36 protein-coding genes (1 of these 36 running past the window's edge) are annotated in these 44,064 nt (G+C 63.6%); 19 read left to right on the forward strand and 17 right to left on the reverse strand.

What is annotated here, in order from left to right:
- The 3 genes in view from recC to ALVIN_RS15430 are tightly spaced (at most 12 nt apart) and all read left to right on the forward strand, a layout consistent with a single transcriptional unit that may run on beyond the window.
- On the forward strand, positions 1-875 hold the 3' portion of the coding sequence (gene recC / locus ALVIN_RS15420; RefSeq protein ID WP_012972255.1) for an exodeoxyribonuclease V subunit gamma. The gene continues 2,728 nt to the left of window position 1, outside the view; 875 of the gene's 3,603 nt are visible here — the last part of the coding sequence; its start codon lies beyond the left edge, outside the window; the stop codon is at positions 873-875.
- 12 nt (positions 876-887) lie between these two features.
- A complete protein-coding gene (locus ALVIN_RS15425; RefSeq protein WP_012972256.1) occupies positions 888-1,112 on the forward strand; it encodes an antitoxin MazE family protein in 225 nt (74 codons plus the stop codon).
- On the forward strand, positions 1,112-1,435 hold the full coding sequence (locus ALVIN_RS15430) for a type II toxin-antitoxin system PemK/MazF family toxin (protein WP_012972257.1): 324 nt from the start codon (positions 1,112-1,114) through the stop codon (positions 1,433-1,435). Before ALVIN_RS15425 ends, ALVIN_RS15430 begins: the two co-directional genes overlap by 1 nt.
- 219 nt (positions 1,436-1,654) lie before the next feature.
- On the opposite strand, the gene ALVIN_RS17680 is transcribed toward ALVIN_RS15430, so the two are convergent.
- Positions 1,655-2,407: a hypothetical protein gene (locus ALVIN_RS17680; protein ID WP_012972258.1), complete on the reverse strand. Its 753-nt coding sequence runs from the start codon at positions 2,405-2,407 to the stop codon at positions 1,655-1,657.
- A complete protein-coding gene (locus tag ALVIN_RS17290; RefSeq protein WP_223295232.1) occupies positions 2,404-4,005 on the reverse strand; it encodes an RNA-directed DNA polymerase in 1,602 nt (533 codons plus the stop codon). The genes ALVIN_RS17680 and ALVIN_RS17290 overlap by 4 nt, the downstream gene beginning before the upstream one ends.
- A 129-nt stretch (positions 4,006-4,134) precedes the next feature.
- Here ALVIN_RS17290 and ALVIN_RS15435 point away from each other — a divergent pair, with 129 nt between their 5' ends.
- Positions 4,135-5,466 (forward strand): IS4 family transposase, encoded by a 1,332-nt coding sequence (locus ALVIN_RS15435; protein ID WP_012969763.1) that lies wholly within the window; start codon positions 4,135-4,137, stop codon positions 5,464-5,466.
- A gap of 82 nt (positions 5,467-5,548) precedes the next feature.
- Here the strand turns inward: ALVIN_RS15435 and ALVIN_RS17685 are convergent, their stop codons facing one another.
- Positions 5,549-6,430 carry a hypothetical protein gene (locus ALVIN_RS17685; protein ID WP_012972260.1) on the reverse strand — a complete coding sequence of 294 codons (882 nt, stop codon included), beginning with the start codon at positions 6,428-6,430 and terminating at the stop codon, positions 5,549-5,551.
- A 408-nt stretch (positions 6,431-6,838) separates the two neighbouring features.
- On the opposite strand from ALVIN_RS17685, the gene recB reads away from it, so the two are divergent.
- The 9 genes from recB (at position 6,839) to ALVIN_RS15480 (ending at position 20,916) form a co-directional block, all read left to right on the forward strand.
- Positions 6,839-10,693, forward strand: a complete 3,855-nt coding sequence (gene recB, locus ALVIN_RS15440) for an exodeoxyribonuclease V subunit beta (RefSeq protein WP_012972261.1) — start codon at positions 6,839-6,841, stop codon at positions 10,691-10,693.
- Positions 10,694-10,696: 3 nt separating this feature from the next.
- Entirely contained in the window at positions 10,697-12,919 is a 2,223-nt protein-coding gene (gene recD / locus ALVIN_RS15445; RefSeq protein ID WP_012972262.1) for an exodeoxyribonuclease V subunit alpha, read from the forward strand.
- Between the two features lie 156 nt (positions 12,920-13,075).
- Positions 13,076-14,929, forward strand: coding sequence for a polysaccharide biosynthesis protein (locus tag ALVIN_RS15450; protein WP_012972263.1), 1,854 nt, complete (start codon positions 13,076-13,078; stop codon positions 14,927-14,929).
- 102 nt (positions 14,930-15,031) lie between these two features.
- A complete protein-coding gene (locus ALVIN_RS15455) occupies positions 15,032-17,851 on the forward strand; it encodes a monovalent cation/H+ antiporter subunit A (protein ID WP_012972264.1) in 2,820 nt (939 codons plus the stop codon).
- A 1-nt stretch (position 17,852) separates the two neighbouring features.
- Positions 17,853-18,206, forward strand: a complete 354-nt coding sequence (locus ALVIN_RS15460; RefSeq protein ID WP_012972265.1) for a Na+/H+ antiporter subunit C — start codon at positions 17,853-17,855, stop codon at positions 18,204-18,206.
- On the forward strand, positions 18,203-19,756 hold the full coding sequence (locus ALVIN_RS15465; protein ID WP_012972266.1) for a monovalent cation/H+ antiporter subunit D: 1,554 nt from the start codon (positions 18,203-18,205) through the stop codon (positions 19,754-19,756). Before ALVIN_RS15460 ends, ALVIN_RS15465 begins: the two co-directional genes overlap by 4 nt.
- Positions 19,753-20,244 (forward strand): Na+/H+ antiporter subunit E, encoded by a 492-nt coding sequence (locus tag ALVIN_RS15470; protein WP_012972267.1) that lies wholly within the window; start codon positions 19,753-19,755, stop codon positions 20,242-20,244. Before ALVIN_RS15465 ends, ALVIN_RS15470 begins: the two co-directional genes overlap by 4 nt.
- A complete protein-coding gene (locus tag ALVIN_RS15475; protein ID WP_012972268.1) occupies positions 20,238-20,507 on the forward strand; it encodes a K+/H+ antiporter subunit F in 270 nt (89 codons plus the stop codon). Before ALVIN_RS15470 ends, ALVIN_RS15475 begins: the two co-directional genes overlap by 7 nt.
- Before the next feature lie 4 nt (positions 20,508-20,511).
- Complete coding sequence (locus tag ALVIN_RS15480) at positions 20,512-20,916, forward strand: Na+/H+ antiporter subunit G (protein WP_407637046.1); 405 nt, start codon at positions 20,512-20,514, stop codon at positions 20,914-20,916.
- Here the strand turns inward: ALVIN_RS15480 and ALVIN_RS15485 are convergent.
- The 6 genes from ALVIN_RS15485 to ALVIN_RS15510 form a co-directional block, all read right to left on the reverse strand.
- Positions 20,849-21,298 carry a molybdenum cofactor biosynthesis protein MoaE gene (locus ALVIN_RS15485; protein ID WP_012972270.1) on the reverse strand — a complete coding sequence of 150 codons (450 nt, stop codon included), beginning with the start codon at positions 21,296-21,298 and terminating at the stop codon, positions 20,849-20,851. The two genes, ALVIN_RS15480 and ALVIN_RS15485, sit on opposite strands and share 68 nt — an antisense overlap.
- A gap of 39 nt (positions 21,299-21,337) precedes the next feature.
- Positions 21,338-24,430, reverse strand: a complete 3,093-nt coding sequence (gene amt / locus ALVIN_RS15490; RefSeq protein WP_012972271.1) for an ammonium transporter — start codon at positions 24,428-24,430, stop codon at positions 21,338-21,340.
- Between the two features lie 168 nt (positions 24,431-24,598).
- Positions 24,599-25,171, reverse strand: a complete 573-nt coding sequence (locus ALVIN_RS15495; protein ID WP_012972272.1) for an NnrU family protein — start codon at positions 25,169-25,171, stop codon at positions 24,599-24,601.
- A gap of 61 nt (positions 25,172-25,232) precedes the next feature.
- Positions 25,233-25,736: a SixA phosphatase family protein gene (locus tag ALVIN_RS15500; RefSeq protein ID WP_012972273.1), complete on the reverse strand. Its 504-nt coding sequence runs from the start codon at positions 25,734-25,736 to the stop codon at positions 25,233-25,235.
- A 131-nt stretch (positions 25,737-25,867) separates the two neighbouring features.
- Positions 25,868-26,743, reverse strand: coding sequence for a fructosamine kinase family protein (locus ALVIN_RS15505; protein WP_012972274.1), 876 nt, complete (start codon positions 26,741-26,743; stop codon positions 25,868-25,870).
- Positions 26,740-27,345, reverse strand: coding sequence for an HNH endonuclease (locus ALVIN_RS15510; protein ID WP_012972275.1), 606 nt, complete (start codon positions 27,343-27,345; stop codon positions 26,740-26,742). The genes ALVIN_RS15505 and ALVIN_RS15510 overlap by 4 nt, the downstream gene beginning before the upstream one ends.
- Positions 27,346-27,514: 169 nt before the next feature.
- On the opposite strand from ALVIN_RS15510, the gene ALVIN_RS15515 reads away from it, so the two are divergent.
- The 3 genes from ALVIN_RS15515 (at position 27,515) to ALVIN_RS15525 (ending at position 32,417) form a co-directional block, all read left to right on the forward strand.
- Entirely contained in the window at positions 27,515-29,755 is a 2,241-nt protein-coding gene (locus ALVIN_RS15515; RefSeq protein ID WP_190275507.1) for a primosomal protein N', read from the forward strand.
- 234 nt (positions 29,756-29,989) lie between these two features.
- The gene (gene argS, locus ALVIN_RS15520) at positions 29,990-31,771 is read left to right on the forward strand and encodes an arginine--tRNA ligase (RefSeq protein WP_012972277.1); all 1,782 of its coding nucleotides are present in this window, start codon (positions 29,990-29,992) and stop codon (positions 31,769-31,771) included.
- A gap of 1 nt (position 31,772) precedes the next feature.
- The gene (locus ALVIN_RS15525) at positions 31,773-32,417 is read left to right on the forward strand and encodes an SPOR domain-containing protein (protein ID WP_012972278.1); all 645 of its coding nucleotides are present in this window, start codon (positions 31,773-31,775) and stop codon (positions 32,415-32,417) included.
- Here the strand turns inward: ALVIN_RS15525 and ALVIN_RS15530 are convergent.
- Complete coding sequence (locus ALVIN_RS15530; protein WP_012972279.1) at positions 32,410-33,723, reverse strand: APC family permease; 1,314 nt, start codon at positions 33,721-33,723, stop codon at positions 32,410-32,412. The genes ALVIN_RS15525 and ALVIN_RS15530 overlap by 8 nt on opposite strands.
- 183 nt (positions 33,724-33,906) lie before the next feature.
- On the opposite strand from ALVIN_RS15530, the gene ALVIN_RS15535 reads away from it, so the two are divergent.
- Positions 33,907-34,197 carry a FeoA family protein gene (locus tag ALVIN_RS15535; RefSeq protein WP_012972280.1) on the forward strand — a complete coding sequence of 97 codons (291 nt, stop codon included), beginning with the start codon at positions 33,907-33,909 and terminating at the stop codon, positions 34,195-34,197.
- Positions 34,194-36,539: a Fe(2+) transporter permease subunit FeoB gene (gene feoB / locus ALVIN_RS15540; RefSeq protein ID WP_012972281.1), complete on the forward strand. Its 2,346-nt coding sequence runs from the start codon at positions 34,194-34,196 to the stop codon at positions 36,537-36,539. The genes ALVIN_RS15535 and feoB overlap by 4 nt, the downstream gene beginning before the upstream one ends.
- Before the next feature lie 3 nt (positions 36,540-36,542).
- Here feoB and ALVIN_RS15545 read toward each other — a convergent pair whose 3' ends face one another.
- Together ALVIN_RS15545 and ALVIN_RS15550 are read right to left on the reverse strand one after the other, a co-directional pair.
- Positions 36,543-37,433 (reverse strand): HDOD domain-containing protein, encoded by an 891-nt coding sequence (locus ALVIN_RS15545; RefSeq protein ID WP_012972282.1) that lies wholly within the window; start codon positions 37,431-37,433, stop codon positions 36,543-36,545.
- Between the two features lie 61 nt (positions 37,434-37,494).
- Positions 37,495-39,429, reverse strand: a complete 1,935-nt coding sequence (locus ALVIN_RS15550; RefSeq protein WP_012972283.1) for a GspE/PulE family protein — start codon at positions 39,427-39,429, stop codon at positions 37,495-37,497.
- A gap of 158 nt (positions 39,430-39,587) precedes the next feature.
- Between ALVIN_RS15550 and ALVIN_RS15555 the strand changes: the two genes are divergently transcribed.
- A complete protein-coding gene (locus ALVIN_RS15555; protein ID WP_012972284.1) occupies positions 39,588-40,295 on the forward strand; it encodes a DUF2499 domain-containing protein in 708 nt (235 codons plus the stop codon).
- On the opposite strand, the gene mnmE is transcribed toward ALVIN_RS15555, so the two are convergent.
- From mnmE to rpmH, 5 genes are read right to left on the reverse strand one after another with little or no spacing between them, the layout of a single operon-like run.
- Entirely contained in the window at positions 40,254-41,597 is a 1,344-nt protein-coding gene (gene mnmE / locus ALVIN_RS15560; RefSeq protein WP_012972285.1) for a tRNA uridine-5-carboxymethylaminomethyl(34) synthesis GTPase MnmE, read from the reverse strand. The two genes, ALVIN_RS15555 and mnmE, sit on opposite strands and share 42 nt — an antisense overlap.
- Positions 41,598-41,616: 19 nt before the next feature.
- Entirely contained in the window at positions 41,617-43,281 is a 1,665-nt protein-coding gene (yidC, locus tag ALVIN_RS15565; protein ID WP_012972286.1) for a membrane protein insertase YidC, read from the reverse strand.
- Positions 43,274-43,510, reverse strand: a complete 237-nt coding sequence (gene yidD / locus ALVIN_RS15570; RefSeq protein WP_012972287.1) for a membrane protein insertion efficiency factor YidD — start codon at positions 43,508-43,510, stop codon at positions 43,274-43,276. Before yidD ends, yidC begins: the two co-directional genes overlap by 8 nt.
- Positions 43,495-43,881, reverse strand: coding sequence for a ribonuclease P protein component (gene rnpA, locus ALVIN_RS17295; protein ID WP_012972288.1), 387 nt, complete (start codon positions 43,879-43,881; stop codon positions 43,495-43,497). Before rnpA ends, yidD begins: the two co-directional genes overlap by 16 nt.
- Entirely contained in the window at positions 43,878-44,012 is a 135-nt protein-coding gene (gene rpmH / locus ALVIN_RS17300) for a 50S ribosomal protein L34 (protein ID WP_012972289.1), read from the reverse strand. The genes rnpA and rpmH overlap by 4 nt, the downstream gene beginning before the upstream one ends.
- Positions 44,013-44,064 lie beyond the last annotated feature (52 nt).

A 44,064-nucleotide genomic window follows, 5' to 3' on the forward strand; every position in this document is an offset into this window, starting at 1 on the left:
GCTTGCGGATCAAGGCGCCGGGCGAGGTTGTGGCACCGCCCGATGTGGAGACCTTCGCGCTCGACGGTCTCGGGGACTGGCAGATCAAGGACGAACTGATCAGCCGGACCTTCGAGCCGGGGCTGGACAGGCCGGCGCTGGAGCAGCGTTTGCAGGCGGGTATTGCGCGCTTCCAGGCTCAGGGGCGGCTGCCGGACGGGAGTCTGGGCGAGCGTCTGGGGCGGACGGTCATCGCCTATCTGCCGGTTCTCCATGCCGCCTGGGATGCGGCTCTGAGCGAATGGCCCCGGAGGCTCGATCGTCCGATTCCGGTCATGGTGGAGGTCAATGTACCGGCCGGTCGGCTGGTGCTGGAAGATGTGTTGAGCGATCTGCGCGAGGGCGACGATGGGCGCGGTCAGATCATTCTGCAAACCAGCGGGCTGACCAAGGACAAGCATTATCAGTGGCGCAATACACTGCGCGCCTGGGTGCGGCATCTGGCGGCTCAGCTCGATGGTGAGCCGGTCACGACCCGCCTGCTGACGCCTTCAGGCGATGCGCGTCTGGAACCTGTGCCCGTCGATGAGGCCCGCGAGCGGCTCGAAGCGCTGCTCGTCGTCTGGTGGGAGGGGATGCAGCGGCCGTTGCCGGTTGCGCTCAACGCCGGCATGGCCTGGCTCGACAAGGACGGTCCCGAGACCCTGGAGGATGGCACGGCGCCCGAGGAACTCAAGGCCTGGAACGCGGCCCTTCAAGCCTTCGATCTGGATCACACATACAACGCCTATGTCGGTCGCTGTTACGACAGCTTCGAGGCGCTCTGGTCCGGGGTGGAGTTCGCGCGCTGGGCGCATCGGCTCTATGGCGGTCTGCGCACGACGATCAGCCGCTAGTGGGAGATCCGTATGGCAACCACTCATATCGATGCAAGAGTTCAAAAGCACCGTGACGCGCTACGCAGGTCCGGGCTTCGTCTGGTGCAGATTTGGGTGCCCGATACGCGACGACCGGACTTTGCCGAAGAATGCCGCCGCCAGTCTCGCCTTGTCTCTCAAGCGGACATGGCCGACACGGACATGCCGCAGTTCCTGGATGACGTCTTGTCTGACCTGGATGGTTGGACTGATTGATGCGCGGCGACTTAGTGACCGTCGCCATGCAAGGCGACTTCGGCAAGCCTCGACCTGCTCTGGTGATCCAGGCCGACCAGTTCAATGAGCACGCGACTGTGACTGTGTTGCCGCTGACCAGCGTGCTCGTTGCCGCACCGCTGTTGCGCATCACCATTGAGCCCAGCACGGAAAATGGTTTGCAAAAGCCATTGCAGGTGATGTTGGACAAGGCTGTAACGGTGAAGCGCGACAAGATCGGCGCGGCTTTTGGGCGCATTGATGCCAATGCGATGGTGGAGGTTGAGCGTTGCCTGGCCGTGTTCTTGGGAATCGCAAAATGAGCAAGTCTTCGTCGGCTCCTGAATGGACAAACCTTGCACTGTCCGGTGGAGCTGGGGCTAACGACGTCATGATACAAACACTCAAAGATTAGCGCGACAAGCGCTTCGAACTCTTCAAAAAACGTGTCTACAATCTCAGGGGACTTGACATGCTACGCATAACGCATCGAACACCGGTCGAGCTTAGCGAGGTCCGAGTGCTTCGGCTTGTTACATTTTTCAGAATGCAGTATCAAGTTCAACTCCTCGACTACCAAGAAAGTCTATGATATCAGAGAATAACTCTGAAGTTGCTTTGCCACCTGACGTTCTAAATATCAGATGATCAACAGAAAATCTAAAGCACTGTGCTTTTCTTGGATTATAGAATCCAGCATGAGTCCAGCGTCGCTGCCCAGTCGAAAACTGCAACGCTAGATAAATAAGTAGCTGCTTAATGTCCTGGCCGGATATGTTGCGAGATACTGTTTTAACCTCATACAGTGTGTCATCAATTGAAAGATCTGCTTTGCATACGCCTAAAAATCCTGCGCCGCAAATTGCTGGACTAAACTCGACCTCGCTGCTCTTCTGCATATCTATAAAGTAATCGTATTGCTCGGCAATTAACAAGGACTCATTTATTTCCTCTTCACATAAAACTATCTCCCCATCATCGTTCTTGTATCTTTGCAAAAATGAAACGGTTTTGTCATATGCTTCTTTTATCTTTTTTTTATCGGGCCTGATTTCATCTATCCATAGAGAACTTTCATGGGCTAGCTTTGCAAGTTGAAAAGAGAACTCTGCAACTAAATCATGCTTTTCAACATAAGGGCTTATTGGAACCCTTATAATCTTGGTGCTTGGGCGCTCTGTAAGATCATCTAAGCTTGCCTCATTGAATACCCTAACAAATGCTGGAGTTAAGAGAGGCAAGCATTCATTCCAAAAACCTTTAAAATTTGTAGCTATATTTTTTTCAGAAATCATATCGGGAATTTCATGTTTTTTTGGCTTCTAGAGGAATACCAATCTCTTATTAATATTTCTTGAGGTCGCCACGTATCTTTCGTGTGAGTTCGCCAGTGCTTTCCTTCGTCACCCAAAGCATACGACGCAATTATGAGTGCTCTTTTTTCCCATTCAGTAAACCCACTGTAGTGTCCCTTTACGTCAGTTAACCAATAGTAACAACCCCAGCTTGCCATAACCATTATTACCTGCCTTTTAATTAAGGGCTTTGTGGTATTGTCGAAGATGTCGATAAGTATCTCTTCTTTTGCCAGCGATCTTCGTTTTGATAAAGCTAGCACATAGTAGCTGATGTTTAAATCCACACTCAGGAGTTCCGATTCAGACTCATAAAGCGAAACTAGCTGCCTATCAATATACTCCTGCCCATAATCGGGGATATCATCATAAACTCCTTTTACAGCTCTCATTACTAGAACAAATACGGGTGAAAGAACGGATAGATTTTCCGTTTGTAATAATGTAGATATAGCACCATATTTTTCATGTGGTTCTAGTGCGTAAATTGCATTAATGGCCTGCTTAGTTACAGTTGCATCTATTGTGGTTTTTGAGACCTCCCGCCCCAATATCCCAATAATATCCACATTGTTTATAGCTGCTTTTAAAGCTTCATAATCTTCATCAGCGGTATCTGAGTAGGGGTCGTAACGCAATGAGATGTTGAGCAATTTTTGCTCTTCTTCTGCGAGTGGGTTTGTCTTATCTGCCGGATCAAGCATCCTTGACGTTTCTCTAAATTCCTCAGTCGTAATAATCTTAGTTTTCTTTTTCTGTAAGGATAGACCTTCATTGTGTAATTTTTCGGACAACAGAACCAAGACTTTATATGCATCAGATTTGCTGTTGCAAAAAATAGAATAGTCGTCTGCGTACCTGCAGAATTTAATGTTTCTGCGTGATAGCTGAAGATCTGTTGTTACTAAAGCTAACTCGGCCAAAATTCGAGATGCAGGCCCCCCGACAGGAAGGCCATAGGATACGTTTTTAGAAAACGAAAACAGTAAATCCATTATTTTCTTTGGAGTTTCACCAGCCTTAGGTAGCCTTCGCAAAGCATTGTCGATTCGATGGTGATATATTCTCGGGTAGAAATCAGCAATATCGGTTACGACAACATATTGGTAATCATGACTTATTTCCAAACTTTTCTTTTTATAATCACCCCAAGTGCTAGGTTTGAAAATTTTTGCTGTATTCTGATCCCATTCATATCGATAGGAAAAAACGGATTCTTTTTCTATAGGAACTCTGGAAGATTCAATTTCTTCTGCGATTGATACAACCAAAGCAAGGTAATATGCATTCCAGAAAGGCTCAATTTGCGTGGCCCATCTAAACCCTGTATATCCCACTTGTGTTAATGTGTCTAATGTTGAAGGGGGAGATTGGGCCATATAGTTGTCAAAATTTGCATGAATATCTAAGAGGATTTTTTTGCATTCAGCATGGTTATCAAAAAATAGATGCGTCTCAAATGGAAAAGGAAAAACATCGGTATCTCCATGCTTCGCTATATTATGCAATGCGATATCAATTGCATCTTCGATCTTCATTTGTTTTCCTTGATTTATCTGTCTTCTGGATGACTTGTAAATGTAACGGCAGCCGTAACCGCATCCCATTACACAGAACTTTAAGTGTACGATAGCGAACTGTTTTTCTGAGACATGTTGGAGCACACGATGGGCTGGGCGTCGGAAGAATTGGCCTCGATTGATCTGGGCGACACGCGCCGCGACCGGCGTGCGATCCACTTGATCGAGCGCCTGGCCGAGCATCCGACGGCGAGTATTCCTGGGGCCTGCAACGGCTGGGCGGAGACGCAGGCGGCCTATCGGTTTCTCGGCAGTGAACGCTACGACTGGCTCGACATTCTGGAGCCGCATCGTCAGTGCACGCAGAGGCGCATGGCGGCCTATCCGGTGGTGCTGTGTCTGCAGGACACCACGGAGCTGGACTTCAACGGCCAGACGATCAAAGGACTTGGTCCCTTGAGCTACGAGGCCCAGCGCGGGATGTACCTGCATCCGACCTACGCGGTGACGCCCGAGCGCGAACCGTTGGGTGTCCTGGATGCCTGGATGTGGGCCCGCGAGCCAAAAGACGCCGACGGCCAGCGTCCGGGAGGCCCCGAGAGTGTGCGCTGGAAAGAAGGCTATGAACGGGTGGCGGACCTGGCCAGGGAGTTGCCCGACACCCGCCTGGTCTATGTGGCCGATCGTGAGGCCGACATACTGGACCTGATGGTGCGCGCTCGGGATTTGGCAACCCCCGCCGATTGGCTGTTGCGCGCCAAGCATAACCGCGCGTTGCCCGGTGGCGAGGGCCAGAAGCTGTGGGGACGTGTGCTGGACACTGAACCGCTCGGGGAGGTGCGCTTCACCGTGCCGCCTGGACGCGGGCGCACCGCCCGAACGGTGCGCCAGGAACTCTATGCGCAGCGGGTGAGCCTCTCGGACCGGCGCCAAGGTCACCTTGAGGTCACCGGCGTGATCGCGCGTGAAATTGAGGCCCCCAAGGGCGTCAAACCGATCGAATGGCGTCTGCTGACCAACCGTCGAGCCGACACGCTCGAGGCCGTCGTCGAACTGATCGAATGGTACCGGGCGCGCTGGGAAATCGAGTTGCTGTTCTTGGTGCTCAAGGAAGGCTGTCGGGTCGAGGCCCTGCAACTGGGCACTGTCGAGCGCTTGGAACGCGCTTTCGCGCTGTTTCTGGTGGTGGGATGGCGCATCGCACGATTGATGCGCCTGGGACGCACGGTGCCTGACCTGGAGGCCTCGCTGCTGCTCGAACCCGAGGAGTGGCAAGCGGCCTACATCCTGGCCAAGAAGCCCGTACCCAAGCAGCCCCCGCGACTCAACGACGTGCTGCGCTTGATCGCCCGCCAGGGCGGTTTTCTCGGACGCAAGGGCGACGGCGAACCCGGTGTAAAAACCATTTGGCTCGGTTTGCAGCGCATCAGAGACGTGGCCGCCGGAATCAAATTCGCCAGGGAATCTCATGACTTATGAAGATGTGTGTAATGAGATGCCGTAACCGGCGCATTTGTAGTGAGCGTAGCGAACGAAAAATGCGTCCGAGTTTACGGCCTTGTTATGTGTTTTCTGCATCATGCCGTCTTTGCCAAGCTATAGCTTTCTCTCTATCCAACCACCCTCTACCTAGGCATGTACGGCAAGACCTAGCTTTAGTCAGTTTGCAATCAGGGCAATCGAAGCATTCGTGTTTTGTTAAGTCGATATTTACATTATTTGTTCGTCCTACTCCGTCACACTCGCTACAGAAAACATTAGCTAACGAACCGAGACCTTCGCAAACGAGGCATACGTAAGTAAGACGCTCAGTGCATATGCGATTATCCCTAATGCATTTACTAAGGGTATGGGTTTTGATGGCTTCATATTCTTTAATCTTATGTTTGAAGTACTTGCGAATATTCTTTTTTGTCTCAGCTAAGTTGTCTTTTTGTTCTGGTGATAATTTTATTAGTGGTATTCCGCTACTCCCTAATATTTCTGAATCTCTTCTGTAGGATTTTTTAATTTTATGTTCGATATAGTGCGCATCATGACCATCATATTCTACTCCGAGTGATGCTATGCGTACCGTTCTGCCACTCAAATACAGCACCATCACTAGATCAATCGAATATTTATGCGATAAATACTGAGGTATTATTTCGACTACGTAACTCTTTAGATAAGTTCCATTGATTACTACGGATCTCGGAGATTCCTCTATATTTTCTACTGTTAGTGTATCAAAAATTGAAATTATGTTTGCAACAACTTCTATTTCAGCTTGAGAAGTGTTTTTGACTCCTTGCATGCCAACAAGAGCAATTGCAACTTCTTTCCCAGTTAAGTGTTGTATCTTGTCTAGCAGTCTGTTTTGATTTTTACTAAATTTTGTGGCTATAGCATCTAGTTTATCCAAACCTGTTATCATTTTCTTGGTAAATGTTTGTATGGTCATGCATGAACTGGGCTTCTACACATAACCAGTGATTGGATGGTTTCGGGCTAACCTAACACACGAAATGCAGATTTGACAATATGGCCATGGATAAAAACAGTTCTGCGGGATAACATCCGTAAAGCACAGTTTATCCCGCAGCGTTTTGCCGATGCGGATATCCATCCAGCTCTAGCGTCCCACTTCGATTCATCCTTGACCACCACCAGAATAGCGGAGAATCATCAGCCATATTTTCGCAGCCGGTTGCGGTTCTATCTGGACTTTTGCCGGAAGTACCAACAGGATTCCCCCATCGCTTAATCCACACCGCCTTCGATGCAACGCTCCGGGACACAAGACAAAAACCGTGGAAGCGACAGCAAGCGCAGCAGGCCGTCGCACTATATTGGACACTGTTGACGACCGATGAATACCACGATCCAGCGACTGAACCCGCTCGAAGTCCCCCTGCACGGCTCGCGTCTGATCGAGGCCAGCGCCGGCACCGGCAAGACCTTCACCCTGGCCATGCTCTATCTGCGCCTGGTCCTGGGGCACGGCGGCGAAACGGCCTTCGCTCGCCAGCTCATGCCGCCCGAGATCCTGGTCGTGACCTTCACCAATGCCGCGACCGAAGAGCTGCGCGACCGCATCCGCCGCCGACTGGTGGAAGCCTCACTGGTCTTTCGCAATCAGTCGTCACCCGGTTCATCCGACCCCCTGCTGCTCGACCTGCGCGACCAGATGGCCGGCGGCGATCTCGCACACTCCGCCCGACGCCTGGAACTGGCCGCCGAATGGATGGATGAGGCGGCGATCTCGACCATCCATGCCTGGTGCTACCGGATGCTGCGCGAACACGCCTTCGACAGCGCCAACGCCTTCGAGCAGACGCTGGAGAACGACGACGCCGAACGTCTGCAACACGCCGCCGAGGACTACTGGCGCACCTTCCTGCTCGGACTTCCCGCCGAGCGTCTGGAACCCATACTGGAGCAGTGGTCGCAGCCATCGGATCTGGCCAAGGCGGTCCGAGGTCTGCTGTCCCTGGCCGAGTATCTGCCGCCGATCGCCGACCCGCCGGACGAGATCGTCGGACGCTGTCTGGAGACCCGCCGACACACGATCGCCACGCTCAAGACCGACTGGCGCACGCAGGATCATATCGCCGCCCTGGAGCGACTCTTCGAGCAGGCAGTCAAGAACAAGGCCTTCAAGCAACCCTCGCTCAACAAGACCCACCGCGCCAAGGTGCTGGATGGCTTGCGGGTCTGGCTGGAGACGCCGGATCAGACCGAACCCGACATCTTCGGCGGCCAGTCCTGGCAACGGATGTCATCGCTGGCCATCGCCGAAATCTGGAACGATCCCGCCAAGGCCCCGGTCGACGATCCGGCCTGCCGCGCGCTGGCCGACCTGCATGAAACACTCACCACCCTGCCCGATCCCACCGAGGATCTGCTGACCCACGCCGTCCACTGGCTCAAGAGCCACGTCGAGCGCGAGAAGCGCCAAAGCGCGATCCTGACTCAGAACGACCTGCTGATCCGGCTCGATCAGGCGCTCCAGGGCGAGGTTCGCGAACGCCTCGCCGCCGCCATCCGCCGACAGTTCCCGGTCGCCCTGGTCGACGAGTTCCAGGACACCGACCCGCTCCAGTACCGCATCTTCTCGTCCATCTACGAGATTCAGGCCAATCACGCCGCGACCGGATTCTTCATGATCGGCGACCCCAAGCAGGCGATCTATGCCTTCCGTGGCGCCGACATCCACACCTATCTGATCGCGCGCGCCGCCACCCAGGGCCGTCACTACACGCTGGACGTCAACTATCGCTCCTCGACCGGCCTGATCACGGCGGTCAACGCCCTCTTCGAGCATGGCGAGCGCACCGCCACGCACGGCGCCTTCCTGTTTCGCGAACCGGACGGCCAGGGCAACCCGGTTCCCTTCCATCCCGCGCGACCGCGCGATCAGGCCGAGCGCACCCTGACCATCGACGGCCGGCCCTGTCCGCCGCTCCAGGGCTGGGTCATCCCGCCCGGCCCCAGCGGCAAGCTGAACAAGGACGCCTATCGCGCGCGCACCGCCGAGGCCGCCGCCCGCGCCATCGCCGAGCTGCTGCGGCTCGGACAGGCGGGACGCGCCCTGTTGCCTGTGGGTCAGGACGGCGAACGTCCGCTCGAACCCAGCGATCTGGCGGTTCTGGTCAACAATCGCAACGAAGCCGACGCCATCCGCACCGAGCTGCGCCGGCTCGACGTGGCCAGCGTCTACCTCTCCGAGCGCGGCAACGTCTTCGACACCCAAATCGCACGCGATCTGGCGGTGCTGCTGCGCGCCATCGCCGATCCCTTCGACGACCGGCTGATGCGTCAGGCATTGGCCACCCGCCTGCTCGGCCAGGGCTTGACGGATCTGGACCGGCTCAATCGCGACGAACTCCATTGGGAGACCCAGGGCGAGCGGCTGCGCGACCTCAACGGACGCTGGCGTCGTCAGGGATTCCTGCCCATGCTCTACCGGCTGATCGGCGAGTTCCGGATCGCCGCCCGTCTGCTCGGAACCACGGACGGCGAGCGGGCCATGACGGATCTCCTGCACCTGGGCGAACTGCTCCAGCGCGCGAGCGAGGAACTCGACGGCGAACAGGCGCTGGTGCGTTTTCTCGAAGAAGCGATCGCCGACAGTGACGCGGCCACCGGCGAGACAGCCGAGGCGCGTCAGCTGCGGCTCGAAAGTGATGCGCGTCTGGTGCGTGTCGTCACCATCCACAAATCCAAGGGACTCGAATATCCGCTGGTGTTCCTGCCCTTCATCGCCGACTGCCGGCGCACCCAGTCCAAGGATCGACCGCTCAAGACCCATGACGCCGCGCATCGGCTCCAGGTGCATCTGGGCGGAGACGACGCGCTCGTCGCCCAGGCCGACCGCGAGCGTCTGGGCGAGGATCTGCGCAAGCTCTATGTGGGCCTGACGCGCGCACGTCACGCCAACTGGCTGGGGCTGGGGGCGATCTCGGATCTCGAACACTCGGCGCTCGGTTATCTGCTCGGACTCGACGGCCAGACGGTCGAGTGGTCCGGGGACGATCAGCCTGAAACCGAGGGTTCGGGGAGCGAGGCCCAGGGAACCAGCAACGGCGATCTGTCCGCCCGACTGCGCCGACTGTCCTGCGTGACCCTGATCGATCCGCCCGCCGCCGATCCCGCGCCCTATCAGGCCGAGGCGGAGGTCGAACTCGAAGGCGCCCGCCCCGCGCCCGACTGGCGCCCGCGTGCCTGGTGGATCAGCAGTTACTCGGCGCTGAGCCGGGGCGCGCACCTGGCCGACAGTGAAGATCTCGCGGCCGGCGTATGGGCCGCGTCCGAGACCTCCAGACCCGTATCGCCGGCCGACGCCGTCGAAACGGCCGACGATGAGACGGTGCGCGAGGAACTGGCCGAGACACGCACACCCGAGACCGAGATGCAAACCCGCTCGCTCGGCACCGGCCGGTTGCACGACTTCCCGCGTGGCGGGCGTTACGGCACCTTCCTGCATGGGCTTCTGGAGTGGGCGGCGAACCTGCGTGCTCCGACCCGCCCGACCGGCCCGGCCCGACCGGGCTTCGCTGCCGCGCTCGAAGCCGCCCAGGCCCGCCGCCGGATGCTCACGCAACGCTGCGCCTCCCGCCGGCTGAGCGACTGGGTCGAACCGCTCGATGCGTGGCTGATCGAACTGCTCGACCGCACCTGGCACCTCGACGCGCTCGCTCCACCCGACGGCGCGGTTCCACAACTGCGGCTCGCCGATCTCGATCCGCGTCGCTATCAGGTCGAGCTGGAGTTCTGGATCGAGGCCAGCCGGGTCGACCTGTGCGCGCTCGATCGGGTGATCATCCGGCACACCCTCGACGGCCGCGAACGGCCCGAACTCGCCGGCTCCTATCTCAACGGGATGCTCAAAGGCTTCATCGATCTGGTGTTCGAACACCAGGGACGCTATTACCTGCTGGACTGGAAATCCAACTGGCTCGGTCCCGATGACAGCGCCTACAGCCCGGAGGCCATGCGCGCGGCCATCGCCGAGCGGCGCTACGATCTGCAATACGTCCTCTACCTGCTCGCCCTGCACCGTCAGCTCAAGGCGCGTCTGCCGGACTACGACTACGACCGCCATCTCGGCGGGGCGATCTATGTCTTTCTGCGCGGCGGACAGGCCGCGAGCCAGGGACTGTTCATGGACCGACCGGATCGAGCACTGATCGAGACGCTCGACCGACTGTTTGCAGGAGACTGACCGATGGACGCGAACGCACTGCTGTCCCGTCTGGACGCCTGGACCGAGGCCGGCGCCTTGCGCCGCCTGGATCTGGCCCTGACCCGCTTCATCCGCGACCAGACGCCCGAGACCGATCCGGCCGTGCTCCTGGCCATCGCCCTGACCAGCGAACGCAACGGCCATGGTCACGTCTGTCTCGATCTGGCCGGCGCTCTGAACCGGCCGTACAGCGTGCTGACACACCGGAGCGACTGGCTGACGCCGCCCCCCGGACCGAGCACGGAACTGGCCGCCCTCCTCGCGCCCCTGACCCTGGACGACTGGGTCGCGCGTCTGGCGCGCAGCGGCGCCATCGAGGATCGGCTCGGTCTCGCGTCCGATCCTGGCCTGCCTGCACGACCCGCAGCCGACACAGACGCCCGCCCGAATCATGAACACCCGCCCCTGATCCTCGACGGCGCCCCCGAGCGTCCACTGCTCTATCTGCGCCGTTACTGGACCTATGAGCAACGCATCCGCACGGGCATCGCGGCGCGTCTGTGCCGACCCGTGCCGCTGCCCGAGGACGCCACGCGCGACCTGCTCGACCTGCTCTTCGCCGGGGACGGCTCCGGCACGCCCGGAACCGATACCCTCCCCTGGCAGCGGATCGCCTGCGCCCTGGCCGCGCGCCGTGCATTCGCGGTCATCACCGGCGGTCCCGGCACCGGCAAGACCACCACCGTGGTGCGTCTGCTGGCGCTGCTACAGGGACTGGCGCTGACGGCGGGCGGTCCGCCCCTGCGCATCCGTCTGGCCGCCCCGACCGGCAAGGCGGCGGCGCGGCTCAACGCCTCGATCGCCGCTCAGGTCGATCAGCTTCCCTTCGACCGGCTGCCGGGCGGCCGCGCGATGCGGGCGGCGATTCCGACCGAGGCCGGCACGCTCCATCGCCTGCTCGGCCCCCGGCCCGACAGCCGCCACTTCCGCTATGGCGCCGATCGGCCACTGCCGGCCGACATCGTCGTGGTCGACGAGGCTTCGATGATCGACGTGGAACTGATGTCGGCGCTGCTGGCGGCGCTGCGTCCCGACGCACGTCTGATCGTCCTCGGCGACAAGGACCAGCTGGCCTCGGTCGAGGCCGGTGCGGTGCTGGGCGATCTGTGCCGGCGCGCGCGTCAGGCCCATTACACCCCGCCGACGCGCGACTGGCTGCAACGGGTGACGGGCGCGCGCTTGCCGGACGACCTGATCGATCCGAGCGGACGCCCCCTGGATCAGGCCATCGCCATGCTGCGCCACAGCTATCGTTTCCGCGCCGAGGGCGGCATCGGCGCCCTGGCCGAGCTGGTCAATGCCGGCGTTCTGGACGGCCGGCCGGTGCGCGATCCGCTGGCCGCACTCGACCGGCTCTTCGAGCGCCAGTCCGACCCGAGTCTCCAGACTGATCCCGGTCTCGGGCATCTGCGGCGCCTGCGCCTGACCGGCGAGCCGGACACCCAGCTCGATCATCTGGTGCGCGCCGGTTACTGGCACGGTCTGGATTCGACCGGCGACAGCGGGAGCCGGACGTCTCACGGTGCTGCCGGTCTCGATCCGGTGCCCGGCTATCTGGCGGTCCTGCACCGGGAGCGCCCCGGCGACGACGCCGGCCCCGACGCCTTCGACGACTGGGCGCGCGCCGTGCTCCAGGCTCAGGCCGGCTTCCAGTTGCTCACGCCCCTGCGCCAAGGGCCTTGGGGCGTCGAGGGACTGAACCGGCGCATCCAGCATCTGCTGAGCCAGGGAGCACAGGCGCCGCTCACGGGTGCCGGCGAGCGTCAATGGTTCGAGGGACGCCCGGTGCTCGTCACCCGCAACGACTATGCGCTGGGACTGATGAACGGAGACATCGGTCTCACGCTCCGGGTGCCGTCCCGGCGTGACGGGAGCGCCGGCCGGTTGGTCCTGCGCGTGGCCTTTCCGGCCGGCGACGGCTCGGGCGCCATCCGCTGGATACTGCCGAGCCGCCTGCAGGCGGTCGAGACCGTCTTCGCCATGACGGTGCACAAGTCGCAGGGCTCGGAGTTCAACCACACCGCGCTGGTGCTGCCCGAGGCGTCCAATCCCGTGCTGACGCGCGAGCTGATCTATACCGCCATCACCCGCTCCAAGTCGTCCTTCACACTGCTCTACAGCCGTGAGTCGGTGATCCGCGAGGCGCTCGGGCGGCGGGTGGAGCGGGTCAGTGGGCTGGCGATGGCGCTGGAGTCCGGCTCATGAGCGTTGCCGGAGCTTGCGCTGATCCTTCAGCGTCGCCGTGCTACGATTCTGCAACCGGTCATTGTGCGGATAACGAAGGCGGATGAATATCTCGGAACCCATCGGTCGTGGTCGACCGGCGTTCGATCTCAAACTCATAAGGGTCTCGTCGTCCCGATGACCCGGTGGTTACAGCGCGCCCGCTCGCGCCTGCTGGTGTTCCTGCACGACATGCTGATGATCCCGGCGGCCTGGGGTCTGGCCTATTGGATGCGCTTCAACCTGGCCTATGTGCCGCCTGAGTTCATCGAGGAGGCCGTCGACACCCTGCCGCTGGTGGTGCTGGTGATCGGTCCGGTCTACTGGGCCTTCGGTCTCTATCGGGGTGTGTGGCGCTTCGCCTCGCTGAACGATCTGGTGCGCATCGCCCTGGCGGTGCTGGTCGGCACCGCGCTGCTGCTGTTCGTGCTGTTCGCGCTCAATCGCATGGCCTATGTGCCGCGCTCGCTGCCGGTGCTGTTCGTGATCTTTCAGCTGATGCTGCTGGCCGGGCCGCGACTGCTCTATCGCTGGCTGAAGGATCGGCGGCTGGATTTCAGCGGCGGTCAGCGCGTGCTGATCGTCGGCGCCGGACGCGCGGGCGAAATGCTGGTGCGCGATCTGCTGCGCGATCGGCAGTGCGGCTATGTGCCCGTGGCCTTCGTCGACGACAAGCCGCGCCGTCAGGGCGGTGTGGTGCATGGCGTGCCGATCCGGGGCACGACCGACGACATCCCGCGTCTGGTCGAACTGTTCGGGATCGATGTGATCCTGCTGTCGGTGCCCAGTGCCTCGGCGCAGCAGATGCAGCGGCTGGTCGGTCTCTGCGAAGCGGCCGGACGCCCGTTTCGCACCGTGCCCCAGACCAAGGAGCTGATGGCCGGGCGCGTGGCGGTGAATCAATTACGGGCGGTCTCGATCGAGGATCTGCTGGGACGCGATCCTGTGACCCTGGACTGGGCCTCGATCGAACAGGGACTGGCCGGGCGTGTGGTCCTGGTCAGCGGGGCGGGAGGCTCGATCGGCTCGGAGCTGTGCCGTCAGTTGTGCCGCTGCGCGCCGCGCCTGCTCATTCTGGTCGATCACAGCGAATACAACCTCTATCGCATCGAGACCGAGCTACTGGACGGACCCGAGCCGCCGCCCTTGTCGCGCCATCTGATCGATGTGACCAACGCGACGGCGCTCGACCGGCTCTTCGCGCAGCGGCGTCCCGATGTGGTGTTCCATGCGGCGGCCTACAAGCACGTTCCGCTGTTGCAGGATCAGGTGCTGGCGGCACTCGATAACAATGTACTGGGGACGCGCACCATCGCGGCCGCCGCCGACGCCTGGGGCTGCGAGCGTTTCGTGCTGATCTCGACCGACAAGGCGGTCAATCCGACCAATGTGATGGGGGCGAGCAAGCGCTTCGCGGAGCTGATCTGTCAGGACATGCAGCGGCGCTCGGCCTGTCGCTTCATGACGGTGCGCTTCGGCAATGTGCTGGGGTCGGCCGGGAGCGTGGTGCCGCGCTTCCAGCAGCAGATCGAGCGTGGCGGGCCGCTGACCGTGACCCATCCCGAGATCGAGCGCTTCTTCATGACCATTCCGGAGGCCTGTCAGCTCATCATGCAGGCGGCCGTGATCGGCCAGGGCGGCGAGACCTTCGTGCTCGACATGGGCGAGCCGGTGAAGATCCGCTATCTGGCCGAGCAGATGATCCGGCTGTCGGGGCGTGAGCCGGGACGCGACATTCGCATCGAATACACAGGTCTGCGTCCGGGTGAGAAGTTGTACGAAGAGTTGTTCTATCCGACCGAGGGTTTTGCCGACACGCCGCATCCACGCATCCACATCGCGCGCTGTGCCGAGATCCTGGAGGCCGGCGTGCTCGCGGCGGCGCTCAGTGAGTTGAAGGGCGTGTTGAGCGCGCAGGACGAGCACGGTGCCATGGCGCTGCTGACACGCCTGGTGCCCATTGGGGTCGCAGACTCTGACATGCCCAACTGATCCTCGATGACAGCGGTCGTCCCCGGTGTCTCCCGTGATCCGATCCGGCGAATCGGTCCTCGACTTGCCATTGGGCCGTTCCGCTGGCAGAGTCGCGGCACTATGAATCTGTCCTTCGTCGTACTCCTACCCTTCTTCGGCGCGGTCCTGACGGGCTGGGTGTCCCATTTCGGGCGCATGAAATCCGCCTGGACGGCCGGCGCCGTGACCCTGCTGGCCGTGCTCTGTCTGGCACCGTTTGCACCGACGCCCTTCGCCGGCGAGACGGTGCTGTGGCGTCTGGACTGGATCCCGGCGGTCGGGCTGGATCTGGCCTTCCGGCTCGACGGGCTGGGGCTGCTGTTTGCGTCCATGATCCTGGGCATCGGACTGCTGGTCATCCTCTATGCCCGCTACTATCTGCCCGAGCGCGATGGGCTGGGACGCTTCTATGCCTATCTGCTGTTCTTCATGGGCTCGATGCTCGGCATCGTGCTGTCGGAGAACGTGATCCTGATGCTGATCTTCTGGGAGCTAACGAGTCTGTCGTCGTTCCTGCTGATCAGCTATTCCTACCGCAAGCCGGAGAGCCGGCGCGGGGCGCGCATGGCGCTCGCGGTCACGGGCATGGGCGGACTGGCGCTGCTCGGCGGTTTGCTGCTGCTCGGCGAGATGGCCGGCAGCTATGACCTCTCGGTGATCCTGACCCAGGGCGAGGCAGTGCGCGCCGACCCGCTCTATACCCCGATGCTGGTGCTGATCCTGCTCGGAGCCTTCACCAAGTCGGCGCAGTTCCCGTTCCATTTCTGGCTGCCGCACGCGATGGCCGCACCGACGCCGGTCTCGGCCTATCTGCATTCGGCGACCATGGTCAAGGCCGGGATCTTTCTGCTGGCGCGGCTGTTCCCGGTGCTCTCGGGCACGCCGGAATGGACCTGGCTGGTGATCGGCGCCGGGTTGGCCACGCTCCTGATCGGCGCCGGCGTGGCGCTGTTCAAGCATGACCTCAAGGGGCTGCTGGCCTACTCGACCGTCAGTCATCTGGGACTGATCACGCTCCTGTTCGGACTCGGCACCCCGCTGGCGGCGGTGGCGGCCGTCTTCCATATCTTCAATCACGCGACCTTCAAGGCGTCGCTGTTCATGGCCGCCGGAATCATCGACCACGAGTGCGGCACGCGCGACATGCGCCGTATCAATGGTCTGTGGCGCTTCATGCCCTATACCGCGACCCTGGCGATGGTGGCGGCGGCCTCGATGGCGGGCGTGCCGCTGTTCAACGGCTTCCTGTCGAAAGAGATGTTCTTCGCCGAGACCGCCGATTTCTCCACCGGCTTCGAATACGGCTGGCTGCTGCCCTCACTCGTGGTCGCCTCGGGTGTGATGGCGGTGGCCTATTCGCTGCGCTTCATCCACGACGTCTTCTTCAACGGCGAGCCGGTCGACCTGCCGCGCACGCCGCACGAACCGCCGTTCTGGATGAAGGCGCCGGTGGCGATCCTGGTGGCCATCTGTCTGCTGGTCGGCATCCTGCCGGCGCTCACGGTCGATCCGATTCTGCGCATGACCGTCGCCAGTGTCCTGCAGGCCCCGCCGCCTGAGTTCGATCTGGCCATCTGGCATGGCTTCGGGCTGCCGGTGGTCATGAGTCTGGTGGCGCTGGTCGGGGGGCTGTCGATCTATGCCGCGCGCCGGCCGCTGTTCCGGATCGCTGCGCGGATGGAGGGGTGGCTCGACGCGCGAGCCATGTATGAGTGGCTGCTGGCCGAGTTGATGCTGTTTTCGGGCTGGATCACCCGGCGGCTGGACAACGGCTCGCTGCAACGGCTGGTGCTGGTGCTGCTGCTGACGGTGCTCGTGTTCGGCGTGCTCGGGTTCGTCGGTTCCGGCTCGCCGCTGACCGGAACGCGCGCCATCCTGCCGATCGATGGTGTCAGTCTGACCATGACCGCCGGGCTGATCCTGGTGACGCTGGTGACGGTCGCCCTGCATCGGCGCCGCTTCACGGCGCTGGTCGTGGTCGGCGCACTCGGACTGCTTGTGGCGCTGATCTTCGTCAAGTTCTCCGCGCCCGATCTGGCCCTGACCCAGCTCTCCGTCGAGATCGTGACCATCGTGCTGCTGCTGCTGGCGCTCTATTTCCTGCCGCAGCGCGGACCGGACGAGTCGAGCGCCGCGCGGCGCTGGCGCGACGCCGTGGTCGCGGGTCTGGCCGGACTCGGCGCCGGTGTCCTGACCTGGACCATCCTCACCCGCCCGCTGGAATCGATCTCGGATTACTTCATCGCCAACAGTCTGCCGGGCGGCGGCGGCTCGAACGTGGTCAACGTCATCCTGGTCGATTTCCGGGGCTTCGATACCCTGGGCGAGATCACAGTGCTGGCGCTCGCCGGACTCGGCATCCATGCCATGCTCTATGGCCTGCGGTTGCCGGGCCTGACACACGATGCCGATGGTCGCCCCTGGAACTGGGACACCCATCCGGCGATCATGGCGGCGCTCGCGCGGCTGCTGCTGCCGCTGGCGCTGCTGGTGTCGATCTTCATCTTCCTGCGCGGACACAATGAGCCGGGCGGCGGGTTCATCGCCGGGCTGATCACGGCGGTGGCGCTCATCATGCAGTATCTGACCAATGGCGTGGCCTGGACCCATCGGCGACTGTCGAGCAACATGCTGCCGCTGATCGGCGCGGGTCTGCTGATCGCGACCCTGACCGGGCTTGGGAGTCTGGTGTTCGGCTATCCCTTCCTGACCTCCAGCTTCACCCATATCCACTGGCCGATCGTCGGCGACTTCGAGCTGGCCACGGCCATGCTGTTCGATCTGGGCGTCTATCTGGTGGTGGTCGGCGCGACCCTGTTGATCCTGATCCATCTGGGGTTGATGCATCGCGCCACCCATCCCGGAGCGGACGGTTCACACGCAAACCAGGAGCCGGCCTGACATGGAAGCCCTGATGAGTCTGATCGTCGGTGTGCTGACCGCCGGTGGCGTCTATCTGCTGCTGCGCGCGCGCACCTTCTCCGTGGTGCTGGGCCTGACCCTGCTGACCTATGCGGTCAATCTGTTCCTGTTCGCCAGCGGACGCCTGACCATCGGCGCGCCGCCGATCCTCGATCCCGAGGTGAGTCGCTATACCGATCCCCTGCCCCAAGCGCTGGTGCTCACGGCCATCGTCATCAGCTTCGCCATGACCGCCTTCGTCATCATGCTGGCGCTGCGGGCGCGCGCCGAACTGGGCAACGATCATGTCGACGGTCGGGCGAGTGTCCGTGACAGCCAGGAGTCGGAGACATGAACCATCTCGTCATCGCTCCGCTACTGCTGCCGCTGCTGGTCGGCACCCTGTTGCTGCTGTCGCGGCGGACACTGTCGCTCGCCGCGCGCCGTAGCCTGAATCTGGCGGCGATCCTGGGGCAGATCCTGCTCGCGATCGAACTGCTGATCCTGGTCGGGGACGGCACCGTCCTCACCTATCATCTGGGCCACTGGCCCGCCCCCTGGGGTATCGTGCTGGTGGCCGACCGGCTGGCGGTGTGGATGCTGCTGGTGACGTCACTGCTGGCGTTCTTCGCGCTACTGCATGCCATGCAGGGCACCGACACGTGCAGCCGCCATTTCCATCCGCTGTTCCAGCTCCAGTTGTTCGGTCTCAACGGGGCCTTCCTGACCGGGGATCTGTTCAATCTGTTCGTCTTCTTCGAGATCCTGCTGCTGGCTTCCTACGGTCTGCTGGTGCATGGCGGCGGGGCGGCGCGGGTGCGCGCCGGACTGCATTTCGTCGTCATCAATCTGGTCGGCTCGACGCTGTTCCTGTTTGCGGCCGGCGCTTTCTATGGTCTGACCGGCACGCTCAATCTGGCCGATCTGTCGCTGAAGATCGCGCAGCTGCCGCCCGAGGATCTGGGACCGGCGCGGGTGGCGGCGCTGCTGCTGCTGGCGGTGTTCGCGCTCAAGGCGGCCTTGGCGCCACTGCATCTGTGGCTGCCTTCGGCCTATGCCTCGACCTCGGCGCCGGTGGCGGCACTGTTTGCCATCATGACCAAGGTCGGCGCCTATTCACTGCTTCGCGTCGAGACGCTGCTGTTCGGCGAACAGGCCGGCATCCTGGCCGGGTTCTATGCCGCCTGGCTTTTGCCGCTGGGGCTGCTGACCCTGGCGCTCGGTGCGCTGGGCGCGCTGGCGGCGACCGAGTTGCGCCGGCAGATCGCCTATCTGGTGGTGGTCTCGGTCGGATTGCTGCTGGCCGCGTTCGGACTCGGCAGTCGCGAGGGGATCGCGGCCGGACTCTATTATCTGGTCCATACCACCTTTGCGACGGCGGCCTTCTTCCTGCTGGCCGATCTCATCACGCGCGAGCGCGGCCGGGCGGCCGACCGGCTGGTGCCGGGGCCGGCGCTGCCGAATGCCGGGCTGCTCGGCGGGCTGTTCTTCGTCGCGGCACTGCTGGTCGCGGGGTTGCCGCCGCTCTCGGGCTTCGTCGGCAAGTTCCTGGTGCTGCGCGCGGCGCTCGCTGAATCGGTCTGGCCCTGGATGCTGGCGGTGGTCCTGGTCGGCGGCCTGCTGGGCATCGTCGCCCTGGCACGTTCGGGCAGTCTGCTGTTCTTCCATATCCGGGGCGCCGGCTCTGGCGAACCCACCCATCCGCCACCGGCGAAGGGTCTGCCCGGCGCGTCGCTGCCGACCATCGGGCTGCTCCTGCTGTGTCTGGCGCTGCTGATCGGCTCGGGTCCGGTGCTGGATCTGGCCGAGGCGACCGCTGGACAATTGCTCGATCCGGCCGGCTACATCCAGGCGGTGCTCAAACCCGTCGGAATCCAGATCGCCCCCTGGGAGGCCGGGTCATGAAACGCTGGCTGCCGCATCCGATCCTCACGCCGACGCTCGCCCTGATCTGGGTGCTGCTGGCCAACAGTCTCGCGCCCGGCTCCGTCCTGCTCGGACTGCTGCTCGGCTGGCTGATCCCCATCTTCACCCTGCGCTTCTGGCCGGACCCGGTGCCCGTGCGCCGGCCGCTGACCCTGCTGCGTTTCCTGCTGGTGGTGGGATACGACATCCTGGTCGCCAATCTGGCCGTGGCCTGGCTGATCCTGCGCGGTGCCAATCACATCCGACCCGCTTTTGTGGAGGTTCCGCTGGATCTGCGCTCGGAGCTGGGTATCAGTCTGCTGGCCAACACCATCTCGCTCACGCCGGGAACCGTGTCGTCCTGGCTGAGTCCGGATCGGCGCATCCTGGTGGTGCAGGGGCTGGACGTGGCCGATCCCGAGGCGTTGATCGCGACCATCAAGCGCCGCTACGAGACACCCATCCGCGAGGTCTTCGAGTCATGCTGAACATCGCCGTACTCATCGCCTTCGCCCTGGTGACGGCCGCCATCGGTCTGACCTTCTGGCGCCTGCTGACCGGGCCGGACAAGCCCGATCGCATCCTGGCGCTCGATACGCTCTATGTGAACGCCATCGCGCTCCTGGTGCTGCTGGGGATGCATCTGGACTCGGCGCTCTATTTCGAGGCGGCGATCCTGATCGCCATGATGGGCTTCATTGGAACCGTCGCGCTGTGCAAGTATCTGCTGCGCGGCGACATCATCGAATAGGTGCATGATGCTGGAGATCACGCTGACGGTCCTGATCCTGGTCGGGGCCGTGTTCACCTTCATCGGCTCGCTGGGACTGGCGCGGATGCCGGATTTCTACACCCGGCTGCATGGACCGACCAAGGCCACGACCATCGGTGTCGGCAGTCTGCTGATCGCGTCCATGATCCATTTCAGCACCCAGGACAATGGGCTGAGTTTCCATGAGGTGCTGGTGACGCTGTTTCTCTTCATCACCGCGCCGGTGAGCGCGCATCTGCTGTCGAAGGCGGCGCTGCATCGGCGCATCCGGTCGCTCTCCGAGCCGCCGCCGCTGATCGACGCGACCGACCACAACGCCGTCACCAGCGACGAGCCGCCTCCAAGTCCGTCGCCCGCTCCTCGACCCAGCGCTCACCCGTCTCGGTAAGCTCCTTCTTCCAGAAGGGCGCGCGCGTCTTGAGCGCGTCGATGAGGAATTCACAGGCACGGAAAGAGTCGCCCCGGTGCTGGCTGACGACCCCGACGAAGACGATGGGGTCGAGCGGCTCCAGCGTTCCGACCCGATGCACGAGGCGGATGCCCTCCAGGTCCCAGCGCTCACCGGCCTCCGCGACGAGCGCGCTGAGCGCCTTCTCGGTCATGCCCGGATAGTGCTCCAGCATCATGCGCGCGACACCGACACCTTCGTTGAGATCGCGCATCAGCCCAACGAAGGTGACGAGCGCGCCAACACGCGGATTGTCCTGAAACAGCGCCTCCTGCTCGGCGCGGATGTCGAAGGGTTCTGTCTGGATTCGGATGGCGTTCATGCGCAGTCAGAGTCAGTGCTTGCTTGAAGGAACGAAATTTCAGACCGTCTCTTCGGGAACGGTCGGTTTGAAATGACGGGATGAGATCAGAGAGACATCCTCCGCGAGCAACCGCTCGACTTCCTCGACCGGCATGGGCCGACGGAAGAAGAAGCCCTGGTAGAACTGACAGCCCTCCCGGCGCAGAAATTCGAGCTGCCCCGGCGTTTCCACACCTTCGGCGAGCGTTTTGAGACCCAGTCCGCGCGCCAGTGACAGAATCGCGGTGCAGATGGCCGCATCCTCCGCGTTGACATCGCATTCAGCCACGAAGGCGCGATCGATCTTCAGCGTATCGACCGGGAAACGTTTCAGATAGCTCATCGACGAATAGCCCGTGCCGAAGTCATCGAGGGCGATCTCCAGGCCGAGCCGTTTGAGTCGGCGCAGTGTCTCGATACAGACGTCGGTGTCGTGTGCCAGCACGGTCTCGGTGATCTCGAGTTCCACCGCTGTCACGGCCGTTCCCTCTTCGGTCAGAATGCGCTCGACCGTTTCGGCGAAGCCCAGGCGCAGAAACTGGCGCCCGGAGACGTTGACAGCGATCCGTGGCGGGCTGAGTCCGCGTTCGCGCCAGACGCGGTGTTGTCGGCACGCCGTTCGCAACACCCATTCGCCGACGAGTTCGATCAGGCCCAGTTCCTCCAGGATCGGTACGAAGACCGTCGGCGAAACCATCCCCTTGCCCGGATGCCGCCACCGCAGCAGCGCTTCGAGTCCGACGATCCGACCGGACCCCACCTCCACCTGTGGCTGATAGAACAGCTCCAGTTCGCCGCGATCGAGCGCATCGCGCAAATCGTTCTCGAATTCCAGTCGCTCGGAGATCTCCGAGGCCAGCACGGGATCGAAGAGCTGACAGTGCCCTCGACCGTTGCTCTTGGCGCGGTAGAGCGCCAGATCGGCATTGCGGATCAACAGGTCGGCGCTGGTTCCCCCCTCCGGATAGAGCGCGGCCCCGATACTGGTCGGCACGCGGATCGAGCGTCCCGCGAGCGGATGCGGCTCGGCCAGTCGCGCGATGATGTCGGCGGCCTTGTGCATGACCGCGTCGCGATCCTGGACGCCCAGCAGCGCGACGACGAACTCATCGCCGCCCCAGCGCGCCACCAGATCCTCACTGCGCAACACGGAACGCAAGCGCTCGGCCACGGTGCGCAGGAGCTGGTCGCCGGCGGCGTGCCCCAGGGTGTCGTTGATGGTCTTGAAGCGGTCCAGATCCAGAAACAGCACGGCGATCTGGGCCGGCTCCGGCCCCATCAGATGGATGCTCAGGTTCTGGCGGAAGAACTGCCGGTTCGCCAGACCGGTCAAGCCGTCATAGTGCGCCAGTTGGTGCAGACGACGCTGGACCTCGCGCTGGCGGGTGATGTCGCGCGCATGGAAGTTGAACTCGGGATACGGCCCGCTCTTGACGCGCGCGATCGTCAACTCGGCCGGAAAGGTCTCGCCACTGATGCGCTTGAGGATGGTATGAGAGCGCTGGTTGACCACGAAGCGCCCTTCGGTGACGAACCCCTGCGCCAGCGCCTCGTCGTAGGCCGGACGGGCTTCGTCCGGGATGAGGATGTCGGCGAGCGGGCGTCCCAGCACGGCGCGACGCGAACAGCCCAGGGTTCGGGCCGCCGCCGGGTTGATCTCCAGCAGATGGCCCTCGTGGTCGATGGTGAGGATACAGTCGAGCACGGCGTCGAGGATGGCGCTCTTGCGGGTCTCGCTGGCTGTCAGATCGCGCAGGATGGCCTCGCGCTTGTGGATCTCTTCGCTGACCCGTTGCAGAACATGATTGTATTGGCGGGCGATCTGCCCGACTTCCGTGTGCGGCTCGGCGAAGACACGGCGCGAGAAGTCGCCATGCCGCCGCTGGGTGTCCATCTCCGTCAGCAGATCCAGGATCTCGGTGCTCGCCCCATGCTCGGCCACATTGAGTCCGAGCCGCTCGGACTCCGGGTCGACCCGCAACCGATAGAGACGGTCCAGGAGCCAGAGCGCCGCCAGACTGACCCCGAAGGCATACGCACCCACGGCCAGGATGCCCAGGGTCTGGATCTCGAGCTGCGCCAGACGCCCGCCGGTCAGTTCGAAGTCGGTCACGGGGGCGAAGAGCGCCACGGCCAGGGTGCCCCAGATGCCCGCGAAGAGGTGGGCCGGGATGGCGCCCACGGCATCGTCGATGCGTAGCCGCTCCAGTGTCGCCGTACCGAGCGAGACCACCAGTCCGGCGACGGCTCCGATCAGGGCGGCAAAGGCCGGTTCTTGCAGATGACAGGAGGCCGTGATGCCGACCAGTCCGCCGATGATGCCGTTGAGCGGCTCGGTCACGATCAGTTGGCGGTGAACCGCATAGCTGTAACCCATGGCCGTGAGTCCGCCGGCGGACGCCGCCAGAAAGGTATTGATCAGGATCAGGGGGACCTGGGTGTCGAAGGCCAGGGTACTGCCGCCGTTGAAGCCGAACCAGCCGAGCCAGAGCAGCATGACGCCGAGCGTCGTCAGGGGCAGGTTGCCGCCCCGCATCGTCTGGCCCGCACTGTCGAAGCGGCCATGGCGCGGACCGAGCCGCAGCACGGCCGCCAGCGACACCCAGCCGCCCACCGAATGGACCACGGTGGAGCCGGCAAAGTCGATGAATCCCAGGTGCGCCAGCCAGCCGTCCCGCGCCTCGTGCGGCAGGCCGCCCCAGGCCCAATGACCGGTCACGGGATAGATGAGGATCACCATGACCAGAGCCATGATCGCATAGGCCAGGAAACGCATGCGTTCGGCCACGGCCCCCGAGACGATGGTGGCCGAGGTGCTGCAGAACATCGCCTGAAAGACGAAGAAGCTCAGCATCCAGGGCGATTGCCCGGTTCCGAAGCAGAAACCGTCCGTGCCGATCCAGCCGCCCCAGGTCTCGCCGAACATGAGCGCATACCCGAGCACCCAGAAGGCAAAGCCGGCGACACAGAGGTCCAGGATGTTCTTGATCGCGACGTTGATGCTGTTCTTGGCGCGGACCAGCCCGGTTTCCAGACAGAGAAAACCGGCTTGCATCAGGAACACCAGGCAAGCGCAGACGAGGAGCCAGACGATGTCGAGGGTGGCAGTCATGGAGGGGCGCGTACAGGGCCGATGATCTGTCCGAAAGGATACAGATTCCGGCCCCATCCCTTCATGCAAAATCGGCACGCCACGGATGCCATCCGTTCGGCCGGGCATCTCGGGCATCTATCCGGCAGGACGGGATTCATTCTTTCAGTGCCGTCCATGGCATGGCCGTCAACCGATCGGCGCCACCCCCATCATGGCGCGGTGCAGCCAGAACATGAACAGCAGATAGAGCCCCAGCCCGCCGACGATGGCGATGGCGTCGTTGATGGGACCGGGGGGCGCGCCCTGGACCGGCGGTGCCGTGCGGTGCTTGAGCGAGATCCGGTCCGCGATCGCCCAGGCGAGGAAGGCACCGAAGAGCAGCACATCAGCCAGCATCCCATTGGCGAGCAGATGGGCGAAGGCCCAGATCTTGACCGCCAGCAGCATCGGATGCTTGACGGTGCGCTGGATGCGCCCCGGAAGATAGGCGGCGAACAGCAGCGGGAACACCGGCAGCATCAGCAGCAGATTGATGTGCCGGAGCCAGGTCGGCGGATCATAGAGCGGAATGGGTGACAGCCGCGCTTGACCATATCCCTGGAGGATCAGCAGGAAGCCGATCAGCGAGATCAGCCCATAGACGGCCTGCCAGGGCACGAGTCCGAAGCGCCCGACGACCGTGGCACGCAGATCGGGTCTGACGATCGAGATGGAGTGCATCCCGAGAAAGAGCATGAGTCCAAGAATGAGTACAGCCATTGGATGGATCCTGAGTGGAAACGAAGACCTGGATTGGATTGTAGGTGCCCAAGCGGCCGTTTCAACGCGGACGGGTGATGGAGATCAGATGGGCGCTGCCCGGATCGAGCCGACTCCAGTCGTCGGGCATCTCCAGACGCGCGACCGTAGCCGTGGGCAGGAGCTTGCCGTCGGCGGGTCGCTCGACCTCCTCGCCGGCCAGATGCAGCAGCAGTTCCTCCAGCCCCGGATTGTGACCGACCAGCAGCACGGTCGCGGCCTCGCCGGGACAGCGGGCGAGCACGTCGAGGAGTGCCGGAACGCCGGCTTCATAGATCTCGGCGTCCCAAGCGATGCGTTTCTTCTTGAAATCCAGACGCTTGCAGACCTTGATCGCGGTCTGGCGCGCACGCTCGGCCGGTGAGCTGACCACGTGGTCCGGCACCAGCCCTTCGCGATAGAGCCAGGAGCCGACCTTGGGCGCGTCGTTCTTGCCGCGCTTGGCCAGTGGGCGCTCGAAATCGCTCGCCGCGCCCGAGTCCCAGTCCGATTTGGCGTGACGCAGTAACAACAACTCACGTGGCATGTGAAAAAAGGGATCGGTGTAACTCAAGGGATGTATGAAAACCGCCGGGTCTCGCGTCATCGTCAGGACGCGAGATTGGAAATCACTCGATTGGAACACGGTTTTAACACATCCGTAATTTTGGCGTCACCTCAAGCGGTCTCGGCGAGCAGGCGTTCGATCATGGATTGGGACTGCCGAAGATAGCCGCCGCCGAAGAGGTTGAGATGATTGAGGACGTGATAGAGGTTGTAGAGAATGCGGCGCACGGCATAGGCGGGATCGAGCGGCCAGGCTTCGCGATAGGCGGCCTGGAAGCGCGAGCCGAAGCCGCCGAAGAGTTCGGTCATGGCCAGATCGGCCTCGCGGTCGCCATGATAGACGGCCGGATCGAAGATGACCGGCTCGCCTTCGGGTGTGGCGCCGATGTTGCCGCCCCAGAGATCGCCATGCAGGAGCGACGGGGGCGGCGCATGGCCGATGAGGGCGTCGAGTCTGGACAGCAACCGCTCGCCGTCGGACTGAAGGCGTCCGCGATGACCGTTGGCGGCAGCGAGCGCGAGCTGCGGGCCGAGTCGACGGTCACGCCAGAAGGCGACCCAGTCAGAGTGGGGTGCGTTGAGCTGGGGGGTGGAGCCGATGGTGTTGTCGCGATGCCAGCCGAAGCGTTCGGCGGTGACGCGGTGCAGCGCGGCCAGCTGGTGTCCGGCGCGCTCGCCGTCGAGCCGTCCGCCCAGATCCAGCCGCTCCATCACCAGGAAGCTCTCGCCGCCGGCAAGCCCGACGCAGACCGGCTCTGGCACCCGGATGGCCCGCGCGGCGGCGAGTGCCGCCAGTCCCTCGGACTCGGCCTCGAACATGTCGAGCCGTTCGGGCGTGTTGAGCTTGACGAAGAAGGCGCGGCTCCCGTCTTCGACGACGGCGGCTCGGTTGATGCAGCCGCCGCCGACCGGGCGCTGGCGTTGGATCTGGAAAGACTCGCCCGTGGCTGCGCCGATGTGTTCGGCGATCAGGTCCCAGCGCGTCATTCGGCGCTTCCGCGCCCGAGACGCCGATGCAGGGGGCTGGAACGCGGGAAGTGCGCGCGCAGAAAATGCATCTGGTCGGCCAGGACGTGGCGGCCCATCAGATAGACGTATTCGGCATGGGTCGGGGTGAAGGGGACGGCGAGCAGTTCCATCCCCGCATCCTCGGGCGTGCGCCCGGCCTTGTGGTTGTTGCAACGCACGCAGGCGGTGACGACGTTGCTCCAGACGTCCTGCCCGCCCCGGCTGGTGGGGCGCACATGGTCGCGCGAGAGCTGGCGTGCCGGGAAGCGCTGACCGCAGTAGAGACACATATGGTCGTCGCGCTGGAAGAGCGTGCGGTTGGAGAGCGGGGGTGAATAGTCATCGCGCGGCTGGTCGAGTGCGTGATGCAGACCATGAGTGGCGATGATCGAGTGGATCCGAAGCTGGCTCTGGCGGCCCGTGCCGGCGTTGATCCCGCCGCGCAGCAGGAACAGCGGATCGCCGCAGGAATAGGCGACCAAGCCGAGGACATGGAGTCGTGCGGCGTCGCGATAGTCGACCCACTCCAGCGGCATGCCCGCCAGATCCGTTCGCAGTACCTGTTGAGTCAGTAAAGACATAGTGGCTGGATACGGCTCGGAATGTTCGAGTCATCATACACGCTCGCTTCGGTCGCGCAACCGTGTTTCACTGCATGGTTCTCATCCTGTTGGGTGGCCGACGCCTGTCCGGTCGCCCCCATGACACCCTGGCCACGACAACTCCGAAACAGACGGTTCCACGCCCATCGTGAACGCTCCACAGCCAGACACGGCCGCTGAAGCCGTCTTGCGTATCGCAGTCGAGGCGCCGCTGGCCGACACCTTCGACTATCTGCCGCCGATCGATCCGCCGCTCGCTCGGCTGCGTCCGGGGATGCGCCTGCTGGTTCCGTTCGGGCGCGGCTCCCGGGTCGGAATCCTGATGGCGGTCGTCGATCGGAGCACGCATCCGGTCGACAAGCTCAGGCGGGTCGAGCGCGTGCTGGACCCCGAGCCGCTGCTCGACGAGCCGGATCTGAAGCTGCTGGCCTGGGCGGCGGCCTACTATCAGCAACCGATCGGCGAGGCGCTGTTTGCGGCGATTCCGGCGCGTCTGCGCGATCCCGAGCCGCTGCCGCTGGAGACGACGCCCGGACTCCAGGCGACCGCGTCCGGCCGGGCGCTGGATCTGGAGACGCTCGCGCGCGCCCCCAAGCAGCGCGCACTCCTCGATGCACTGCGCTCCGAACCCGAAGGACTGACGCTCGGCGAGCTGGCGACACGATTCGGCGATAATCAGAGCGCGATACGGGCGCTCAGATCCAAAGGGTTGATCACTGACATTCAGCTCGCGCGTGCGGCCGATTCCGTCGCCGAGACGCCGTCGCTCGTCGGCCCCGAACTCCATGCTGAGCAGGCGGCCGCCGTCGCGGCGGTGCAAGCCGCCTTCGGCGCCTTCGGCGCCTTTCTGCTCGACGGCGTGACCGGCAGCGGCAAGACCGAGGTCTACATTCGCCTGATCGAGTCCGTCATCGCCCAGGGTCGACAGGCGCTGGTGGTGGTTCCCGAGATCGGCCTGACGCCCCAGTTGCGCGAACGCTTCCGCACCCGGCTGCCCGGCCCCATCGCCGTGCTGCATTCGGCGCTCAAGGCCAGCGAGCGCGAGCGCAACTGGCTGCGCGCGGCGCGCGGCGAAGCCAATCTCATCCTCGGCACGCGCTCGGCCGTACTGGCGCCGATTCCGCGTCTGGGACTGATCGTGGTCGACGAGGAGCACGACGACTCGCTCAAGCAGCAGGACGGACTGCGCTACTCAGGACGCGATCTGGCGGTGCGCCGCGCCCAGCTCGCCGGCTGTCCGGTGGTGCTGGGTTCGGCCACGCCCTCGCTGGAGACCCTGCGCAACGCTCAGCTCGGACGCTACCGCTGGCTGCGTCTGACCGAGCGCGCCGGCGGGGCACGACCGCCGACGATCTCGATCCTCGACATCCGCAATCAGCCATTGCGCGCCGGACTCTCGCCGCTACTGCGCGACCACATGCTGGCCGAACTGACGGCGGGCAATCAGATCCTGCTCTTTCTCAACCGGCGCGGCTATGCGCCCGTGCTCACCTGTCATGCCTGCGGCTGGGTCGGCGAGTGTCCGCACTGCGACGCGCGTCTGACCCTGCATCTGAGCGAGCGGCGGCTGTGGTGTCATCATTGCGGCTGGTCCTGTCTCCAGCCGGGCCAGTGTCCCAAGTGCCGGAGCCTGGAACTGCGGATGCTCGGACGCGGCACCGAGCGGCTGGAAGAGGAACTGGTCGAACTCTTCCCCGAGACGCGGATCGCCCGGCTCGATCGCGACAGCACGCGCCGCCGGGGCGAACTCGGGCGGGTGCTGGACGCCGTTCACAGCGGCGAGACCCAGATCCTGCTCGGCACCCAGATGTTGGCCAAGGGACACGACTTTCCGGGCGTGACCCTGGTCGGCATCCTGGAACTCGACCAGTCGCTCTATGCCAGTGATTTCCGTGCCGCCGAGCGCACCGCTCAACTCATCGTGCAGGTGGCCGGACGCGCCGGACGCGCCGAGCGTCCGGGACGGGTGGTGCTCCAGACCCGTCATCCCGAGCATCCGTTGCTGCAATCGCTGCTGCGCGAGGGCTATTCGGGCTTCGCGGAGGCGGCGCTGCGCGAGCGCGCCGAGGCCGAGCTGCCGCCCTACAGTCATCTGGCGCTCGCACGGGCCGAAGCGCCCGATCCCGAGGACGCGCTGGCCTTTCTGCGTCAGGTGCGCGAACTCGGCGAACGGCTCGACGGCGACTCGGGCGCGATCCTGCTGCTGGGACCGATCCCGGCGCCGATGGAACGCCGCGCCGGACGCCATCGCGCGCAACTCCTGATCCAGTGTGCCGAGCGTCCGCGTCTGCAACGCTTCCTCACCCGCTGGGTGAACGACGTCCGCACCCTGCCCAGACGCAAAGGGTTGCGCTGGTCGCTCGACGTCGATCCGCGCGATCTGCTGTAAACCATTTGCGACGCCGATTCAGGTATGCTTAGCGCTTCGGATCGGACCCAAGGGAGAATCGTTGCTGGACGTCGCCGCGACGCTTCGCATCAGCCCATCCGTTGCTTCCCCGGTCCAGCCGCCGATCATGTCATTCACTCCAGCAGATCGCTTTGCCCGACGCACCGGCTCGTGGCCGACAACCGGCCTCAGGCGTCCCCGTCCCGGCGCGAAGCGGTCGAGCCTTTATTCGCAATGAAGCCAGACATCAAAGCCATCCTGTCCGCCGCACTCGACACCCTGATCGCCGAGGGCCGGCTCACACTCACCGAGCGCCCCGAGATCCAGGTCGAACGCGCCAAGGACAGCGCACACGGCGATTTCGCCTCCAACCTGGCCATGCTGCTGGCCAAGCCCGCGCGTGCCAAGCCGCGCGATCTGGCCCAGCAACTGGTCGACGCCCTGCCGGCCTCGCCGCTGGTGGCGCGGGTGGAGATCGCCGGTCCCGGATTCATCAACTTCTTCCTCGCCGAGGACGCCTATCGCACCCTGGTGCCGCGCATCCTCGACGCCGGTCCCGACTATGGCCGTAGCCATATCGGCGCCGGTCAGCGGGTGCAGGTCGAGTTTGTCTCGGCCAATCCGACCGGCCCTCTGCATGTCGGCCACGGTCGCGGCGCGGCCTATGGCGCCGTGGTCGCCGATCTGCTCGAAGCGGTCGGCTTCGACGTGCACCGCGAGTACTACGTCAACGACGCCGGACGCCAGATGGACATCCTGGGCACCTCGGTCTGGCTGCGCTATCTGGAGCTGTGCGGTGAGGAACTGCGGTTCCCGAGCAACGGCTACAAGGGCGACTATGTGTGGGACATCGCCGCGACACTGCACCGCGAGCATGGCGATGCCTACCGGGTCGAGGCCGAGCAGGTGTTCGCGGGGCTTCCCGCCGACGCCCCGGTCGAGGGCGAGCCGCAGGATCAAACCGGCGACAAGGAGGCTCACATCGACGGTCTGATCGCGGCGGCTAAGCGGCTCTTGGGCGACAACCGCTATCGCTATGTCTTCGAGCTGGGTCTGAACACCATCCTTGACGACATCCGCGAGGATCTGGCGCAGTTCGGCGTGACCTATCAGGAGTGGTACTCGGAGCGCTCTCTGACCGAGAGCGGCGCGGTCAACCGCGCCATCGAGCGGCTGCGCGAATCCGGGCACGTCTACGAGCAGAACGGCGCACTCTGGTTCCGCTCGACCGCTTTCGGCGACGAGAAGGATCGGGTCGTCGTGCGCGAGAACGGTCAGAGCACCTATTTCGCCTCCGACATCGCCTATCACATGGACAAGCTCGAACGCGGCTTCGACCGGGTGATCGACATCTGGGGCGCCGACCATCACGGCTACATCCCGCGCGTCAAGGCCGCGCTCCAGGCGCTCGGGGACGACGCCGACAAGCTCGACGTGCTGCTGGTGCAGTTCGCCATCCTCTATCGCGGCGGCGAGAAGGCGCAGATGTCGACCCGCTCCGGCGAGTTCGTCACCCTGCGCGAGCTGCGCCAGGAAGTCGGACGCGACGCGGCGCGCTTCTTCTATGTCATGCGCCGCTGCGAGCAGCATATGGACTTCGACCTGGATCTGGCCAAGTCCGAGTCCTCCGACAACCCGGTCTACTATGTGCAATACGCCCATGCGCGCATCTGTGCCGTGCTGCGTCAGGCGGCCGAACGCGGACTGGCGGTCGAACCGAGTGCGGGCACGCACAACCTGGAACGCCTCACCGAGGCCCACGAGCAGGCGCTGCTGCGCACCCTCGGCCGCTATCCCGAGACCGTCGAGCAGGCCGCGCTCAAGGCCGAGCCGCACCAGATCACGCACTATCTGCGCGAGCTGGCCAATGATCTGCACACCTATTACAACGCCCATCCGTTCCTGGTCGACGACAGCGCACTGCGCGATGCCCGGATCAAGCTGATCCTGGCCACGCGCCAGGTGCTGCGCAACGGGCTGGGGCTGATCGGCGTTTCGGCGCCGGAGACTATGTGAGATGGCCAAGGACTATTATCGCGGCAAGCCCGCGCCGCCCTCCCCGCCCTCGACGCCCCCTATCCGGCGCAAGCCCAGTCGTTCATGTATCGGCTGGATGGTCGGCGGCGTGGCGCTGGGCGTGGTCGGCTCCCAGGTGCTGGCGCCCAAGGAGGGATCGCCCGAGGATTCGGGCGGTGTGGCGCGGGCCGGTCAGTCCGTGCCCAAGCCGACCTTCACCTACGAGAAGATCCTGAGCGAAGCCGAAGTCGACATCAGCAAAGGGCCGCCGCTACCGCCGCCGGCGCCACGCCCACAGCCGCAGACGGAACCTCCGCGTGCCGACATCGAGTCCGCTCCCCCGTCCGAACCGGCTCCGGCTTCCGAGCCTTTGGCGTCAGACCCGCTTCCGCCCCCGAACGAGCCGGGCCGTGGAACCTATGTGGTGCAGGTCGCCTCCTTCAGCCGTCCGGCGGACGCCGAACGGCTCAGGGAACGCCTCGCTCAGATCGGCCTGTCGACCAGCATCCAGACGGCTACCCTCCAGAATGGCAAGACGGCCTATCGGGTGCGAACCGGCGGCTATGCCAGCCGTTCGGAGGCCGAGCAGGTGCGTGCGCTGCTCAAGCGCCATGGTCAGGACGGTATGACGATCCCGATCAAGTGAGGTTCGAGCGCCGCGCCAGACGATAGGCCAGCCAGCCGGCTCCGACGGTCGCGGCGCCGACGGCGACCACGAGCGGGCGCTCATGGATGGCGTGCAGCACCATCCAGCCCATGAGCGCCAGGAAACCCAGGGTCGTGAAGGGATGGCCCCAGGTCCGATAGGGGCGGATCAGATCCGGCTCGCGCGCCCGCAGCACGAAGACGCCCGCGACCGTGAGTGCGGCGAACACCGAGAGCGTGAAGCCGGCATAGCTGATCAGGGTCTCGAAACTCGCCGTGACCAGCATCAGGATCGCCAGCCCCGACTGGAGCCAGATCGCGATCGACGGCCCCCCGCCATCGACACGACGCGCGAGCCAGGCCATGGCCCGATAGTCGCGCCCCATGGCTTCGTAGATGCGTGGTCCGGTCATGACCAGGGCGCCCACGGTCGAGACCAGCCCCAGGGCGATCAGCCCGCTCAGCAGACGTCCGCCCGACTCACCGAAGATATGGCTAGCGGCCACATGGCCGACCCGCTCATTGGCCGCCGCCAGTTCATCGGGCGGCGCCGCGCCGAGAAAGACCGCATTCAGGCCCAGATAGAGCAGTGTGACCGTCAGCGTCCCCAGCATCAGCGCGATCGGTAGCCGGCGTCCCGGATCGCGCACCTCGCCCGCGACATAGGCCGCCGCGTTCCAGCCGGTGTAGGCATAGGAGATATAGATCAGGCCGACGGCAAAGGCCGGCGACAGCACGGCCTCCAGCATGGGCGGGGCATCCTGCCCGGCGAGCCGTTCGGGCCGGATGGCGAACAGGCCGCCCAGGATGAACAGCAGGATCAGCAGCAGCTTGAGCCATGTGAACAGATCCTGGACACGGCTGCCGGCCGAGAGCCGGACCGAGTGCAGGATCGAGGCGCCGACCACCAGTACCAGTCCGGAGACGACCGGCGGAAGGCGATCGGAGCCGAGCGCCATATTGAGATATTCGCCGAACGCGATCGCGCTCGCGGCGATCGGCGCGGCAAAGCCCACCACCAGCGACACGAACCCGGCGATGAAACCCAGGGCCGGATGATAGATGCGCCCGAGCAGCCGATATTCCCCGCCATTGTGCGGCAGGGCCGCAACCAGCTCGGCATAGGCCAGCGAGCCGCAGGCCGCCGCCAGCCCGCCGAGCAGCCAGGCCATCAGCACCGCCGGCTGCGACCCCAGATCACGCATCAGAAAGCCCGTGGTCGTGAACACCCCGGTACCGATCATGGTGGCGATCACGAGCAGGATCGCGGTTCGCAGTCCGAAATGTTGGGTGAGGGCGTTTGGCATGGGAAGCGCGTCGAAGGTGGGTTCAGGGGGGCGATGATTTGAACCGTAAAGACGCGCCTGATGCAAAGAATTTCACCAACACGCTCGGTACTCGGTTCGCCGGGCCTGCGCGATCCATTGGGTTCGGGTTATGCTTTGGTCTCATTCAACGCCGCGCCCGATCGTTCCGAGCCGTACCGACCCATGTCCCAGACCTCAGATCCGCTCCGTCTCACCGATCTTCCAGACGACACCCCGGCGCGACTCGCCGAGATCCTGGGTGGGCGCCAGCTCACGCGCCGCCTGCTGGCGCTGGGGCTGCGTCAGGGCAGTCCGCTGTGTATCGTCCAGCGGCGCGGCAAGGGACTGGTGCTCGCCAGCGGTGAACTGCGGATCGCCATCGGTACCGGGATCGCCGAGAAACTCTGGGTGATACCCGAGAGCGATCAGGCCGCGTTCGCAATGCAAGAGCGATCGGGAGACGAGGCGGCATGAACGGAACCGATCGCGACACCGCCTCCAGCGTCGTCAGGCTACGTCCGCCGTTGACGTTCGCCCTGGCCGGAAACCCCAACTGCGGCAAGTCGGCCCTCTTCAACGCCCTGACCGGTATCCGCCAGACCACGGGCAACTGGCCGGGCGTGACGGTCGAGCGCAAGGAAGGCTCACTGGAACTCGATGGACGCAAGGTGCGGGTGATCGACCTGCCCGGGATCTACTCGCTCGACGCCAGCTCGCTCGACGAGATGGTCACGCGCGACTATCTGCTCGGGCGCGAGGCCGATCTCATCGTCAACGTGCTCGATGCCAGCAATCTGGAGCGTCATCTCTATCTGACCGTGCAGTTGCTGGAGATGGGCGTGCCCGTCCTGATCGCGCTCAACATGATGGACATCGCGCGCAAGCGCGGCATCCAGATCGACACCGGGGCGCTGAGCGAGGCGCTCGGCTGTCCGGTCGTGCCGCTGGTGGCGGTCAGCAAAGAGGGTCTGACCGAGTTGCAGGCGCGACTGCTGGCGGTGGCCGAGGGGCGCGAGCCGGCCGGTATGGCGCTCACGCATGGCGAATGCGTCGAGGCCGCGGTGCTGGAGCTGCTGCCCCGGCTCGAGGGCGCGGGGGACGGCGACACAGACACCGGGCACGCCAACGCGCGCTGGCTGGCGCTCAAGCTCCTGGAGTCAGACCCCATCGCCGAACACGCCGTCGGTCCCGAGACCCTGGGACTCGCCGAGTCACTGCGCCAGCAGATCGCTGAGCGCACGGGCGAGGATGCCGACCTGCACATCGCCGACACCCGCTTCGGTCATGCCCATGCACTCGCCCGGCGCGTGGTGCGCGAGGAGCGGCGCGTCGAGCGCACGGTCTCGGATCGCATCGATCAGGTGGTGCTCAGCCGGGTGTTCGGCATTCCGCTGTTCCTGCTGATGATCTATCTGATGTTCATGTTCACCATGAACATCGGCGGGGCCTTCATCGACTTCTTCGATCAGCTTGGGCAGGCGCTGTTCGTCGACGGACTCGGTGAACTGCTGGGCCGTGTCGGCGCGCCCGACTGGCTGACCCTGGTGCTGGCTACGGGCATCGGCGGCGGTCTCCAGGTGGTCGGCACCTTCATCCCCGTCATCGCCAGTCTCTATATCGTGCTCTCGATCCTGGAGGATTCGGGCTACATGGCGCGCGCGGCCTTCGTCATGGATCGCTTCATGCGCTCGATCGGGCTGCCGGGCAAGGCATTCGTGCCGCTGATCGTGGGTTTCGGCTGCAACGTGCCGGCTGTGATGGCCACGCGCACCCTGGAGAGCGAGCGCGAGCGCAAGCTGACCATCCTGATGAATCCCTTCATGTCCTGCGGGGCGCGACTGCCTGTCTATGCGCTGTTTGCCGCCGCTTTCTTTCCACACTCGGGGCAGAATCTGGTGTTCGTGCTCTATCTGACCGGGATTGCGGTGGCCATCCTCTCGGGGCTGGCGATGAAGCATACGCTGCTCAAGGGCGACAGCTCAGGGTTGTTGATGGAACTGCCGCCCTATCATCTGCCGACCGTCAAGGGCGTGATGCTGCGCACCTGGGACCGGGTGAAGCTCTTTCTGCGCGAGGCCGGCCGGGTGATCGTGCTCATGGTGCTGGCGCTCAACCTGCTGGCGACCATCGGCAGTGACGGCCGTCTGGGCAACTCGGACAGCGAGCATTCGATCCTGGCCGAGGTCAGCCGGGCTGCTACGCCGCTGTTTGCGCCCATGGGGATTCGCGAGGACAACTGGCCGGCGGTGCTCGGCATCTTCTCCGGTGTGCTGGCCAAGGAAGTGATCGTCGGCACGCTCGACTCGCTCTATGGGCGACTGGCCGCCGAGTCGCATCCGATCGAGGAACCCGAACCCTTCGATCTGTGGCGCGCGCTGGGCGCGGCGGCCGGCTCGATCGGCGAGAATCTCGGCCGGCTCGGCGAGCGTCTGCTCGACCCGCTCGGACTCGACATCGGCGAAGCCAGCGACCGCGAGACGGCCGCCGCCGAGCAGGGTGTGCAGACCGGCACCTTCGGTGCCATGGCCGAGCGCTTCGACGGTCAGGCCGGGGCGTTTGCCTATCTGCTGTTCGTGCTGCTCTATTTCCCCTGTGTGGCCACCATCGGGGCCATCGTGCGCGAATCAGGGGCGGCCTGGGCGACCTTCGTCGGATTCTGGACCACGGGTATCGCCTTCCTGACCGCGACCATCTTCTATCAGGCCGCGACCTTCGAGCGCGATCCGCTCACGGCCGGGCTCTGGATCGGCGGCGGGCCGGCGCTTTTCATCGCCGTGCTGATCGGCTTGCGGCTGTGGGCGGCGCGAGCGCCATGACGTCTAGGCCGACAGCAGCAGGCTGCTCTCGGTCATCACGTCCTCCATCAAGACCTCCAGCTCGGCCAGCTTGATGTCCTTGAGACCCAGCACCTGGGCCTCGGGTGTGGCCGCGAGTTCGATCTCGGGATCTGCGGCCTGACCCACGCCGAGCTTGCGGCAGAGGATATCCATCAGGCGGATAATGATCAGCAGCGGATCGCTCTCGTCGAAGCGACCGGCATGATGATCACGGGCGATCCGCGCATAGACCTCCGGCAGTTGCCACTTGACCATCAGCCGATACCCGATATCAGTGTGCAGGGTGTCCAGGATCTCGTTCAACAGGGAGTCGGTGAGCGCCAGGGTGAGGGTTTGATCCTTGCTCAGCTTCTCGAGCATCTTGAGCAGCGAGAGCTCACCGATATCGTGCAGCAGGCCGGCCAGGAACGCCTCCTCGGCACGATCGTCATAGCCGGTCTCGCAGGCCAGCCAGCGCCCGCCGTTGGCGCAGACGAAGGCGCGGCTCCAGAGCGCCGTCATGTAGGGGGCGATCGAGTCCACCTTGCTGGTATGGGCCAGCAGTTGTGATGTCACCATCGCCAGATTGACCACACGCTCCATTCCCAGGCGCACGAGCGCCGCGCTGACGGTATCGATCCGTTTCAGACCGCCGTAGAACGACGAGTTGGCCAGCCGCAGCAAGTGGCTGGCGAGCGACTGATCCTTCATGATCAGATCGGCGATGTCTTTCATGGACATCGTGCTTTCGGTCTGCAACGTCTTGCGCAATTCGAGTGCGACCGGATTGAAGACCGGCAACTTGAGACCGCCCGAGACGAACTGTTCCTCGATCAACTCTTTGATCGATTTGTATTGGCTGGGTGCAGGGCTGTCGATGGATTGGGCAGGCACGCTGGATGTCTCGCAAATCGTGTGTGATGTCGGGCTGGACGAACAGCTCACGAGGCCGGACTCAGGATTTCGGTGTCTCGCCGGCCAGACGCCAGATATCCCGCAATGGACGCGGACGGCTCAGGCGAGGCAGATGACGCAGTACCTCGTGCAGACTGGTCATCCCCAGGGCCGCTTTGCTCAAGCCATCTTCCAGCAGCGTGATGAGACCCGAACTCTCGATGCTCACCCGCCGGATCTCGGCGGAGGTGCGCTTGTTCAAGATCGCATCCTTGACCATCTCGTTCAACACCAGCAGCTCGAAGACACCGATCCGTCCCGAATACCCCGTATAGTGACAGGCCGGGCAGCCACGTCCCTGGCGGAATCCGGCACCGACCAGGTCGGTCTGAGTGCAGCCGAGCCGGTGCAGATCATGGGCGGTCGGGCGAGAGGGTTCGGCGCACTGTGTGCAGACCTGGCGCAACAGACGCTGGGCCAGCACGGACACCACGGTCGAGGAGATCAGAAAGGTCTCGATCTGCATGTTCATCAACCGCAGCAAGCCGCCAATGCTGTCTTCCGTATGGAAGGTCGTCAGAACCTTGTGACCGGTCAGGGCCGCCTGGATGGCCGATTCGGCCGAGTGCTGGTCGCGGATCTCGCCGAGGACGATGATGTCCGGGTCCTGGCGGACCATGTGGCGCAGGGTTTCCTCGAACGTGAGGTTGATCTTGGGGTTGAGATTGCACTGAGCGATACCGTCGATGATGTACTCGACCGGATCTTCGGCGGTGGTGATGCTGCGCTCCATATCGTTGAGATAGTTGATGCAGCCGTAGAGTGTCGTGGTCTTGCCGGACCCCGTGGGGCCGGTGATCAGGATGACCCCGCTCGGGATCTCCAGGGCATCCTCGATGAAACGTTCGAGTACGCGCGGCGAGAGGCCGACCTCCTTGATATCGAGCAGCTCGGCCTTGCGGCTGAGCAGGCGCAGCACGATCTTTTCGCCGAAGATGGTGGCATAGAAGGAGGCGCGCACATCGGTTTTCAGACCCGTTTGTGCATCCACGAAGCGAAAGCCGCCGCCTTGATGGCGCCGCTTCTCGGTGATGTCGGCCTGGCACAGAACCTTGAGCCGACTGCTGATGGCGGGTGCCATGGCGAGGTCGAACTCCTTGCGCAGCATGAGGATGCCGTCCTGGCGCATACGCACACGGACCTGCTGGCGCATCGGTTCGATATGAATGTCGCTGGCACCGAGCGTCAGGGCATCGACGATCAGGCCATCGATGATACTCGCCGCGCTGGCTTCGTCGATCTCTGCCGCTCCTTGAGCGACGTTCTGACGACCTTCCTCGTAGTTCTTGATGGCCTCCTCAATGGCGCGTCGGGTGCTGATCGCCGCGACTACCGTGCCGAAGGTTCCTTCTGCGGCCTGCCGGGCGGCGGTGTCGAGTGGATTGAGAAAGGCGACGATGGTGCCTTCGTCGTCGCGGCGAATGGGGACGGCCTGAAAACGCCGGCACCAGTTGGGATTGACCTGGAACAGGAGTTCGCGCTCGATCGTGGCGAAACTGGGTTCCTCGTGGAGGAACCCGAGTTGATCGGCCAGGACCTCGATGAGCTGATATTCCTGGATCAGGCGTTTTTCGAGCAGGATCTCGCCCAGTCGCTTGCCCTGGAAGTCGGGTTCTTTCTGGGCCGAGAGGGCGGCGCGCAGCTCCAGGGGCCGGATATAACCCAGTTCGACCAACAGATGTCCCAGCGGCACGACCTGACGATGTTCACGCAGCGCCTGACTGAGCTGCCGGGTGTCCAGGTAGCCCAGTTCCTGCAGCACCTTGGTCAGCGAATGGGCGTTGCGAAGCTTGCCATGCACGCGGCGCGCATAGGTCAGCTGCTCTGCCGTGATGAGACCGCTGTCCAGCAAAATGTCGGCGATATGGTGACGGGCATCCCGTGGTTGACGGGATGGCTCGCCGGATGGCATCTTCTCGACGGTTGGGGTATTCATCGGCTTTGCGGGCTGGCCTCCCGGACCTGGCCTTGGCAAGAGGCCAGATGATACCGCGAACGGATGTCGCCGGTAGCGCTCAACCCGTCCAGACCTCGTCGCCTATCCATTGCTCATGCGCTATAAAGGGCGCGAAACCATCCTCTGGACTCATCACCATGCTGCTCTCCTGGCCGACCTGGGCGATCCACCTGTTCACCGTCACCGAATGGGCTGTGGCGATGGGGCTGTTATGGCGGTATGGAGGGCTGATCCAGCGTCGCGAGCTTCAGGTGTTCGCTGTCTGCATGGGGCCGCATCTGATGTCGGGGCTGCTGATTCTGGGGTTTCATCTCAGAGGCGACACGATGCATGGACTGCTGGATGTCTCGCGGCTGACGAGCTTTGGCGGGAGTCTGCTGCTGTTGGCGGCGACCCTGGCGATGGTGCCGATGCTGGGGCGTTGGCGATCCTGGGTCTGGCTGATCGTGCCGCTGGGGTTGGTTTGGGCTGTATGGACACACTGGCCACTGCTCGGTGAACACAGCGCGGCTGTGTTGCGCGCCGCCAATGTGGCCTATCTGTCGTTTCTGCTGGGTTTACTCTGGGTCTATCGCACCGATCGCGTGCTGTTCTCACCGCTGACGATCGGTGGCTTCTGGTTCTTGCTGGTCTTTGTCGCCGTCACCATCTTCACGACTCGAATCGCCATGGTCGAGTGGGGCCTGCCGAGTCTGTCGCATGCTGACGTCCTGCATGGTCTGAGCGAAAGCCTGCTGTCGATCGCCAATCTGCTCGTGGCGTTAGGCGTCTATCGTCAGATCGAAGCTCGGCGGAAGCCGGGGTTATTTTCCAATGCAAAAACTGGAGAAGATCCGTCCCAGTAGATCGTCGGAGGTGAACTCGCCGGTGATCTCGCCCAGTGCGCGTTGGGCCAGATGCAGTTCTTCGGCGACCAGCTCGGCGCCGAGTCTCCGCTCCAGGTTGGTCGCCGCCGCTCGCAGGGCACCGCGCGCGCGTTCCAGCGCATCGAGATGGCGGCGTCGTGCGATGAAAGCGCCCTCGGGATGGGCGCTCAGACCAGCGCGTGATTTGAGATGCGCCTTGAGCAGATCGAGACCTTCGCCGCTCGCCACCGAAAGCGCTATCTCGACTTCGCCGTCCCTCTCGACGAGACCTGCCGCTTCTCCGGGCAGATCGATCTTGTTGCGGATACGGGTGATGGGACAGCCGGCGGGGAAGGTGGAGCGGATCGACTCGTCTGGTTCACCGTTGGCGGCATAGACCCACAGCACCAGATCGGCCTCACTCAAGGCCGTCTGGGCGCGGCGCACCCCTTCCTGCTCGACCGGGTCATGCGTGTGGCGCAGACCGGCGGTATCGACGATCCGGATCGGCAGTCCATCGACCTGGATGTCGAACTTGAGCAGATCGCGCGTGGTGCCTGGGATGTCGGTGACGATAGCGGCGTCCGAGCCGCAGAGCGCATTGAGCAGGCTCGACTTGCCGACATTGGGGGCGCCGGCGATGACGACCGCCAGACCCTCGCGGATGATCTGCCCCTGATGGGCATCGGCCAGGAGTCGGTCGACGGCTTCCAGGATCGCGGCGAGATCAATGGCGACAGTCGGCTCGTCTGCCAGATCGATCTCCTCGTCGGGGAAGTCGAGCGTGGCCTCGACATGCAGCCGTACCTGGATCAGACGCTCGACGAGTGTGTTGATCCGTTGCGAGAAGACGCCTTGCAGACTGCGCCCGGCTAGCCTCACGGCGAGTGCGGTCGAACTCTCGATGAGATCGGCGACCGCTTCAGCCTGGACCAGGTCGAGCTTGCCATTGAGAAAGGCGCGTTCGCTGAACTCGCCCGGACGCGCCAGCCGCGCGCCCAGCTCCAGACAGCGGCGCAGCAGCAGATCCATGACGATGGGGCCGCCATGCCCCTGGAGTTCAAGCACATCCTCGCCGGTGAAAGAGCGCGGCGCCTGGAAATAGAGCGCCAGCCCTTCATCGATGAACGTGCCGTCGGCCTCGCGAAAGGTGCCAAAGGCCGCGCGACGCGGTTCGGGAACACGCCCGAGGATGCCTTCGGCAATGGAACGCGTGCGCGGCCCGCTGATCCGCACGATACCCACACCGCCCATCCCGGGCGGCGTGGCGATGGCGGCGATGGTCTCGCCGGTCGTCGTCATCTCAGCGGCGCGCCGCGTCTCAGCGACGACGCTTGGCGGTCTCCAGCTCCAGGTCGCGCGTGATCTTCCACTGCTGCGCGATCGAGAGCAGGTTGTTGACCGTCCAGTAGAGCACCAGACCCGACGGGAAGAAGGCGAAGAACACGGTGAACACGAACGGCAGGCTCATCATGATCTTGGCCTGGAGCGGGTCCGGCGGCGCGGGATTGAGCTTCTGCTGCACGAACATGGACACGCCCATGATCAGCGGCAGGATGAAGTACGGATCAGGTGCGGAAAGATTGTTGAGCCAGAGCACGAAGGGCGCCTGACGCATCTCCACGCTCTCCAGCAGCACCCAGTAGAGCGCGATGAACACCGGAATCTGCACCAGGATCGGCAGACAGCCGCCGAGCGGATTGATCTTCTCGGTCTTATACAGCTCCATCATCGCCTGATTCAGACGCTGCTTGTCGTCACCATAGCGATCCTTGAGCGCCTGGAGCCGGGGCGTGATCTGACGCATGTGCGCCATCGAGCGATAGCTGGTCTCGGAGAGCTTGTAGAAGGCGAGCTTGATCAGGATGGTCAGCACGATGATCGCCCAGCCCCAGTTGCCCACCACGGCATGGATCCAGCTCAGCATCCAGTAGATCGGCTTGGCGATGACGGTCAGCCAGCCATAATCGACGGCCAGCTCCAGCCCAGGGGCGATGTCCTCCAGTGTGCTCAGGAGTTTGGGGCCGACGAAGAGCTGATTCTCGAATGCATGCGTGGCACCGGATGCGATGCTGACCGGCGGCGAGTACTTGCCGATGATGTAGCGCGAGCCGTTCAGCGCATTGGTGTAGAACGTCTCGGCCACGGCACGCGGCGGAACCCAGGCCGCGAGGAAGTAATGCTGCATCATGGCGATCCAGCCATCTGTCACGGTCAGGTCGAGCTTGCCCTTGGCGATATCCTCCAGCGAGACCTTCTTGTACTTTTCTTCGGGGCTGTAATAGACGCCGCCGGTGAAGGTGCTGATGAAGCGGGTCTCGTTGGGATCGTACAGCTCGGTGCGCTGGAGCTGGTTGTAGGCGCGCGCGACCAGGGGCGCGCCGGTCTGATTCTCGACCACCTGACGCGATTCGATCAGATAGCTGCCACGCGTGAAGGTATAGATCTTCTTGACCCGAACACCGGCGTCATTGGTCCATTCGAGCGTCACATCGAGCCGATCGGTGCCGGGTTGCAGCGCATACTGACTCTGGGCGCTGGTGAAGATGGCCTCGTGCGTCGGCAAGAGATCCGGCTTCTCGCCCAGCAGTCCCGACTGGACGACGAACATGTTCGGCGGCACGGGCTTGAGGAGCTGGAACTTGTCGTCCGGACGCTCGGGGACGACGGCATAGTCGAGCAGCCAGGCGCTGGCGATGGTTGCGCCGCGCGGCGAGATCTCGAGACGCAGCACGTCGGTCTCGACCCGGATCGGCGTCTCGTCGAGTGCCGCCGACAGGGTCGCGCCGTCCGGCACGGCGCCGGGCGTGGTCGAAACGGTCGGGATCTCATTGGCGGAAGGCACCGGAACGCCAGGAGCGCCCTGGGCCTGTTCCTGTGCGACCGGGAGTTGGGCGGGACGGCCATAGTCCTGCATCCAAGACTCGTAGATCAGAAACAGCACCGCAGCCAGTGCAAGGAAGAGGAACAAGCGCTGGTTATCCATGAATCGTGGTCTGCCTTTTTTCAGGGACGGGATCGATACCGCCTGGATGCCAGGGGTGACAACGCAACACGCGGCGCAGGGCCAGATAGCTCCCGCGCGCGACGCCGTGGACCTCGATGGCCTCCACGGCATAGTGGGAGCAGGTGGGATAGAAGCGACAACGCGGACCGAGCAGCGGGCTGATCAGGTATTGGTAGACCCGGATCAGCCCGATCAAGATTCGACGCATGATGATTTCCCGATGTGCGCCCAGGCCCGCTCCAGGACGTCGAACAGCCGCTGGTTCGGCTCACGGGGCGCACCCTGGGCACAGAGCACCACGATATCGACTCCCGGAAGCTGCTGGCAGGATCGCCGGAAACTCTCGCGCGCAATCCGCTTGAGTCGATTGCGATCGACCGCGCGCCGGGCGCATTTCTTGGCGATGGCCAGACCGAGACGCGGCTGGTCGAGACCATTAGGCCGATAGAGCACTACGAAGCCTTGACGACCGGCTCGGCTCGCGTCGGCGAAGACGCGCTTGAACTGACTCGACTGGGTCAGGCGTCGTTCGCGTCCGAATCCCTCTCCGGGGCCGCCAGCTCGCGCTGGGGTGCTCAGGGGATCAGGCGGACGCGGCCCTTGGCGCGACGCGCGCTCAGAACCTTGCGGCCATTACGGGTGGCGCTACGGGCACGGAAACCATGGGTACGAGCCCGCTTCAGGCGGCTGGGCTGAAAGGTGCGCTTCATGAACGGTACTCCGAGAATTCGGTGGTGGGGCCGGGCCTGATGACCCAGCTAT

Source organism: Allochromatium vinosum DSM 180, from assembly GCF_000025485.1.
Taxonomy (GTDB): Bacteria; Pseudomonadota; Gammaproteobacteria; order Chromatiales; family Chromatiaceae; genus Thermochromatium; species Thermochromatium vinosum.

Excerpts from the sequence above, each read along its gene's own strand:
- ALVIN_RS15425 (WP_012972256.1), top strand. The coding sequence starts at position 888 with ATGGCAACCACTCATATCGATGCAAGAGTTCAAAAGCACCGTGACGCG.
- ALVIN_RS15430 (WP_012972257.1), top strand. The coding sequence starts at position 1,112 with ATGCGCGGCGACTTAGTGACCGTCGCCATGCAAGGCGACTTCGGCAAG.
- ALVIN_RS17680 (WP_012972258.1), bottom strand. The coding sequence starts at position 2,407 with ATGATTTCTGAAAAAAATATAGCTACAAATTTTAAAGGTTTTTGGAAT.
- ALVIN_RS17290 (WP_223295232.1), bottom strand. The coding sequence starts at position 4,005 with ATGAAGATCGAAGATGCAATTGATATCGCATTGCATAATATAGCGAAG.
- ALVIN_RS15435 (WP_012969763.1), top strand. The coding sequence starts at position 4,135 with ATGGGCTGGGCGTCGGAAGAATTGGCCTCGATTGATCTGGGCGACACG.
- ALVIN_RS17685 (WP_012972260.1), bottom strand. The coding sequence starts at position 6,430 with ATGACCATACAAACATTTACCAAGAAAATGATAACAGGTTTGGATAAA.
- recB (WP_012972261.1), top strand. The coding sequence starts at position 6,839 with ATGAATACCACGATCCAGCGACTGAACCCGCTCGAAGTCCCCCTGCAC.
- recD (WP_012972262.1), top strand. The coding sequence starts at position 10,697 with ATGGACGCGAACGCACTGCTGTCCCGTCTGGACGCCTGGACCGAGGCC.
- ALVIN_RS15450 (WP_012972263.1), top strand. The coding sequence starts at position 13,076 with ATGACCCGGTGGTTACAGCGCGCCCGCTCGCGCCTGCTGGTGTTCCTG.
- ALVIN_RS15455 (WP_012972264.1), top strand. The coding sequence starts at position 15,032 with ATGAATCTGTCCTTCGTCGTACTCCTACCCTTCTTCGGCGCGGTCCTG.
- ALVIN_RS15460 (WP_012972265.1), top strand. The coding sequence starts at position 17,853 with ATGGAAGCCCTGATGAGTCTGATCGTCGGTGTGCTGACCGCCGGTGGC.
- ALVIN_RS15465 (WP_012972266.1), top strand. The coding sequence starts at position 18,203 with ATGAACCATCTCGTCATCGCTCCGCTACTGCTGCCGCTGCTGGTCGGC.
- ALVIN_RS15470 (WP_012972267.1), top strand. The coding sequence starts at position 19,753 with ATGAAACGCTGGCTGCCGCATCCGATCCTCACGCCGACGCTCGCCCTG.
- ALVIN_RS15475 (WP_012972268.1), top strand. The coding sequence starts at position 20,238 with ATGCTGAACATCGCCGTACTCATCGCCTTCGCCCTGGTGACGGCCGCC.
- ALVIN_RS15480 (WP_407637046.1), top strand. The coding sequence starts at position 20,512 with ATGATGCTGGAGATCACGCTGACGGTCCTGATCCTGGTCGGGGCCGTG.
- ALVIN_RS15485 (WP_012972270.1), bottom strand. The coding sequence starts at position 21,298 with ATGAACGCCATCCGAATCCAGACAGAACCCTTCGACATCCGCGCCGAG.
- amt (WP_012972271.1), bottom strand. The coding sequence starts at position 24,430 with ATGACTGCCACCCTCGACATCGTCTGGCTCCTCGTCTGCGCTTGCCTG.
- ALVIN_RS15495 (WP_012972272.1), bottom strand. The coding sequence starts at position 25,171 with ATGGCTGTACTCATTCTTGGACTCATGCTCTTTCTCGGGATGCACTCC.
- ALVIN_RS15500 (WP_012972273.1), bottom strand. The coding sequence starts at position 25,736 with ATGCCACGTGAGTTGTTGTTACTGCGTCACGCCAAATCGGACTGGGAC.
- ALVIN_RS15505 (WP_012972274.1), bottom strand. The coding sequence starts at position 26,743 with ATGACGCGCTGGGACCTGATCGCCGAACACATCGGCGCAGCCACGGGC.
- ALVIN_RS15510 (WP_012972275.1), bottom strand. The coding sequence starts at position 27,345 with ATGTCTTTACTGACTCAACAGGTACTGCGAACGGATCTGGCGGGCATG.
- argS (WP_012972277.1), top strand. The coding sequence starts at position 29,990 with ATGAAGCCAGACATCAAAGCCATCCTGTCCGCCGCACTCGACACCCTG.
- ALVIN_RS15525 (WP_012972278.1), top strand. The coding sequence starts at position 31,773 with ATGGCCAAGGACTATTATCGCGGCAAGCCCGCGCCGCCCTCCCCGCCC.
- ALVIN_RS15530 (WP_012972279.1), bottom strand. The coding sequence starts at position 33,723 with ATGCCAAACGCCCTCACCCAACATTTCGGACTGCGAACCGCGATCCTG.
- ALVIN_RS15535 (WP_012972280.1), top strand. The coding sequence starts at position 33,907 with ATGTCCCAGACCTCAGATCCGCTCCGTCTCACCGATCTTCCAGACGAC.
- feoB (WP_012972281.1), top strand. The coding sequence starts at position 34,194 with ATGAACGGAACCGATCGCGACACCGCCTCCAGCGTCGTCAGGCTACGT.
- ALVIN_RS15550 (WP_012972283.1), bottom strand. The coding sequence starts at position 39,429 with ATGAATACCCCAACCGTCGAGAAGATGCCATCCGGCGAGCCATCCCGT.
- ALVIN_RS15555 (WP_012972284.1), top strand. The coding sequence starts at position 39,588 with ATGCTGCTCTCCTGGCCGACCTGGGCGATCCACCTGTTCACCGTCACC.
- mnmE (WP_012972285.1), bottom strand. The coding sequence starts at position 41,597 with ATGACGACGACCGGCGAGACCATCGCCGCCATCGCCACGCCGCCCGGG.
- yidC (WP_012972286.1), bottom strand. The coding sequence starts at position 43,281 with ATGGATAACCAGCGCTTGTTCCTCTTCCTTGCACTGGCTGCGGTGCTG.
- yidD (WP_012972287.1), bottom strand. The coding sequence starts at position 43,510 with ATGCGTCGAATCTTGATCGGGCTGATCCGGGTCTACCAATACCTGATC.
- rpmH (WP_012972289.1), bottom strand. The coding sequence starts at position 44,012 with ATGAAGCGCACCTTTCAGCCCAGCCGCCTGAAGCGGGCTCGTACCCAT.